43 protein-coding genes, 1 rRNA gene and 1 pseudogene are annotated in these 48374 nt (G+C 52.7%); 13 read left to right on the forward strand and 32 right to left on the reverse strand.

Going from position 1 to position 48374, the window contains the following annotated elements:
* The 3 genes and pseudogenes from OGX67_RS26950 to OGX67_RS08515 form a co-directional block, all read left to right on the forward strand.
* Positions 1–99, forward strand: a pseudogene (locus tag OGX67_RS26950) (T6SS immunity protein Tli3 family protein); the annotation flags it as partial.
* Between the two features lies 1 nt (position 100).
* The gene (locus OGX67_RS08510; RefSeq protein WP_048213898.1) at positions 101–361 is read left to right on the forward strand and encodes a PAAR domain-containing protein; all 261 of its coding nucleotides are present in this window, start codon (positions 101–103) and stop codon (positions 359–361) included.
* A complete protein-coding gene (locus OGX67_RS08515; protein ID WP_048213897.1) occupies positions 358–1764 on the forward strand; it encodes a KPHS_23130 family T6SS system protein in 1407 nt (468 codons plus the stop codon). Before OGX67_RS08510 ends, OGX67_RS08515 begins: the two co-directional genes overlap by 4 nt.
* A gap of 81 nt (positions 1765–1845) precedes the next feature.
* Here OGX67_RS08515 and OGX67_RS08520 read toward each other — a convergent pair whose 3' ends face one another.
* Genes OGX67_RS08520 through OGX67_RS08530 form a run of 3 tightly spaced genes read right to left on the reverse strand, consistent with a single transcriptional unit; the run spans position 1846 to position 5328 of the window.
* A complete protein-coding gene (locus OGX67_RS08520) occupies positions 1846–2787 on the reverse strand; it encodes an ABC transporter substrate-binding protein (RefSeq protein ID WP_257651890.1) in 942 nt (313 codons plus the stop codon).
* A gap of 29 nt (positions 2788–2816) precedes the next feature.
* Positions 2817–3812: an ABC transporter permease subunit gene (locus tag OGX67_RS08525; protein ID WP_003031803.1), complete on the reverse strand. Its 996-nt coding sequence runs from the start codon at positions 3810–3812 to the stop codon at positions 2817–2819.
* Complete coding sequence (locus OGX67_RS08530; RefSeq protein ID WP_192464582.1) at positions 3805–5328, reverse strand: sugar ABC transporter ATP-binding protein; 1524 nt, start codon at positions 5326–5328, stop codon at positions 3805–3807. Before OGX67_RS08530 ends, OGX67_RS08525 begins: the two co-directional genes overlap by 8 nt.
* A 114-nt stretch (positions 5329–5442) precedes the next feature.
* Between OGX67_RS08530 and OGX67_RS08535 the strand changes: the two genes are divergently transcribed.
* Together OGX67_RS08535 and yjdP are read left to right on the forward strand one after the other, a co-directional pair.
* A complete protein-coding gene (locus tag OGX67_RS08535) occupies positions 5443–7707 on the forward strand; it encodes a hybrid sensor histidine kinase/response regulator (RefSeq protein ID WP_257651889.1) in 2265 nt (754 codons plus the stop codon).
* Positions 7708–7776: 69 nt separating this feature from the next.
* The gene (gene yjdP / locus OGX67_RS08540) at positions 7777–8106 is read left to right on the forward strand and encodes a DDRRRQL repeat protein YjdP (protein ID WP_003844759.1); all 330 of its coding nucleotides are present in this window, start codon (positions 7777–7779) and stop codon (positions 8104–8106) included.
* Between the two features lie 201 nt (positions 8107–8307).
* On the opposite strand, the gene phnP is transcribed toward yjdP, so the two are convergent.
* From phnP to OGX67_RS08620, 16 genes are all read right to left on the reverse strand, one after another.
* A complete protein-coding gene (gene phnP / locus OGX67_RS08545) occupies positions 8308–9066 on the reverse strand; it encodes a phosphonate metabolism protein PhnP (protein ID WP_213169069.1) in 759 nt (252 codons plus the stop codon).
* A gap of 8 nt (positions 9067–9074) precedes the next feature.
* Positions 9075–9509 carry an aminoalkylphosphonate N-acetyltransferase gene (gene phnO / locus OGX67_RS08550; RefSeq protein WP_003031809.1) on the reverse strand — a complete coding sequence of 145 codons (435 nt, stop codon included), beginning with the start codon at positions 9507–9509 and terminating at the stop codon, positions 9075–9077.
* Positions 9496–10050: a ribose 1,5-bisphosphokinase gene (gene phnN, locus OGX67_RS08555; protein ID WP_032948343.1), complete on the reverse strand. Its 555-nt coding sequence runs from the start codon at positions 10048–10050 to the stop codon at positions 9496–9498. The genes phnO and phnN overlap by 14 nt, the downstream gene beginning before the upstream one ends.
* 2 nt (positions 10051–10052) lie before the next feature.
* Complete coding sequence (phnM, locus tag OGX67_RS08560) at positions 10053–11189, reverse strand: alpha-D-ribose 1-methylphosphonate 5-triphosphate diphosphatase (protein ID WP_003031811.1); 1137 nt, start codon at positions 11187–11189, stop codon at positions 10053–10055.
* A complete protein-coding gene (gene phnL, locus OGX67_RS08565; protein ID WP_003841104.1) occupies positions 11186–11866 on the reverse strand; it encodes a phosphonate C-P lyase system protein PhnL in 681 nt (226 codons plus the stop codon). Before phnL ends, phnM begins: the two co-directional genes overlap by 4 nt.
* A gap of 89 nt (positions 11867–11955) precedes the next feature.
* Positions 11956–12714: a phosphonate C-P lyase system protein PhnK gene (phnK, locus tag OGX67_RS08570; RefSeq protein ID WP_003844769.1), complete on the reverse strand. Its 759-nt coding sequence runs from the start codon at positions 12712–12714 to the stop codon at positions 11956–11958.
* On the reverse strand, positions 12711–13502 hold the full coding sequence (gene phnJ / locus OGX67_RS08575) for an alpha-D-ribose 1-methylphosphonate 5-phosphate C-P-lyase PhnJ (RefSeq protein ID WP_257651913.1): 792 nt from the start codon (positions 13500–13502) through the stop codon (positions 12711–12713). Before phnJ ends, phnK begins: the two co-directional genes overlap by 4 nt.
* 46 nt (positions 13503–13548) lie before the next feature.
* On the reverse strand, positions 13549–14616 hold the full coding sequence (locus tag OGX67_RS08580) for a carbon-phosphorus lyase complex subunit (RefSeq protein WP_257651888.1): 1068 nt from the start codon (positions 14614–14616) through the stop codon (positions 13549–13551).
* Positions 14616–15200 (reverse strand): phosphonate C-P lyase system protein PhnH, encoded by a 585-nt coding sequence (gene phnH / locus OGX67_RS08585; RefSeq protein ID WP_003031824.1) that lies wholly within the window; start codon positions 15198–15200, stop codon positions 14616–14618. Before phnH ends, OGX67_RS08580 begins: the two co-directional genes overlap by 1 nt.
* The gene (gene phnG, locus OGX67_RS08590) at positions 15197–15649 is read right to left on the reverse strand and encodes a phosphonate C-P lyase system protein PhnG (protein WP_003031825.1); all 453 of its coding nucleotides are present in this window, start codon (positions 15647–15649) and stop codon (positions 15197–15199) included. The genes phnH and phnG overlap by 4 nt, the downstream gene beginning before the upstream one ends.
* Complete coding sequence (gene phnF / locus OGX67_RS08595) at positions 15650–16375, reverse strand: phosphonate metabolism transcriptional regulator PhnF (protein ID WP_003031826.1); 726 nt, start codon at positions 16373–16375, stop codon at positions 15650–15652.
* Between the two features lie 20 nt (positions 16376–16395).
* Positions 16396–17175, reverse strand: coding sequence for a phosphonate ABC transporter, permease protein PhnE (gene phnE, locus OGX67_RS08600; RefSeq protein ID WP_003841119.1), 780 nt, complete (start codon positions 17173–17175; stop codon positions 16396–16398).
* 104 nt (positions 17176–17279) lie between these two features.
* Positions 17280–18296, reverse strand: a complete 1017-nt coding sequence (gene phnD / locus OGX67_RS08605; protein WP_003031828.1) for a phosphonate ABC transporter substrate-binding protein — start codon at positions 18294–18296, stop codon at positions 17280–17282.
* A 155-nt stretch (positions 18297–18451) separates the two neighbouring features.
* The gene (gene phnC, locus OGX67_RS08610; RefSeq protein ID WP_003841124.1) at positions 18452–19240 is read right to left on the reverse strand and encodes a phosphonate ABC transporter ATP-binding protein; all 789 of its coding nucleotides are present in this window, start codon (positions 19238–19240) and stop codon (positions 18452–18454) included.
* Positions 19241–19372: 132 nt separating this feature from the next.
* Positions 19373–19822 carry a VOC family metalloprotein YjdN gene (yjdN, locus tag OGX67_RS08615; protein ID WP_268046142.1) on the reverse strand — a complete coding sequence of 150 codons (450 nt, stop codon included), beginning with the start codon at positions 19820–19822 and terminating at the stop codon, positions 19373–19375.
* A gap of 139 nt (positions 19823–19961) precedes the next feature.
* On the reverse strand, positions 19962–20297 hold the full coding sequence (locus OGX67_RS08620) for a zinc ribbon domain-containing protein YjdM (protein ID WP_003031835.1): 336 nt from the start codon (positions 20295–20297) through the stop codon (positions 19962–19964).
* Positions 20298–20836: 539 nt separating this feature from the next.
* On the opposite strand from OGX67_RS08620, the gene crfC reads away from it, so the two are divergent.
* Positions 20837–23194: a clamp-binding protein CrfC gene (crfC, locus tag OGX67_RS08625; protein WP_047389621.1), complete on the forward strand. Its 2358-nt coding sequence runs from the start codon at positions 20837–20839 to the stop codon at positions 23192–23194.
* Positions 23191–24084, forward strand: coding sequence for a diguanylate cyclase regulator RdcB family protein (locus OGX67_RS08630; RefSeq protein ID WP_046671381.1), 894 nt, complete (start codon positions 23191–23193; stop codon positions 24082–24084). Before crfC ends, OGX67_RS08630 begins: the two co-directional genes overlap by 4 nt.
* A gap of 30 nt (positions 24085–24114) precedes the next feature.
* On the opposite strand, the gene kdgT is transcribed toward OGX67_RS08630, so the two are convergent.
* A complete protein-coding gene (gene kdgT / locus OGX67_RS08635) occupies positions 24115–25113 on the reverse strand; it encodes a 2-keto-3-deoxygluconate transporter (protein ID WP_003031841.1) in 999 nt (332 codons plus the stop codon).
* Positions 25114–25812: 699 nt separating this feature from the next.
* Between kdgT and proP the strand changes: the two genes are divergently transcribed.
* Together proP and pmrR are read left to right on the forward strand one after the other, a co-directional pair.
* Complete coding sequence (gene proP, locus OGX67_RS08640; RefSeq protein ID WP_044702152.1) at positions 25813–27315, forward strand: glycine betaine/L-proline transporter ProP; 1503 nt, start codon at positions 25813–25815, stop codon at positions 27313–27315.
* Between the two features lie 157 nt (positions 27316–27472).
* Positions 27473–27562 carry an LpxT activity modulator PmrR gene (gene pmrR / locus OGX67_RS08645; RefSeq protein WP_008321468.1) on the forward strand — a complete coding sequence of 30 codons (90 nt, stop codon included), beginning with the start codon at positions 27473–27475 and terminating at the stop codon, positions 27560–27562.
* On the opposite strand, the gene pmrB is transcribed toward pmrR, so the two are convergent.
* The 7 genes from pmrB to melR form a co-directional block, all read right to left on the reverse strand.
* Entirely contained in the window at positions 27556–28638 is a 1083-nt protein-coding gene (gene pmrB / locus OGX67_RS08650) for a two-component system sensor histidine kinase PmrB (RefSeq protein ID WP_003844779.1), read from the reverse strand. The two genes, pmrR and pmrB, sit on opposite strands and share 7 nt — an antisense overlap.
* Positions 28639–29307, reverse strand: a complete 669-nt coding sequence (gene pmrA / locus OGX67_RS08655; RefSeq protein WP_003031849.1) for a two-component system response regulator PmrA — start codon at positions 29305–29307, stop codon at positions 28639–28641. It lies immediately after the preceding gene.
* Positions 29308–29311: 4 nt separating this feature from the next.
* The gene (gene eptA, locus OGX67_RS08660; RefSeq protein WP_003031851.1) at positions 29312–30949 is read right to left on the reverse strand and encodes a phosphoethanolamine transferase EptA; all 1638 of its coding nucleotides are present in this window, start codon (positions 30947–30949) and stop codon (positions 29312–29314) included.
* A 146-nt stretch (positions 30950–31095) separates the two neighbouring features.
* Positions 31096–32433, reverse strand: coding sequence for an arginine/agmatine antiporter (gene adiC, locus OGX67_RS08665; protein WP_003031853.1), 1338 nt, complete (start codon positions 32431–32433; stop codon positions 31096–31098).
* A gap of 127 nt (positions 32434–32560) precedes the next feature.
* The gene (locus OGX67_RS08670; RefSeq protein ID WP_003031855.1) at positions 32561–33322 is read right to left on the reverse strand and encodes an AraC family transcriptional regulator; all 762 of its coding nucleotides are present in this window, start codon (positions 33320–33322) and stop codon (positions 32561–32563) included.
* Between the two features lie 311 nt (positions 33323–33633).
* Entirely contained in the window at positions 33634–35901 is a 2268-nt protein-coding gene (gene adiA / locus OGX67_RS08675; protein WP_008321469.1) for an arginine decarboxylase, read from the reverse strand.
* Positions 35902–36138: 237 nt separating this feature from the next.
* Entirely contained in the window at positions 36139–37071 is a 933-nt protein-coding gene (gene melR / locus OGX67_RS08680; RefSeq protein WP_003841146.1) for a transcriptional regulator MelR, read from the reverse strand.
* A gap of 269 nt (positions 37072–37340) precedes the next feature.
* Here melR and melA point away from each other — a divergent pair, with 269 nt between their 5' ends.
* From melA to OGX67_RS08695, 3 genes are all read left to right on the forward strand, one after another.
* Positions 37341–38696, forward strand: coding sequence for an alpha-galactosidase (melA, locus tag OGX67_RS08685; RefSeq protein ID WP_257651885.1), 1356 nt, complete (start codon positions 37341–37343; stop codon positions 38694–38696).
* Between the two features lie 92 nt (positions 38697–38788).
* Positions 38789–40219, forward strand: coding sequence for a melibiose:sodium transporter MelB (gene melB / locus OGX67_RS08690; RefSeq protein ID WP_257651884.1), 1431 nt, complete (start codon positions 38789–38791; stop codon positions 40217–40219).
* A 2-nt stretch (positions 40220–40221) separates the two neighbouring features.
* On the forward strand, positions 40222–40476 hold the full coding sequence (locus OGX67_RS08695; RefSeq protein ID WP_003031867.1) for a SemiSWEET transporter: 255 nt from the start codon (positions 40222–40224) through the stop codon (positions 40474–40476).
* Between the two features lie 20 nt (positions 40477–40496).
* On the opposite strand, the gene OGX67_RS08700 is transcribed toward OGX67_RS08695, so the two are convergent.
* From OGX67_RS08700 to OGX67_RS08720, 5 genes are all read right to left on the reverse strand, one after another.
* Positions 40497–41120, reverse strand: a complete 624-nt coding sequence (locus OGX67_RS08700) for a DUF2238 domain-containing protein (RefSeq protein ID WP_071667737.1) — start codon at positions 41118–41120, stop codon at positions 40497–40499.
* A gap of 147 nt (positions 41121–41267) precedes the next feature.
* Positions 41268–42914 carry a class I fumarate hydratase FumA gene (gene fumA, locus OGX67_RS08705; protein WP_003031871.1) on the reverse strand — a complete coding sequence of 549 codons (1647 nt, stop codon included), beginning with the start codon at positions 42912–42914 and terminating at the stop codon, positions 41268–41270.
* Positions 42915–43010: 96 nt separating this feature from the next.
* Positions 43011–44351, reverse strand: coding sequence for an anaerobic C4-dicarboxylate transporter DcuB (gene dcuB, locus OGX67_RS08710; RefSeq protein ID WP_003031873.1), 1341 nt, complete (start codon positions 44349–44351; stop codon positions 43011–43013).
* A gap of 715 nt (positions 44352–45066) precedes the next feature.
* A complete protein-coding gene (gene dcuR / locus OGX67_RS08715; RefSeq protein WP_003031875.1) occupies positions 45067–45786 on the reverse strand; it encodes a two-component system response regulator DcuR in 720 nt (239 codons plus the stop codon).
* Entirely contained in the window at positions 45783–47414 is a 1632-nt protein-coding gene (locus tag OGX67_RS08720) for a sensor histidine kinase (RefSeq protein ID WP_003031877.1), read from the reverse strand. The genes dcuR and OGX67_RS08720 overlap by 4 nt, the downstream gene beginning before the upstream one ends.
* A 597-nt stretch (positions 47415–48011) precedes the next feature.
* Between OGX67_RS08720 and OGX67_RS08725 the strand changes: the two genes are divergently transcribed.
* Positions 48012–48374: ribosomal RNA gene (locus OGX67_RS08725) — 16S ribosomal RNA — on the forward strand; the annotation flags it as partial.

The following is a 48374-nucleotide window of genomic DNA, read 5'->3' on the forward strand; positions in this document are numbered from 1 at the left end:
TATAAGGCCAACTATCAAAACCTGCCGGACAAAGAACCAGAAGTGGTGGGCTATAAGGGCTGGACCCGAATGCACTGCGATATGAATGCGGGAAAATAATATGAAAGGTGTCATCAGACTAAATGACCCGCTGGAAAACGGTGGGTATGTGAACAAAGCTTCTGGTAGCAAGTTTATGGGAATTCCTGTCGCTTTAATGGGGGATACTGTTGTTTGTATTGCGCATAAAGGGACCTTTCCCATACTTGATTTTGAACCAACCTGGACAATGGACGGTAGAGGTGTTGTTGTGGATGGGTGTAGGGCTGCATGCGGTTGTGCAATAAAAACCACACTGCCAACAGCGGGGACAAGCAAATGAATAAATGGAAGAGACCAAACAAGAATCCGTATCAGGATGTAGGAAAATTTCCGCTGATTACTATGCTGGTCATTAGCTTTGGTATATTTTTAGTTTTTACAACATACAGTATATTAAATTGGCAGCAGGGAGAAAAAGTTACTGGTGAATTGATATCGATTACATTATCAACCCCGTTGATACTAGTATTAGTGATCTGGTGCGCTGTAGGGATGGCTTACTGTTTTATAGCTTATCCATTTTGTTATGCGGATTTCCTTGAAAAATATGGTATGAATCGATGGCAAAATTGGGCCAGACAGGCGTTACCTCTTTTAGATTACTCATCAATTCTTCCAGTATCAGAGCTGGCGCTAAAGATGCAAAAACTAGAGGGTGAGGCACCTACAGGCGCCGCAACGCCGTTAAGAATTGCTATTGAAGTTGATTCTATGGATGACATCAGAGTTGATAAAGTACTAAGGCAGTTGATCGAGCCACTCAAAAACTCTCTTGTTAGACAATATTCTCCCTTTAAGACCTGGCTATATGTTAAGGGAGCAGATGACTCTATAGGTAATAGCTTCAAAACGGTGCTTGAAAGCTTGAGCGTCCCCAAAGATAAAATTGGGGAAATAAAAATCCTCCATGAATGCCCTGATTATTATTTAATCAACGACTGGATTGGTTTTAATATGTTTGAAAATAATCTAATTGTTACAGTTGAATTGCACAGCGAAAATGACTCTGATTTTTTTGAAAGTGCAAACGCATTTGTTTTCACCGATGACAGGTTCCTTGAAAGTAAAGATACACCATTATATTTATTACGCATGATGGACAGTACACCGTATTATCTCGATGAAATAGTGAATACATATCTCTCCGCTCAGCAAGTGGTAATTGATAAAATTAAAAGGTTATGGTTCAACTCGCTGGATAAACAGTCAAAATTCGTAATATCTGGTGCAATAGAAAATGCAAAAACGGGCATTCTCCCTGATAGCATATATGATCTGGAAACCGTCACCGGGAAAGGCTCTGAGGTTCAGCGCTGGGTCGTATTAGCGTTGGCTGCGGATGCTGCAAAATACGGGCAAGGACACCAATTATTCGCCAGTAAATCTGCAGATACTATTCAATCCGGGATAATCGCGGCTAAATATCCAGGGCGTAAACCTGCTCCTGACATAGCAGACTTCTCGAATTATTGGAAAATTATATCCGCATGCTCAATTATTTTATGGTGTACTGGGTATCTCTGTTTAGTGTCAGAGGAAACCTTCAACATTCATCCCTGGTATTCTATTGTTCCTTTTGTGGTTGGTATATTGGTTATTTTTATAGCGGTATTGTTTTTTTCTATATTCGTGAGTGATAAAATTGAGCAGGAAATGGGTATTTACTATGTTCCATTTTTATGAGGAAAGCGCCCTGACGGGCGCTTATTCTTCAATTTCTTTTACTGTCTTTACCGTAGGGAGAGGTATCAGGCGGCCCAGCACTTATTTCACCGTCCAACCCTTATAACTGCCGACGTTGTTTTTATCGATCATCGTCACTGGGATCAGCACGGGTTCTTTCGGGGCGGGTTTCCCCTGTAATATGTCATAACCGATTTCGACCGCTTTGGCAGCCATCACCTGCGGATCTTGTGCTGGCGTCGCCACAAATAGTGAGTTTTCGCGCTTCAGGGCTTCTTCGCCGTCCGGGCTGCCGTCTACGCCGACAATAAAGAATTCGCTACGTTGCGCCTGCTTTGCCGCCAGATCGGCACCGATCGCCGTGGGATCGTTAATGGCGAATACGCCGTCGATCTTCAGATTCGCCGCCAGCAACGCGGTCATGATCTCCAGCCCGCCTTCGCGACTGCCTTTGGCATTTTGGTTATATGACAGCACCTTGATGTCAGGGTGGCGTTTAAACTCGGTCTGGCAGCCTTCCACACGGTTCTGGACGGCAGATACCGGTGGCCCGTTGATAATGACCACGTTGCCTTTGCCTTTCAGACGGTCGGTAATATATTTACAGGCCATTTCTCCCGCCTGGGTGTTATCGGAGGTGATGGTGGCGTCTGCGCCTTCCGCCGCCACGTCAACGGCGACCACCACAATCCCGGCGTCTTTCGCGCGTTTTACCGCCGGGCCGATGCCTTTGGAGTCGGCGGCGTTAAGGATAATCATGTCGACTTTGGCGGCAATAAAGTTGTCGATTTGCGACACCTGCTGGCCCAGATCGTAGCCGCTGGAAACCAGCGTCACTTTAACGTTATCACCGGCCAGTTTGCGTGCTTCCAGCTCCGCGCCTTTGGTGATCTGCACGAAGAACGGGTTGGCCAGATCGCCCACCGTAACACCGATGGATTTCAGTTCTTTTGCCTGCACAAATGGAGCTGCAGCAAGCAGGGCGCCAGCACAGAGCGCGGTGACTAAGGGCTTCAATCTCATGCTGTATTCCTCGAAGTAAGATGTTGTTGTTATGCACTTTGATGGTGTCGGGTACGGTATTTGTCGATCAGCACCGCTATGATGATCACCGCCCCTTTGATCACCAATTGCCAGAAATAGGAGACGCCCATCAGCGTCATGCCGTTATTGAGCGTGGCGATGATCAACGCCCCCACCAGCGTGCCGGTGATGGTGCCGATCCCGCCAACAAAGCTGGTGCCGCCGAGGATCACCGCCGCGATGGCGTCCAGTTCGTAACCCATACCTAAGTTGCCGTTGGCGCTGTATAGCCGCGAGGCGCTCATCACCCCGCCAAGACCTGAGAGCAAACCGCTCATGCCGTAGACGAACAGCAGTACCAGCCACACTTTGATCCCGGTTAAGCGTGCGGCCTGCATATTGCCGCCAACCGCATAGATATGAACGCCGAGCGTTGTGCGCCTAAGAATGAACCAGCACACCACCACCACCGCCAGCGCAATGACCACCAGCCACGGAACCGGACCGAGATAGTTGTTGCCGATCCACTCAAAGCTGATGTTGGAGTTAATCACCGTCGTGCCATCCGCCAGCAGATAGGCCGCGCCGCGCAGCGCCGTATAGGTTCCAAGCGTGACGATAAACGGCGGCAGGCCGGCAAAAGCGACCAGCGCGCCGTTAAACAACCCCAGCACCATGCCGAGCAACAGTGCAGCAGGGACTGACAGCATGGCAAACTCAGGAATGAGAGAAACCACCATGGCTGCGACGGCGGTGGTGCCGAGAATCGAACCAACCGAAAGATCGATGCCGCCGGTTAAAATAATGAAGGTCATGCCAGCGGCCAGCACGATGTTGATCGACGCCTGGCGGGTAATATTCAGCAGGTTGCTTTCGGTAAAAAAGTTAGGCGCGATAAAGCCAAACACCGCCACTATCAGGATGAGAATCGGTAAGATACCGACCGTTTGCATCAGATCGCTCATCAGCATTTTTTTTGCGGAGGCGGATTTCGCTACCTGCTGGGGAGTGGTTGGATTATTCATGGGACACCGCCTGATGATGGGAGTCGTTCACGCCGGTTGCCAGCGTCATAATATTTTCCTGGGTAATACTTTGTCCGTTCAGCTCGCCGGCAATACTGCCTTCGCGCATGACGTACACGCGGTCGCTCATCCCGACCACTTCCGGTAGTTCGCTGGAGATCATCAGGATCGCCACGCCTTTGCGCGCCATATCGTTCATGATCCGGTAGATCTCACTTTTGGCGCCGACGTCCACGCCGCGCGTGGGTTCATCGAGGATCAAAATGCGTGGCCCGATCGCCACCCAGCGCGAAATCAGCAGCTTTTGCTGGTTGCCGCCGGACAAGCCGCCTGCGCGGACCTGGGCATGCGGGACGCGAATATTGAGCAATTTGATGGCGTCATCGGAAATCGCCTGCGCCTTTTTGCGATCGAGCATGCCCCAGTTCGCGTCACGTTCCAGCGTTGCCATGGTGATGTTTTCTGCCGCTGCCAGCTCTAAAAATAATCCCTGCTCTTTGCGGTTCTCTGTCAGAAAACCAATGCCGTGGTCAATTGCTTCGCGCGGGGAGTGGATCACCACCGGTTCACCGTCCACTTCAATCATGCCGCCGATGGCTTTGCGCACGCCAAAAATCAGCTGCGCCAGTTCAGAACGCCCTGCGCCGACTAACCCGGCCAGGCCTACGATCTCCCCGGAGCGCACCAGCAAGCTGCACGGCTGGACTTTATGGCCGTCGGTAAGGTGATGGACGTTGAGGCGTGCTTTACCTAAGGGAATATCGCGCTCTTTGTTGAACAGATCGCTCAACGGACGGCCCACCATCATGCGCACCAGCTCCGAGGCGTTGAGCTTGTCGCGGGTCAGGCTGCCAACATATTGCCCGTCGCGCAGGACGCTGACGCGATCGGAGAGTTCGTAAACTTCCGCCATGCGGTGGCTGATGTAGATAATCGCCATCCCCTCATCGCGCAGGCGCATGATCAGTTCAAACAGGCGGTGGGTTTCACGTGAGGAGAGGGCGGCGGTGGGTTCATCCATCACCAGAATGCGGCTGTTACGGTGCAGGGCACGGGCAATTTCAACCTGCTGCTGTTCGGCGATGGTCAACGTCATCACACGGTCGCTGGCCTTAAACTGGGCACCGAGTCGGTCGATGACTTTCTGTGACTGCATGATCATCTCTTTACGCTGGACCAGACCGCCGCGCGACAGCTCGCTGCCAAGAAAGATATTTTCTGCCACCGTCAGGTTCGGCGCGAGCTGCATCTCCTGGTAAATCAGCGTGATGCCTGCGCTCAGCGCATCTTTGGGACCGCGAATGTGAAACGGCTGACCGTCAATCAGGATTTCACCGCTGGTGGCGGTATAGGCACCCGCGAGGATCTTCATCAGGGTGCTTTTCCCCGCACCGTTCTCGCCCATCAGGGCATGAATCTCGCCCGGCCAGACCGTTAAATCGACCCCTTTCAGCGCGTAAAATTTGCCAAACGCTTTAGCAATGTTGCGCATCTCCAGAACCGGTGTCCTGCTCATGGCGGATCTCCTGTGGGGTGGCCGATATCAGCAGTCCATCACAGGAATGTAAATGCAAAATGTCAGAAGCCGTTCATATTTGTCATATTGCGATTTTTCTTCACGGAGCGTGATATGCCGCAACCGGGACGTCACTTTTTCGCCAGTGCGCGCGGACGATTACTGTTCTTTAATCTGCTGGTGGTGGCGGTCACGCTGATGGTGAGCGGCGTGGCGGTGCTGGGGTTTCAGCATGCAAGCCAGATCCAGGAGCAGGTGCAGCAGCAAACCGTTGACGACATGACCGGCAGCATGAACCTGGCACGGGATACGGCGAACGTGGCGACAGCGGCGGTGCGGTTGTCGCAGGTAGTCGGGGCGCTGGAATACAAAGGCGAAGCGGAGCGGTTGCAGGAGACGCAAAGGGCGCTGAAGCAGTCGCTGGAACAACTGGCTACCGCACCGCTGGCGCAGCAGGAGCCGGTGCTGGTCGAGCGAATTATCCAGCGCAGCCAGGAGCTACAAAGCAGCGTGGAAGGTATGTTGCAGCGCGGTCAGCGGCGGCACCTGGAACGTAACGCGCTGCTCAGTTCGCTGTATCAGAATCAAAGCTATTTACGTCATCTGCAAAAGCTCACCGGCGCGCAGGACGATGTGCTGCTGGGGCAGATGGACCGCTTAATTGTTGCCGCCATCGACACGCCCACGCCGCGTTCGGTGGTGAAACAACTGGATGCGGTGATGCCCGCTCTTCCCTTGCAGCATGCCAATCCGCTGATTAGCGGTATCCTCAACGACTTCAACCAGGAACTGCATAAGCTGGAGCCGCTCTCTTCCGCGCTGGAGCAAAGCGATTTGGCCATCAATTGGTATATGTTCCACATCAAAGCGTTGGTGGCGATCCTCAACAGCGATATCAACCAGTATGCCTCGCAGGTGGCGCTGATCTCAGAGCAACGGGTGGCGCAAAGCCATCAGGAACTGCAATCCGGCGCGTTGTTTATTTTAGTGTTTGCGCTGCTGGCGGTGGTGATCACCGGTTTTGCCGGGTGGTATATCTACCGTAATCTCGGCTCCAACCTAACGGCCATTTCGCGGGCGATGACCCGGCTGGCGCACGGTGAATCAGACGTCAGTGTCCCGGCCCTGCAGCGGCGCGATGAGCTGGGCGAGCTGGCCCGCGCCTTTAGCGTCTTTGCCCGCAATACGGCATCGCTGGAGCACACCACCCGACTGCTAAAAGAAAAAACCAGCCAGATGGAAATCGATCGCACCGAGCGTCAGGGGCTGGAAGAAGCGCTGTTGCACAGCCAAAAGCTGAAGGCGGTGGGGCAACTGACGGGTGGATTAGCCCATGATTTCAATAACCTGCTGGCAGTGATTATTGGCAGTCTGGATTTGGTGAATCCGGAGTCGCCCGATGCGCCACGGGTCAATCGGGCGCTAAAAGCCGCCGAGCGCGGGGCGCTGCTTACCCAACGGCTGCTGGCCTTTTCGCGCAAACAGTCATTGCACCCTCATGCGGTGGAGCTGAAAACGCTGCTGGAAAACCTGGGCGAACTGATGCGCCACTCTCTTCCGGCCACGTTGACGCTGGAAATTGAGGCCCAGTCTCCGGCCAGGCCCGCGTGGATTGACGTCAGCCAACTGGAAAACGCCATTATCAATCTGGTGATGAACGCCCGTGACGCCATGGACGGGCAGGCGGGTACGATAAAAATCCGTACCTGGAATCAACGGGTTACGCGCAGCGATGGGCGTAAGCAGGACATGGTGATGCTGGAGGTAGCCGACCAGGGAAGTGGGATGTCGCAGGCAGTGAAAGCGCAGGTCTTCGAGCCCTTTTTCACCACCAAACAGACCGGCAGCGGCAGTGGGCTGGGGCTGTCGATGGTTTACGGTTTTGTGCGCCAGTCCGGTGGCCGGGTGGAGATTGAAAGCGCCCCCGGGCAGGGAACGACAGTCCGGCTGCAACTGCCTCGCGCCGTTGTTCCGGTGCAGGCTCAAGTGGAAGCGGTAGCGCAACACACAACGACCAACGATGAAAAACTGGTGTTGGTGCTCGAGGATGAGGACGATGTACGCCAGACGTTGTGCGAGCAATTACACCTGCTGGGCTACCTGACGTTAGAGGCCGCCAACGGCGAACAGGCGATGCATATGCTGGCGGCTTCATCCGAGATTGATATTTTTATCAGCGACTTAATGCTGCCAGGTGGTTTAAGCGGCGTGGATGTGGTTAACCATGCCCAGGCACATTATCCGCAGTTATCCATCCTGCTGATGAGCGGTCAGGATTTACGCCCGGCGCATAACCCGGCGCTGCCGGATGTGGCACTATTGCGTAAGCCTTTTACCCGGGGAGAACTGGCGCAGGCGCTGCGGCATTCGCGTAATTGAGATTCCTCCGCTACCCGCGCAAATACGCTTTGGTTACCGTGGGGCGAGTTTCTTGATGAGGCTGGTTTTATGCAACGCTCCGCGACATTCCTTCTTTTTAGTTTGCTGATGCTGACCACCGTATCGGCGCAGGCGGATATTATCGATGACGCCATTGGTAATATTCAGCAGGCGATAAACGACGCATACAAACCGGACAACGGGCGGGATTATGATGATTCCCGTGATGAAAGCTGGCAGCGCCAGGTGAGTGACGACCGGCGCAGGCAATATGACAATCGCCGCCGCCAGTTTGAAGATCGACGTCGCCAACTGGATGACCGTCAGCGCCAGCTTGATCAAGAACGGCGTCAGTTAGAAGACGAAGAACGCAGAATGGAAGAAGATTACGATCGTTAACTGTAACTATCTAAATGTAAGAATATTTTATCCCCTGTAAGGGATTTCGCTGTCAGCTCAACATCTCGCCATTTTATGTCAATGCATGCACTTGAGCACAGTGCATGTATGCATTGCAATCTCTCTATGCTTATGGAAAAGTCGCCTGACTGTCGTCTTGTCGGCCGGATAAGATGTTTTCATCGGATCCGGCAAATTTCCTTACTCCAGCATAATCTCCATTCCGTCATATCCTGCCTCAAACCCTGCGGGAAGCTGGTTTTCCATCATCCACAGGTCGAACTGATGGCTGATATGCGTCAGGATCACCCGTGGACAGCGGATAACGTCGTTCAACGCGATAACGGTATTTAAATCACAGTGATTGCGCGGTGGCTCGGCGCGCGGAGCATGGCTACAGTCGATGATAATCACCTGAGGCTGGTTATTGTGAAGAAATTTCAGCGTTTTGTCGGGCAGTCCGGCGGTATCGGAGAGCCACGCCACGCGGCTATGTGCGGTCTCCAGCAGATAACCAAACGTCAGCTTTGAATGGTTGAGCGGTAGCGGCGTTACCTGCAATCCTTGCAGGTCAAACACTACGAATGGCGCGACGGTATGGCTAAAATCGAGGATGCCGGGATGCTTAAACAGATCGTCGCAACCCTGTTCATCCGGCGGTCCGTACACCGGGATAGTCGCCGCCACGCCCCAGCGCAGCGGAAACAGCCCCTGCACGTGATCCATATGATAGTGGGTCAACAGAAACTGCTGGAAGCTGCCCGCTGGCCAGTCGTCCATCAGATGCGGGATCCCCGCGTCCAGCAGCGTCACCGCATTGTTGAATTTGACCACCCCGCTACAAGGGCGTCGACGATATTGCGCCTGTAAGCGTGCTCGTTGGCAGGCCGCACAGTCGCAGCCAAATGTCGGCACCAGCTGTGCGCCGCCCGTTCCCGTTAGCGTAATGGTCAGACTCATGGCTCCCCCTACAGCGGTTTGGTGAAGCGAAAATGGCTCATGGTATAGCCTTCGCGCTGGTAAAAACGGTGTGCGTCAAGGCGTTGGGTGCTGGTGGAAAGCTCGGTGACTTCTGCGCCCGCTTCGCGTGCGGCGGCTTCGGCCCAGGCCAGTAGCTGGCTGCCAACCCTTAACCCTCGCGCCTGCGGCATCACCACCAGCTCCTGGATTTCGCCAATCCAGTTGGCGTGGTGCAGATGAAACTGCAGGTGTAGACCGATCAAGCCGACGACCTGTCCGTCGATCAGTGCCAGTTGGTAGTGCATATTGGCATCTTGCAGATTAGCGGCGTAACCAGCGCTAAAAGCCTGCAGGTCAAATTGACCCTGTTTCAACTCGCAGATGAGCGCGTAAACCGCATCGGTATCGTAGAGCGTGGCGCGGCGTAATTCACAGACAGACATGTTTCTTCTCCTTGCGTCCCATCAGTGCGAGCAGTGTATCGACAGACTGTAGCAAACTACCATCGTTATTCAGGACGTGGCAGTCATACGGGGCGTAGCGGGCTGCGCGTTCAAGACGGGCGGCGATTTCCGTTTCGCTCTCCCGCCCACGAGCCTGCAGGCGCTGGCGGAGAACTGCCGGAGAAACCTGTAAGCAAATGGGAAGCAAAGAAGCGCCATAACGGGCCTGCGCCTGGGGCAGATGCGCACGCGAGCCGTTGACCACCACATCAAAACCAGCGTGCAGCCAGAGGTCTATCTCCACGCCGACGCCGTAGTAGAAACCGTTGGCGTGCCAGCTCAGCGCCAGCAGATTCTGCCCGGCGCGGGTAAAAAACTCTGGTTCACTTAGCGCAATATGATTTTCATTCCCGGCGTTGGCGGCGCGGGTGATGTAGCGATGCGCCACCAGCAGTTGCGCCGGTTCCTGCTGGCGCAATTCTGCCAGCAGACTGTCCTTACCGGAGCCGGACGGCCCCATCAGCCAGATCAGTTTACCCATAGTCAGAATACCCTTTTGCCCTGACGCCAGACGTGGTCGATATGGATGTTGCCGCCTTTGCGATGCGCCAGCACCAGATCCGCGCGTTTACCTTCGGCAATAACGCCGCGATCGTCGAGATTTAAGGCCCGCGCTGGATTACGGGTCACCAGACGAATAGCCTGCGACAGCGTAAAGCGGTTAGCGTCGTCATCCGCTACGCGAAATGCCGCATCGAGCAGGCTGGCGGGGTAGTAGTCGGAGGAGAGAATATCCAGCAGCCCCAGCTCAGCCAGCCTATGTGCCGCCACGTTGCCGGAGTGAGAACCGCCGCGCACGATGTTAGGTGCGCCCATCAGCACGTTCATGCCATGCTGGCGTGAGGCATCGGCGGCTTCGAAAGTTGTGGGAAATTCGGCGATCACGCTGCCAAGTTGATGCGATTCCAGCACATGATCGCAGGTGGCATCGTCATGGCTCGCCAGCGCAATCTGGCGCTCACGGCACATCTGGGCAATCGCCGTGCGGTTGGGCTGTGACCAACGCGCAGCCAGCGCTAACTGTTCTTCTTCATAACGGGCCATCTGCTCGTCGGTGAGCGAATACTTGCCCTGATAATACTCGCGGTACTTCTCACGATTGGCGAACTGACGCTGGCCGGGGGAATGATCCATCAGCGACACCAGCGTCACCGGCTCACGACCGACCAGTTTTTCAAACAGCGGCAGGGTAGTGTGATGCGGCAGCTCGCAGCGCAGGTGCAAGCGGTGCTCGGCGCGATTGACCCCACGCTTTTGCGTCTCTTCCACCGCGTTGATCATCTTCTCCAGATTTTCCAGACGGTCACCACCGTCGCGCACATCGCCAATCGCCACTGCGTCCAGCACGGTGGTAATGCCGCTGGCGACCATTAGCGCGTCGTGGCTGCTCATTGCCGAGTGGGCAGGCCAGTCTACCTTCGGGCGCGGGGTAAAAAATTTGTCGAGATTATCGGTATGCAGCTCGATAAGCCCTGGCAGCAGCCAGCCGCCTTCGCCGTCCAGCGCCTCAGGTAGGCTGCTCGGACTTTCAGCAAAGGCGCGAATGACCCCGCCCTCGATTTCCAGCGATCCTTGCACCACGTCATCTTCCAGTACCAGCTTTACATTATTGATAATCATGCTGTTGTTCCCATCAGATGCAGACGATCCGCTACGCGGTCGCGCACGGTTTGATCGTGAAAAATACCGACAATTGCTGCGCCGCGGGCTTTTGCTTCTTCAATCAATGCGACGACGGCGGCGCTATTTTTGGCGTCCAGCGAGGCGGTGGGTTCATCGAGCAGCAGAATCGGGTAATCGACGATAAACCCGCGGGCGATGTTGACGCGCTGCTGTTCGCCACCGGAGAAGGTCGACGGTGCCAGGTGCCACAGCCGCTCCGGCACGTTCAGGCGGGTAAGTAGGTTAGCCGCTTTGGCTGCACACTCCTCACGGGAGACACCCAGATCCAGCAGCGGTTGCATCACCACATCCAGCGCGGAAATCCTCGGGATTACGCGCAGGAACTGGCTCACCCAGCCGATGGTTGAACGGCGAACTTCCAACACTTTGCGCGCCGGGGCCTGCACCAGATCGACCCACTCATCGCTGTGGCGAATGTGGATGTGTCCTTCATCCGGCAGATAGTTGGCGTACAGCGATCGCAGCAGCGTGGATTTGCCGCTACCCGAGTGACCGTGCAGCACCACGCATTCGCCATTTTTCACTTCCAGCGTGGCGTTTTGCAGCACCGGCAGACGCACGCCGTTTTGCTGATGCAGGACAAAAGTTTTACTGACGTTTTCAACGCGAATCATTTGAGCCTCATGGTTCTTATTGCCGGATGGCGCTGCGCTTATCCGGCCTACAAACAGCGCCCCGTAAGCTGCCATCCGGCATCCGATGTTTAATTTTGCAAAACGGACGACACCAACAACTGGGTGTACGGATGGTGCGGGTCGTCGAGCACGCGGTCGGTTAACCCACTTTCCACCACCTGACCCTGCTTCATCACCAGCAAACGGTCTGCCAGCAGACGCGCCACACCCAAATCGTGGGTGACAATGACCACTGCAAGATCCAGTTCCACCACCAGGCCGCGCAGCAGGTCCAGCAGTTTGGCCTGTACCGAAACGTCCAGCCCGCCGGTGGGTTCGTCCATAAACACCAGTTTGGGATGGGTGACGAGGTTGCGGGCGATCTGCAGGCGCTGCTGCATACCGCCGGAAAAGGTGGTTGGCAGGTCGTCAATACGCGAGGCAGGGATTTCCACCTCCTCCAGCCAGCGCTGCGCGGTGGCGCGGATGTCGCCGTAGTGACGCGCGCCAGTGGCCATCAGACGTTCGCCGATATTGCCGCCTGCGGAGACCTGACGGCGCAGGCCATCCAGCGGATGCTGATGCACCACGCCCCATTCGGTGCGCAGCAGACGGCGACGGTCGGCCTCGTTCATGCCGTACAGCGAACGGTTCTGATACAAAATCTCACCGCTCTGCGGCGTCAGCCGTGAAGAGATCGATTTCAGCAGCGTGGTTTTGCCAGAACCGGACTCGCCGACGATACCCAGCACTTCGCCTGGCCACAGGTCAAATGAGACATCGCTGAAGCCCTTGCCCGGCGCGTAGAGATGGGTCAGGTTGTTGACTGAAAGCAGCGGTTGCGTCATTTGCTGAGGGCCTCGCTCTGTTGGCGGCAGTAATCGGTGTCGGAGCAGACAAACATGCGTTTGCCGCTGTCATCGAGCACCACTTCATCGAGATAGCTGTGGGTTGAGCCGCAGATGGCACAAGGTTCATCCCAGCTCTGCACGGTAAACGGGTGATCGTCGAAATCGAGACTTTCCACGCGGGTGTAAGGTGGAACGGCATAGATGCGTTTTTCGCGGCCTGCGCCAAACAGTTGCAGGGCTGGCATCATGTCCATCTTCGGATTATCGAATTTCGGGATGGGCGACGGGTCCATGACGTAGCGGTCGTTGACCTTTACCGGATAGGCGTAAGTGGTGGCGATATGACCGAAGTGGGCGATATCTTCATACAGTTTCACCTGCATGATGCCGTACTCTTCCAGCGCGTGCATGGTGCGAGTTTCCGTTTCACGCGGTTCGATAAAGCGCAGCGGCTCGGGGATCGGTACCTGGAAGATGATTATTTGATCTTCCACCAGCGGCGTCTCCGGGATGCGGTGGCGGGTCTGGATCAGCGTCGCATCTTCCGTACGCTCAGTGGTATTCACTCCGGTCACACGCTTGAAGAAATTACGAATCGATACGGCGTTAGTGGTGTCGTCCGCGCCCTGGTCAATCACTTTCAGCACGTCCGACTCGCCAATCACGCTGGCGGTAAGTTGAATGCCGCCGGTTCCCCATCCGTATGGCATCGGCATTTCACGGCCGCCAAACGGTACCTGGTAACCGGGGATCGCTACCGCTTTCAGAATTGCGCGGCGGATCATGCGTTTGGTCTGCTCATCAAGATAGGCAAAGTTGTAGCCGGAGAGGTTAGTGGTCACGGGTGGCCTCCTGTTGCAGGCGTTTGAGCAGTTCCAGTTCGGCCTGGAAATCGACGTAATGGGGAAGTTTGAGGTGCGAAACAAAACCCGCCGCCTCGACGTTATCCGCATGCGCCAGCACGAACTCTTCGTCCTGCGCCGGTCCTGTGACCGTTTCATCGTATTCGGCTGCCTGTAGGGCGCGGTCCACCAGCGCCATCGCCATCGCTTTACGTTCGCTCATACCGAATACCAGCCCGTAGCCGCGGGTAAAATGGGGGGATTCATTTTCTGGCGCGACAAAACCGTTGACCATTTCACATTCCGTCATCAGCAGTTCGCCGACGTTCACCGCAAATCCCAGCTCTTCCGGTACGGTTTCCAGTGCCACATAGCCGCTACGGATTTCGGCGGCAAACGGGTGGTTGCGCCCGTAGCCGCGCTGGGTGGAGTAGGCCAGCGCCAGCAAATATCCCTCGTCACCACGCATCAGCTGTTGCAGACGTGAAGCGCGTGAGCAGGGGTACACCGGCGGCGTGCGGGTGATGTCGTCAGGTGTCGCGCCATCATCCTCTTCACGTTTAGCCAGGCCCTGGTTCGCCAGCAGGGAAAAGACGTGCGGGGAGGCATCCTGCGCGCCGTCTGCGCTGCGCAAAGGCGGGGTTTCGCCATTGGCCAGTAAGGTAAAATCCAGCAGGCGATGGGTATAGTCATAGGTTGGACCCAACAGCTGCCCGCCGGGAATATCCTTGTAGACCGCGGAGATTCTGCGCTCAAGACGCATTTCTGCGCTGTTAACCGCTTCGCTGACAGCTACCTTTGCCAGCGTAGTGCGGTAGGCGCGGAGCAAAAAGATGGCCTCGACGTTATCGCCGCTGGCCTGTTTGAGCGCCAGTGCAGCCAGTTCGCGGTCAGCGATGCCACCTTCGGTCATCACCCGATCAACGGCCAGGTTCATCTGCTGTTCGATTTGCGCCACGCTCAGTTCAGCAATGGTCTCATCGCCCCGGCGTCGGTTTTCCTGCAGGGCGTGGGCGTTGGCTATCGCCTTTTCGCCCCCTTTGACGGCGACGTACATCAGCACACCTCCACATGGGTGGTTCGCGGAATAGCCAGCAGGCGTTCGCCACAGGTGAGGATCAGATCGACCCCCAGTGGGAACGGATGCGGGCGTTCGGTGAGTTCGTGAATCAGGCATTCCGGCAGCTGTGGCGCGATCATGCGCTCTTCGGCGATGCCCGCGCCGGTCAGACGCAGCATGCGTCCGCCGCTTAAGCCAGAGACCTGCACAATCAGCGTGGCGCTGGTTTCTGGCGCGACGGCGGAACCGGCGGAGAGGGCGTTAAGCTGTTCGCTGCTGATACGTTCGTCGGCGACGGCAAAGGCCGCCAGCTGTGGCTGATCCACCAGCGGCGCGTTGGTGTGAAAACGCAGGTTCTGCCGGGCGATATCGTTATCCATCGACGGTGCCAGCCAGACCGGCGTGTCGCCATCGACCAGGGTCAGCAGCACGCTGGTGGTCGCCAGACCCAGCGGCTGCCAGCCGTGTTTCAGCTGATGCAGGGCGACGATTACGCCCGGTTCGCTCATGGCTTTCAGCAGGCGACGAAAGCTCTGCTGAGCATCCTGAACGGGTAAATTAAATGCGGTCTGTAAGGTCATGCGTTATCTCCGCGTACCAGCGTGAAGAAGTCGACCCGGCTGGCGTTGACTTCGGCACAGCGTGCGTTAATCAACGCATCGCGTTCTGCTTCCAGCGGGGCAATTAAGGTTTCCATTAGGTTCTGGAAATGCGTTTGTTCCTGCAGTAGCGCGTCAATTACCGCGCACTGCTCGGCATGTTGTTTATTGCGTCCCAGCAGGTAGCTGTAACCCAGCGTGCCGCTCTTCAGGCGTACCACTGCGCGGGTAAGCGTGGTGTCACCGGCAAAGAAGCGGTTACCGGTACCGCCCATACGGGCCTGGATCTGCATCAGTCCGCTTTCCGGTGCGCGGATAAGTTCATAGTCCGGCGTCAGTTTGAGCGCGTTGATGCGGGCGTTCAGGGCATCGGCATTGCTGTAAGCCAGCGCGCGCATCCAGCGCTGGCGGGTGGCGGTATCGAAATGCATTCAGTGCTCCATAGTGAATTCGATCATGTCGGCGCGGGTCAGGCTGACGGAGTATTCCGCCGCGTGTTCTTCGCCTTCACGGTGGTTCAGGGTGCGCACGCACAGCAGCGGCGCCATATTGGGGATTTCCAGCACCTTGCTCTCTTTGGCCTGCGCGCGGCGGGCGCTGATGCGCGTTTGCGTGCGCAGCAGCGTCAGACCTGATTGTTGGCGCAGATAGTCGTGCAGTGAGCCGCTGTTAAAGCCTTGCAGCAGCGGCCACAGCGTGAGATCGGAAAAATAGTGGTCGATCTGGCACAGTGCGATCCCGTTAACCCGACGCAGGGTGCGCAGGTGAATCACGTTATCGCCCTCGTTTATGCTGAGCGCATCGGCAATGTGGCTGGAGGCCGGACGCAGCACCGCCAGCAGTTTTTCGCTGGTGGGGTGGCTGCCCTGGTCCAGCAGGTTCTGACTAAAGCGTGCCTGGGCATTAAGCGGGTAATCGAACGGGCGCATCAGCACCAGTACGCCGACTCCCTGGCGACGCTGAACCCAACCGCGTTCAACCAACTGGTCAATGGCGCGGCGCAGGGTGTGGCGGTTTACCTCGAAGCGCGCGGCAAGCTGATGCTCGGCGGGCAGATAGTCACCGCAGCGATAATGTTGACGTAACTCCTGCTCAAGTCTCGCGGCAATTTCCTGATAACGCGTTGGATAACTGGTCGGATGTGTAGACAAGTGCATAGCAATCAATGCCTCGCTAATCAGATAAAGTGCTTACGCAAACGCTGGGAAAGGAAATCCAGCAGGCTGACGGTGACGATGATTAACACCATCAGGGCGCAGGTTTGCTGGAACTGAAAGCCGCGAATCGCTTCCCATAAGGTCACGCCAATACCACCTGCGCCCACCATGCCGACTACCGTGGCTGAGCGAACATTGGATTCAAAGCGATACAGCGAGTAGGAGATAAGCAGCGGCATGACCTGTGGCAGAACGCCGTACAGAATCTCTTCAATTTTGTTGGCTCCGGTGGCGCGAATACCTTCTACCGGACCCGGCTCAATGGCTTCTACCGCTTCGGAAAGCAGCTTGGAGAGTACCCCGGTAGTGTGGATAAACAGCGCCATCACCCCGGCGAATGGCCCTAACCCGACGGCGACCACGAACAGCATCGCGAAGACCATTTCATTGATGGCGCGGCAGGCGTCCATCAGGCGGCGCATCGGCTGGTAAATCCACCACGGCACCAGGTTATCGGCGCACATCAGGCCGAAGGGAATCGATAGCACCACGGCGAGGGCAGTTCCCCAGACGGCAATTTGCAGGGTGACGGCCATTTCACCGAGATAGTCCTGCCACTGGCTGAAGTCCGGTGGGAAGAAGTCGGCGGCGAAGGTTGCCATATTGCCGGAATCTTCGATCAGCGTGAGCGGAGCCATTTCGGCACCTTTCCACGAGACCACCAGTACGGCGAGCAGAATGGCCCAGCTCAGCAGCGAGAACCAGCTACGTTTGGGCGGGGCGACGGTGATGGTTTGCATGTTTAGCTCCGTGCATAGGTTATTGCCGGATGGCGGCGCAGGGGCCTTATCCGGCCTACAAAACATCGTAGACCCGGTAAGCGAAGCGCCACCGGGCACCAGGGTTACTGCACCGCTTTGGTGACGCTGGTCATAGCGCCCAGTGCGGCGGTCAGACGGTCAAGGTCATCGAGCTGCGCTTTCAACGCCGAGGTTTTGCTGGTTTTCTCTTCCTCGTTCAGCCCTTTGTTGTCCTTCACACCCTGCATCTCTTTAAACAGTGCCAGCTGGCGAATCGGCACCAGTTGCAGATCGCTGGAGGCGCGGAACGGTGCCCATCCAAGGCGTTCCAGTACGGTTTTCTGTTCCGGCGTTTTGCCGTAATTCATAAAGAAGTCGTACACCTTGTCCTTGGTGGTTTCGGAGAGGTTTTTACGCCAGACGATCGGATCGCCCGGGATCAGCGGTGACTTCCAGATCACCTTCAGCTCTTTCAGCTTTTCCGGCGCGGAAGTTTTCAGCTTGTCGAGGTTTTCGGTGTTGTTGGTGGCGACATCGACTTGCTTGTTGGCGACGGCCAGGGCGTTGGTTTCGTGTCCGGCGTTAACGGTGCGTTTGAAATCGCTCGCGGAGATGTTGTTTTTGGCAAAGACGTAGTAGCCGGGAACAAGGAAGCCTGACGTTGAGTTGGGATCTCCGTTGCCGAAGGTCAGATCCTTACGTTTGGCGATCAGATCGTTCAGGTTATTGATCGGACTGTCTTTGTTAACGATCAACACGCTCCAGTAACCCGGGGATCCGTCGGCGGCAACGGTTTGGGCAAACACTTGTCCGTTAGCGCGATCCACTGCTTCCATTGCCGAGAGGTTGCCGTACCAGGCGATATCCACTTTGTTAAAGCGCATGCCCTGGATGATCCCGGCGTAGTCCGGGGCGAAGAAGGCGTTCACTTTCACGCCCAGCGATTTTTCCATGTCCTTCAGGAACGGTTCCCACTGCGGCTTCAGGTTTTGCTGTGACTCGGTCGAAATAATGCCAAAGTTCAGCGCTTTTTCTTGCTCTTCGGCATGCGCCGGGCTTAACAAGGTACTGACGCTAAACATGCTGGTGAAGGCCAGCGCGGCAACTGTCTTATAGCTCATGTCGTTTCCTTAATTAGTCATTGTTCCAGGCTATTTCACTTGCCAGCCTGAATCCGGGCAGTGCTCAAAATCCTCACGTACTGCGTGTACGCTCCGGTTTTTCCGCGCTGGCCGTCTCCAGCCTGGCTGCGCCAATAACGCCTGGTTTTTTAGAACTATGCAGCCTGCGCGTTCTGTTCGACGCGGTTCATGCTGCGGTAAAGATGGTCAAAACGATCGTTATCAAAATGCTGGCTGCTGCCATCAAAGAAGACGTTGCCCTGGCGCAGCGCGACGATGCGTTCGCAGTAGCGCAGGGCGTAATCCACCTGATGCAGCGTGACGACCACGGTGATGCCGTCGGTCTGGTTGATGTCGCGTAGGGTGTCCATCACGATGCGTGCGGATTCCGGGTCCAGTGAGGCAATCGGCTCATCGGCAAGGATCACTTTGGCCTGCTGCATCAGCGCGCGGGCGATTGCGACGCGCTGCTGTTGTCCGCCCGAAAGCGTGGAAACACGCTGGTATGCAAAATGCGCCATGCCCACGCGGGTTAACGCTTGTAATGCGCGCTGTTTCTGCTCAGCGGTAAACCAGCTAAAACAGGTGCGCCAGAACGGCGTGCTGCCGAGTGCGCCAATCAGGACGTTCTCCAGCACTGTCAGGCGGTTCACCAGATTGAACTGCTGGAAGATGTAGCCGGTGTGGGCGCGGCTTTTGCGGATATCGCGCGCCAGGCGGCCTTCATGTTGAACGGTGCGGCCCAGCAGCTCGACGCGGCTACCGGGTGATTTATCACCGACGATCAAGCCGCTTAAATGACGTAAAAGGGTGGATTTGCCGGAGCCGGACGGCCCAAGCAGAGCCACCATCTCACCGGAACAGATGTTCAGATCAACCGCATTGAGCGCCTGATGTTGATTGAAGGACTTGGAGAGTTTTTCGACGCGAATAATCGTTTGCATGCTGCGGCCTCCCTAAAAAAGTGGCCCCATCGTGGCGGATTAATGTGACGTTTTCGTTAAGGGATAGTTACTCGATGATGAAGAGTTGAGCGCTATTTGATGACAGTACGGGAGGGCTGGCCTCCCGTTGGATTACTCTGTAGGGGGTTGCTGTTGTTTGACGACGTTGATCATCCACGGCACGCCATACTGGTCGCTCACTTTACCGAAACCGCGGGCCCAGAAGGTTTCCTGCCAGTCCATTTCGATTTTTCCGTTTGCTGCCAGGTTATCAAACCAGCGTTTGCCTTCATCGACGTTTTGCGTGTCGAGCACCAGCGTAAAGCCAGAGTAGTGAGCATTTCCGTCCGGGGCGCTATCGCTCATCATGATGTCGCTGCCCGCAACGCGCAGGTTGGCGTGGGCGATGGCGGTGTCGGGGAATTTCATGCCTGAAGGGCAACCATCTTCACTATCCTGCGCCGATTTGGGCATTTCACCGAAGTTGATTTTGTAGAGCAGTTCAGCGCCTAACGTTTTTTGATAGTAGGCGATAGCGTCAGCGCAGTTGCCTGCAAAGGAGATATAGGGACTTAACGGCATAATCTTTACCTCAGGTAAAAGAAACCAGTTAAGTGTAGTTATCGTCTGCATAAATAAACCAGGCGGGAAGTATGAGCTTCCCGCCTGGCAGATGAGCTGGTGTAGACCTGATGAGCGTAGTGCCATCAAGCAATTTGCATCAGTTCTTTTTCACAAACTCAGATTTCAGCTTCATTGGGCCAAAGCCATCGATTTTGCAATCGATGTTGTGGTCACCTTCAACCAGGCGAATGTTTTTCACTTTGGTACCGATCTTCAGCATGGAAGAGCTACCTTTTACCTTCAGGTCTTTCACGACGGTAACGCTGTCGCCGTCGGCCAGCAGGTTGCCGTTGGCATCTTTAACGATCAGTTCGTCGCTGTCCTGTGCCGGTTCAGCATCGTTCCATTCGTGCGCGCATTCCGGGCAGATGAACATGCCGTTATCTTCGTAAGTGTATTCGGAGTTGCATTGTGGGCAGTGTGGTAATGACATGTGGATTTCCTCAAAAGTCAGCAGGGGCAAATGCGCCCAAAAAATGGCAGATTGCCGAAAAAGGCCGCAATTATACATAAAATCCCTGCTTTTGTCGGGACTACTGCGTGATTACGCAAATGATCTGCTGTAAAGACCCTTTGCTTTTACCTCAATGAAAGTATGGGGTAATATTTTTTAAGGGAAATTGCTACGTCAGGTTATTTAAGATAAGGTGAGGCGAAATATCTGATATTCATAGGTAACATCGCCTGGGGATGTCTAAGTCATTGTGATTGAATATCTCAAGCCCCCTTAATTTTAGTAGGGGGATTAAGCTGGCATTTTTTAAAACTGAACTACGCTGTTTATCTTTCTTACTTATTACATAAGTGAGAGGTTTCAGGCCAGCGGTTGTACGCCAAACTTATTTTAATAATATCAATTGGTTGTTTTGATTTTAATTATTTCCACACGTAATTATAAAAGCCAAAAAATCTATAAATAAAACGATTGGGCTAAATAAAAGCAATGCTATTTGCGTTAAGGAAAGATTTTCCATGCACACACAGACAATATATGAATTAAGTCAGGAAGCGGAACGCTTGCTGATGCTCTCGCTTGAACATCTCAGGCAATTGCAAAAATTGCCCATGACGTCGTTGGATGATGTCGCGCTAAAACAAGGAGAGCATAGCAGTCAGGTTGTTCAGCCCCTGCATTTCAGCGCGCGTGGCATGGATGTCCAGCAAGCAACGCTCAATAATGAGTTGCGCAAGATTACGCGTCTGGAAATGGTGCTGGCGATTGTTGGCACGATGAAAGCGGGAAAATCGACGACGATTAACGCGATTGTAGGGACAGAAGTTTTACCTAATCGTAATCGCCCCATGACGGCGTTACCAACGCTAATTCGTCATACGCCGGGGCAGAAAGAGCCGGTCCTGCATTTTTCACATGTCGCGCCGATTGATGCCTTAATGAAGGTTTTACAGCAGCGTGTGCGCGAGTGCGATCGCCTGCGTCTTACGCAGACCCTGGAAATTGACAAGGATATGAATGTCCTGCTGCAGCATATTGAAAACGGCGTGGCATTTGAACGGTATTATCTTGGCGCACAGCCTATTTTCCATTGCCTTAAAAGCCTGAACGACCTGGTGCGCCTGTCAAAAGCATTGGATGTTGATTTTCCTTTTGCTGCCTATGCCGCGATTGAGCATATTCCGGTTATTGAGGTTGAGTTTGTCCATTTGGCCGGACAAGCAAGCTACCCAGGGCAATTAACGTTGCTGGATACGCCGGGGCCGAACGAGGCGGGACAACCGCACTTACAAAAAATGCTTAATGAACAGCTGGTACGGGCCTCTGCGGTGCTGGCGGTGTTGGATTACACCCAATTGAAATCGATTTCTGATGAGGAAGTGCGTCAGGCGATTATGGCGGTTGGCAAGTCAGTACCGCTGTATGCGCTGGTGAACAAGTTCGATCAGAAAGACCGCAACAGTGACGATGAAGAGCAGGTGCGGGCGTTGATTTCTGGCACGTTGATGCAAGGTGGTATTGCCCCTGAGAGAATCTATCCGGTTTCCTCAATGTGGGGCTATCTGGCAAACAGGGCGCGTCATGAGCTGACGGCCCGTGGGCGATTGCCGGATCATCAGGTGCAACGTTGGGTGCAGGATTTTGCCGAAGCGGCGCTTGGCAGACGCTGGCGAACCACCGATCTTGAAGATACGGAGCATATCCGTCATGCCGCCGACCTGTTGTGGGAAGACTCGCTGTTTGAACAGCCTATCCAGAAAGTGATTCACGCCGCTTACGCCAATGCATCGCTGTATGCGCTACGCTCAGCGTCACATAAGTTATTGAACTATGCGCAAAGCGTGCACGAATATCTGGAGTTTCGTGCTCACGGGTTAACGGTCGCCTATGACAAACTGCGGCTGAACATCACGCATATTGAAGAGGATATGCAGCAGTTAGAAGTGAGCCAGGGGAGAGTGAGCGATGAAGTCAGCCATGAAGTAGAACTGGCGCTGGAGGCTGCTGCAGCCTATCTCAGAGAGCAACAAACCGAGATTCTTTGCGGTATCAACACCTTCTTTATCAAAGAAAACGTCCTGATGATGTCACAACATAGCCTGGGAGCTGGCGTCTCCTCGGCAGAAATGGCCGGAGAAATGCTGGTGCTGCACGATGAAGGCCAGGCGAAAATTGTGTTAGATAAAATTCGCTCGTCCTGTGAGGGGGTATTGCTGGCGGCGCAGGAAAGCATCAGCCGTGACTTAGCCCTGCGTTTTGAACAGCTTGAGTCGACGCTCTCCCGGGCGCTAAATGACGCGATGCGGCCAATTGAGCAAAGGGTGAAAGAGGAGCTAAACCACGCCGGTTTTCGTGCGCGGATCCGTTTTCCAGCGTTCCATACAGCGATGTTTAATTTCAATACCCGCCAATTGTTTAACGAAGCCATTGAACAGGATATCCCGGTGGAAAATCCACCGTCTACTGGTGGTGCGGTGCGTGACACTTTCTCTCGTTGGCTAAATCAACCCAACTGGGGATGGAATGATTACGTCGAAACAAAAACGCGTTATCTCATTGATATGGGCGCTTTGCATAAGAACCTTGTGCAGTATGTCTCCCAGTTTTGCCAACAAATTCGTAAAGCTTTAGTTGCTCAGGTCGATATTTCCGTTACGGCAGGCATGGCCACGTTTTTTGCAGATTTTTCACTGTGTCTGGCGCAATTGCAGGCGAGTCTGAGTGAGAGTCTGACGCTACGCCAACAAAATGAATCCGCGGTGAATGCAATGAATGAGCAATTGCAGCAGCGCATTACGATTGCGGCATGGCTTTATGAAGATTCCCGTTTGCTGCGTGACGATATCAATACCCTTTTTGCAACCGAGCACACATGACTAACGTTTTACTGGAAGGCCCCGGGAGGACGCTGGAGTGTGTCTACCCGAAGTTTATGGTCGATCTGGTTCAGGGAGATGAAACCAAACGTTCCGGCGGTTTTCTGCAACAGCAGCAGCGGCTGCGCGCGCGTCTGACGCAGGAGGTGTTATCCCAGACACAACTGCGGGCGTGGGTGATGGCGGGAGTGTCCAGCGAGCATCTGGTGATGCGTCTTAAGCTGGTAGAGAAGTTGGCGGGCATGATCGACCCAGGTCATCTGGCGCTGGTGCGTATTGCCGAAGGGCTGAGGTTTTTACAACAAACCGAACACCCGCGTGGGCTTTCAACCCCCGGTCTTTTACAACAAATAAATTCACTGACTGACTGGTTTACCCAACGCGCTGCGTATAAAGAGAAGGCGCTGACCCAGCGTGGCCTGACGGTTCAGGCGGGCGAACACAGCGAACAAATTTTTACCCGCTGGCGGGCTGGCGCATATGACGGTTGGTCGTTACCTGGACGCTGTTTTGTTGCGCTGGAGGAGTTGCGCTGGGGAGCCTTCGGTGACGCCTGCCGGTTAGCGAATGCCGATGTGGTGTTAATGCTAAAAGACAACCTGCGAACCATGGCCGCTCAGGCGTTGGCGGACAGCGTGAATGCAGCGCCTGCTACGCGTCATTACTATCATCATTGGCTCAGCACGCCAGTTGTCGGCGGATCGGGCGAGCATAACGATATGCTGAGCTGGTTAGGCGACTGGTGCGATGCGCAGCGTCATCCGGTGAGCTGGTCGGTGACGCAGCGGTGGCAAAATGTGGCGTTAGGAATGCCGCGATTGTGTTCGGCGAAACGACTGGCTGATGCGATGGTTGAGGAGATTTTTGCATCGTCCCCACTCATCAATTGAGCAGGGACGGTCAGTGGGGCTAAGACAGAGTTAGTGGTGCAGAGAGTCTGCCGGGGTGGACACCGTCTCGTTGGCGACCAGGTTTTTATTAAAACGTTTGGCGTACAGCGCGGTGATAATCGGCACCAGAATGGCGGTGACAATTACGCTGGCGGCAACCAGCGCCGTAGCGGATGCGGCAACCGGTTCGAACGCCGGGTTAATCTGGGCGATAATCACCGGGTTTGCCACCGCAGCGCCTGCTGCTGAAGAGGCTGCCACGCCTGCCGTACCGTTCCCGCCACCAATAACACGGTCTGCAATAATCAGCGGGATACCGGTGATGACGATAACCGCGACACCCAGCAGGATACCCAGCAGACCGGTATCAACGATTACGCTCAGGTTAATGGTGTTACCCAACGCGAAGCCGAAGAACGGGATCAGCACCGGAGTGGCTTTGCTGAAGAAAGAACGCAGGTCATGATCCAGGTTGCCTAATGTAAAGCCAATCAGGAACGGTAATACCGCGCCGATGAAATGGTGTGGCTCGAAGGAGGCCAGACCCGCGGAGCCGAGGATCACCATGGTCATTAACGGGCCGGATTCCAGAGACATCAACACAAATGCGCCGGACTCTTCTTTGGTGCCGTACTGGTTCATCAGGCTGGCGTACAAACCACCGTTGGTCATGTCCATTGCGGAGACAATTGCCAAAACTGAGAGGCCTGCAAAGAACCCGGTTTGAATACCGGTATCAGGAATGAATGAAGCCGCAATCATTGCCACTACCCACGCCACGGCTATTTTGGTTATTACCAGCGTACCGGACTTGCGTAATACCGTGCCGGTTGCCCGTAAATCAATAGATGCGCCGATACAAAAAAACCACACTGCCAGAATCGGTACCGTTCCGCTGATCATTCCTTTGGTAAACGAACCGAAATACGCACCGGTATCCGGAGCTAACGTATTTAACACTGCGCCTAATAACAGAGGAATCAACATCATTCCACCGGGGATGCGTTCAATCGTGGCTTTAATTTTCATAAACGTCCTCATGTCTTGTCGCCGCTAATACTAGCGCAAGAGGGTAAAAATTAATAAATTCAAATGCTTACTGGTTTCTATTAACAAAGGAAATCGCTATCTCTTTGTTTTATAAAATCTAACGCGGCATACGTTGAGCGTGTTGCTGCTCCCAGGGATATTGCGTCTGGAATTAGTTTGCATTCATGGGAACATTGATTCAATCAAAATAAAACGATGTTTTAGTTATCTTCATCACATATTCCGAGCAAAAGTTCCCGGTCGCTCTGATTATTAAAAAAGCTGTGATCTTTTTGTGAAGGGATTAGGTGTTTTTTTTGCTAGCAGAATAATAATGACCGCTGTGATTGTTGGTTCAATAAAGCGATTTATTCTTGTATTTAATTGTCAGTAAATCGCAAGCGTTACATGTAAAAAAGATGACTAAGAATGACCTAATTTACGCATGTTGACGAAATGAAAAACTATATGTGAAGTTGATCACAAATTTAAACGCTGTTAGGGTAAAGAGGTCATTAACCGCCCAATCAGGCGTCAACAGGTTCGGTTGTACTGTGCGTTTCTCGTCAGTGTAAGTAAACCTGCTACGCTTGTTACAGGGAATGCGCCTGTGCGTTCCCCGCTCAGTGATGACCTTGACGCATGGGCGTTGGGGGACTCGAACTGGAGCGTGACAGGGCTAAGTCTATGAGGACGAGTATGCTAAAAAGGAAAAAAATAAAACCGATAACGCTGCGCGACGTTACCATCATTGATGACGGTAAATTGCGAAAAGCCATTACCGCAGCGTCGTTAGGTAATGCGATGGAATGGTTCGATTTTGGTGTTTATGGATTTGTTGCTTACGCATTAGGTAAAGTGTTCTTCCCGGGGGCTGACCCCAGCGTGCAGATGGTTGCTGCACTCGCCACCTTCTCTGTTCCCTTTCTGATTCGACCGCTTGGCGGATTGTTCTTCGGTATGCTCGGCGATAAATACGGTCGTCAGAAGATACTGGCTATCACCATTGTGATTATGTCGATAAGTACCTTCTGTATCGGTCTTATTCCCTCGTATGCCTCGATTGGTATCTGGGCGCCGATTCTGCTGCTGCTGTGTAAGATGGCACAGGGATTCTCGGTCGGCGGAGAGTACACCGGGGCGTCGATTTTTGTCGCGGAATATTCGCCGGACCGTAAGCGTGGATTTATGGGCAGTTGGCTGGACTTCGGCTCGATTGCCGGGTTTGTGCTGGGTGCGGGCGTGGTGGTTCTGATTTCAACCGTCGTCGGCGAGGAAAATTTCCTTGACTGGGGCTGGCGTATTCCGTTCTTCCTGGCGCTACCGTTAGGGTTGATTGGTCTGTACCTGCGTCATGCGCTGGAAGAGACGCCGGCGTTCCAGCAGCACGTGGATAAACTGGAGCAGGGCGATCGTCAGGGTCTACAGGAAGGTCCGAAGGTTTCGTTTAAAGAGATTGCGACTAAGCACTGGCGCAGCTTGTTGGCATGTGTTGGTTTGGTGATTGCTACCAACGTCACCTACTACATGCTGCTCACCTATATGCCGAGCTACCTGTCGCATAACCTGCATTACTCCGAAGACCACGGTGTGTTGATTATTATCGCCATCATGATTGGTATGCTGTTTGTGCAGCCGATTATGGGGTTGCTCAGCGACCGCTTCGGGCGTCGTCCGTTTGTGATCATGGGCAGTATTGCGCTGTTTGTGCTGGCGATTCCGGCATTTATCCTGATTAACAGTAATGTTATCGGTCTGATTTTCGCCGGGTTGCTGATGTTGGCGGTGATCCTCAACTGCTTTACCGGGGTGATGGCGTCCACGTTACCGGCAATGTTCCCGACGCATATTCGCTACAGTGCACTGGCCGCCGCGTTTAATATCTCGGTATTGATTGCTGGTCTGACTCCGACATTGGCCGCATGGCTGGTGGAAAGCTCGCAGAATCTGATGATGCCTGCTTATTATCTGATGGTGATTGCGGTGGTTGGTTTAATTACCGGCGTGACCATGAAAGAGACCGCCAATCAGCCGCTGAAAGGGGCCACGCCTGCCGCTTCGGATATTCAGGAAGCGAAAGAGATCCTCGGCGAACACTACGATAACATTGAACAGAAAATCGAAGATATCGATCAGGAAATTGCTGAGCTACAGGTTAAGCGCACGCGTCTGGTGCAGCAGCATCCGCGTATTGATGAGTAATCGTGTCATTGCCTGATGGCACGCAGCTTTTAGGCCTAGGGGTAGCATTGTACTTTGTAGGCCGGATAAGGCGTCAGCCGCCATCCGGCGCGTGGCCTTAAGGTTGGCTTAATATCCTTCAGGCAAACTCTCCTCCATAGTTTCGGAGGAGAGTGTCATGAAAACCCGTATTTATGAAAGTTTGACCACCGTGTGCAGTTTGCTGATCGTCAGCAGCTTTTTGTATGTATGGGTGAGCTCTTACTGAATTTTCGCCAATTCCACCCATGCGCGAGTGCCGTTGGCTCCCTGGCGATTTTGCAAATAGAAATGCCCTTGATGTAACTGGGTGATGCGACTGACAATGCTCAGCCCCAGTCCAATTCCGCCAAAGCGGCTGTCCATACGCACAAACGCTTTACTCAACTCCCCGCATTTACTTTCATCAATGCCCGGCCCTTCATCTTCAACGGCAAGGACGGCATCCTGCTCTGTGTTCAGGCTAATCGTAATATGGGTGCCTTCCGGGCTGTAACGATGTGCGTTTTCCACCAGATTTCGTAGTAGCATCCGCAACAGCGTAACATCACCAGGCACGACAACGTCCGCCGCGCTTTGTGGCAGGAGCAGCGTCTGTTTACGTTGGTCCAGCATGGTGCTGAGTTCATCGTAGGAGGGCAGAATAACATCCTCCAGCAGCTTGACATGCTGGTAGCTCCCGGCCGAAAACGACTGTCCGACGCGGGCGAGTTGCAGCAGTTGCGATACGCTGTCCATCATTTGATCCAGGCGGGCAATTAGCGGCGAAACGTCGACCTTATGGGTTTTGGATAATAATTCCAGATGCAGGCGCACGCCTGACAGCGGTGTGCGCAGTTCGTGAGCGACATCGGCGGTAAATAAGCGTTCGTTTTCAATCGTGCTGGTTAGCCGCGTTACCAGGTCGTTGAGCGCGGAGACAACCGCCTGGATCTCAATGGTTGAGCTGTGAATTTCAATCGGGGTCAGGTTATCGGCTGCCCGCGCCTCCAGCTCTTTTTGCAGATCTGCCAGCGGGCGAGTAATACGTCGCACTGCCTGGTAGCAAATCAGCAGTGCCAGGCTGACCATAAAGATGCCGGGGACGATCAGACTGGCGATGGCCTCGCGGATCTCATGCATGATGTGGCGATCGTTGTTGCGATTTTCGCGCAATGCCTGTTCGAATAACTGTATTTGCTCGGTACTTTCATGCCACAACCAGAAGGTGCTAATCAGCTGAAAGACCAGCAGAATAAGACCAATCGTCAGCATCAGGCGATGACGAAGCGGGAGCGGTTGTTTTAGATATTGCAGCAGCTTCACTTAGCTTTCCTCAGTGGCAACCAGCATATAGCCAAATCCCCTGACCGTGCGGATGCGAGATTTTCCGACTTTGTCGCGCAGGTTGTGAATGTGCACTTCCAGCGTATTGGTCGACGGTTCGTTATCCCAGCTGTAGATGTCGTTATACAAAATTTCCCGGTGTACCGGGCTGCCCGCTTTGAGCATCAGGCGCGACAGGAGTGCGTATTCTTTCGGCGTTAAGATAACCTCTTGCCCGTCCATCCACACCTGGCGACGACCGATATTCAGCGTCAGATTGCTGACAATGAGTTCACTTTCACCCTGATTGTTGTGACGACGCAGCAGTGCCCGGATGCGGGCGTGCAGTTCTTCCAGTGCGAACGGTTTGACCAGATAGTCATCAGCACCCACGTCCAGTCCGCTGACACGGTCTTTCACCGTATCGCGGGCGGTGAGGATAAGTACCGGCACGGTGTATTTTTTCTGTCTGATTCTGTTCAGAAAGTGCAGGCCGTCTTCATCCGGTAAGCCCAGGTCGAGGACCACCAGACTGTAATGTCCGCTCTCCAGACACTGCTCCGCTGCACGGGCCGTGGATACGCCGTCGCAGGCGTAGCCTTCTGTTTGCGCGGCGAGTATCAGTCCCTGTAATAACAACGTATCATCTTCAACAATCAGGATTTTCATTCGTTTAGCCTCCCCGGCAGGGTTGCAGAATATCATCCGCCGCCTGATATTTCTGTGTTTGTACGCCCGTTAATCCCAGCAAGGTCGAGAAGAGATTATCCTGTGAGAAATCTTCTGAGCTTGCCCGTTTTTGCAAACATGTCTGAGAGACCTGATAGCGTTGCTGATAATCCTCGGAGAGCCACAGCAGCATCGGCACATGTTTTTGCGTATCAGGTGCAATCGAATACGGCAGGCCGTGCAAATAGACGCCATTTTCCCCTAAGGATTCGCCGTGATCGGAAAGATAGACCAGGCTGGTGGTGAAATTATCCTGGTGCTCTTTCAGTATATTGATTGCTTTATCAACAATATAGTCAACGTAAAGAATAGTGTTGTCGTAAGTATTGACCAACTGTTGTTGTGAACAGGTCTGGATTTCGTTGGTATCGCAGGTTGGCGTAAATTTCTTAAACTGCGCAGGATAGCGGTTGTAATAGGTCGGACCGTGGCTGCCGATGGTATGCAACACAATCACGCCGTCGCCTTTCAGGTTATTAATGTACTCTTCCAGCCCGTGGAACAGGACTTCATCGTAGCATTCACCATCAATACACTGTCCCGGCAGGTTCAGCTTAGTCATATTCTGGTGTGGAACCCGGTCACAAGCCCCTTTGCAGCCGCCGTCGTTATCGTTCCACAGAACGTTAATTCCCGCCCGTTGAATAATGTCGAGCACGCCTTCCTGATGCTGCGCCAGTTCTTCGTCGTAGTGCGCGCGTGGCATATCCGAGAACATGCAGGGTACTGATACTGCCGTTGCCGTTCCGCAGGACGTGGTGCGGGGGAAATAGACCACATTATCTTTTTCCAGCAGCGGGTTGGTCTGGCGCGAATAGCCTGACAGCGAGAAGTTATCGCCACGTGAAGTCTCGCCGAGAACCACAATCGTCAGGTTCTTACGCTTTTCTTTCACCATCAACGGATTGCGGTGTGCGTCTTCGCCAATGCGTACCAGCGGCAGGTGGGCCAGCCTCTGGTGTGAATACCAGGATGACGTCGCCACAATGCTGTTGGATGGACTGAGGGATTTCACCAGTTCTTTGTTGTTGCGAAACAGTGAAGCGTAATCTTTATAGAAGAACGCAGCGACCAGCACGATCAGCAGTGCGGAGATCAGAATGTTCGCGCCACGAAACAGTATGCTGCGCATGACAGACGTGATCGGTTTGATTTTTACCCAGCAAGCAATAAGTGCGGCCAGAATGCCGCTCACCCCGAGCGTGATGAGCAGTTGTGGTGTCAGCAAAGCAAAGGTTTCGGCGGGGGTGGTGTCCATCATATTGGCGATCATTGAGCGGTCGATGATGATGCCGTAGGTCATGATGAAATATTGGGCCGATGCGCCAACCAGAATGAAAATGCACGCCACCAGGCGATTAAGCCACAGGAATGAGGCCAGTGTCAGCACAATGTTCATGACGCTGAACGCGACCACCGGCATTGATAAAAACACCAGCACGTTACGCACAGAGTCCAGAGGCAGGTCTTGCAGCACTTGTTTATAGAACGCAATGTTCAGGAAGGTCGCAAGATAAAATGAGATCAGCAGAAGCCAGCTGATTAGCCCGAGAGTGGGCCTTTTAAACAAGAGCTTTAACATTAAGGGGGTTCCATCGACTATGTGGCGCAAATCCTCTCAAAGTAAAATTAAGCCAACCTTAAGTTCTTAATGTTGATGTTTCGAAGAGCGGTGGGAGAACGTTGGCCCGATGAACTTACGCCATCGGGCCACGACGATTGTTGGTGTTAGTTATTGTTTACCGGGGCATCCAGTGGATACGGGTTTTTATGGATCCGGTTGTAGTTCAGTGCGTACAGAGCGGTGATGATCATCAACGTGACGAACGACCACATCACTTCTTTGGCTCCGGAACCGACAACCGCCCAGATGCAGTAGACAAAGGCGATAAAGGTCACCAGTAAGTACATCGGGCGTGCTTTACCAAAGTGACCATGGCCGAGCAGCAGCAGCGCGGCACAGGTATACAGATACGGCACCAGGGTGAAGATAACGGAGACCGAAGAGACCAGACCAAACTCTTTCGCTGCGTTCGGCGACATGCTGCTGAACTGGAAGATGGTCATCAGAATGCCGACGATAATTAACCCTGCCACTGGCGTACCGGCTTTGTTCACGCGGGCAAAAATCGGTGGGAACAGGCCGTCATCGGCTGCGGCTTTGGCGGTTTGCCCGGCAAGCAGCGTCCAGCCGCCCAGAGAACCAAGACACCCGGCCGCAGCACAGAAGGAGACAATTGCCCCTGCGGTGTCACCCAGCGCCATGCGTGCGGCATCACCGAACGGAGAGGCTGAAACACGTAGCGCCGCGTTAGGGATCATACCCATGATCGCGGTGGTGGAGAGCACGTAGCAAACAGCGGCAATCAGCACGCCGCCCATGGTGGCGATAGGTACGTTACGTTTGGGGTTTTTAACCACGCCAGCCGCGACGGAGGCGCTTTCTACCCCGATAAATGACCACAAGGTAACATTCAGAGTGCTTTGAATCGCGCCGAAGGTGTTCATGCCGCTGACGTTCCAGGCCGCCATATAGGTTTCACCGCGGAACCAGAACCAGCCGAAGACGGCAATCCCGACAATTGGTACCAGTGCCAGTACCGTTGCGACGGCCTGCACGCGGGTGATCATTTTCGGTCCGACAATGTTCAGTAATACGAAGATCCACAGCACTACGACACAGGTCAGCGTCAGGACCAGCGGATCTTTTAAGATGGGGAAGAAGTAGCTTAGGTAACCGACGCCAATGACCACCATGGCGATGTTACCAATCCAGCAGGCCAGCCAGTACAGCACGTTGGTCTGGTAGCCCAAAAAAGGACCGAAGCAGCGGCGGGCGTAAGCATAAGAACCACCGGGACTGGAGTCTAAGGACGACATTTTGGCGTACACCATCGACAGTGCCAGAGCACCGATAATCGTGACCAACCATCCGTAGATTGCAATCCCGCCAGTTGACGCAAGGTTTGCGGGTAGCAGGAATACACCGGAACCCATAATATTCCCCGACACCATAAGGGTGACGGGGATTAAGCCCACTTTGTGAGCATCAGCATCCGTCGACATATTTTCTAACTCCTGATAAGGATAAATGACGCCTTATCATACCTCGTCAAAAGTCTGTTTAATGATGACGGAGCTGGGGTATCGCTAATGCTGATATTATTATGGCTTATCGCTAACTGATTAAAAATCAGGCGGCGGATGGCTCCCTATGTTGACTAACATAATGCAGAGGCGTCATCCCATAGAACTCTTTGAATACGGAGATAAAGTATGAGGTACTGTTATATCCACATAGTTGAGAGACCTGGGAAATGTTTTTGCCGTCCATCAGTAATTGATTGACGGCATATCGCATGCGGCAGGTGGTAATTATTTGGCTGTAACTTGTATTTTCACTTTTGAGCTTTTTCTTTAACAAACTGGGACTCAGGCATAAGCAACTGGCAACCATGCTTAAATTCCAGTCTTTATGTATATCGCTCTCAATAATGTGATAAACGCTGTCGCTGATACAGTTGCGCAGCATATACATGAGCAAAGAGATAAACTTTTTGCTGTCGAGAAAGCGTGATAACACCGTGAACAGTAGCGAGCGCGTACGCTCTCTTTCAGCTTCGTTCACTGTGTCCATTACGCTATGTTGGGCAGCCACCCTGAAGACATCCGGCGTCAGACACGCTGAGGTCATTACTGGGCTGGCACTGCGTTGCCAGAGTGGGATCTGTGAAAGGTCTTTATTTAAAAAGCGCAGATAGTCTTTAATGATATCGCGGCTAATATGTACGACCAATGCGTTATTAAGTGATGAAAAATCGATAATATTATTATCGCATGCCACCAGTGCCATATGATTAGCTTTTAAACTGATGGCTTCTTTACCGTTAATCCTTAACCAAACATCCTTCTCCGTTAATACAACAACACAAGCTTCTTTGCTGCAAAGCTTCATACCCAACTCCAGGAATATGAAAAAACACCGTAGCTCAACATCAGATGAGCCAAATCGGCTAAATTGAAATTGTATGATGAAACCAGGACCGCAATAAAATAACGTGTCTGAAATTAATTACAATGTTTGGTGGGATTTTTCTTATGTACACATTTTTTTACGCAAGTGGAAAGATGCTATTTGCGTATAAAAAAAGCGCGGGGTGGTCCCGCGCAAAAAGGTATGACAGTGTTATTGTTTTGCAGCAATACTCAGGAATTACTCAAGAATGACATGTCTACCTTAAACATCGGACTATCTAAAAAGAGACCTTATGCTTTCACGCACATAACGTGATAAACACCGTCAATAATTTCCGTTCCTTCGGTTTCATGTTCAAATCCAGGGAAGTGGTGGTCCCAGGACTGCAACGAACGCAGGTACCCAATTTGCGGGCTGTTGGCATCGCCAAAGTTTTCACCGGACAGCAGCATCGGAATTCCCGGTGGGTAAGGGATCACGGAGTTTGCCGCAATACGTCCCGCCAGATTTTCAATCGCCACCATCTCAACGTTGTCACTGACTATCGCGTTGTAAGCGTCACGCGGAGTAATATCCGCATCCGGCAGACCGGAGTAGGCTGCATTGAGACGGCTGCCTGGGTTGTTCTCTTTCAGCCAGGCGAACATGGTGTCGCCCAGATCGTGAATACCCATGTTGGCATAAGTGTCAGGATGTTCCTCAACCAGTTCTGGCATCACCTGTGCCAGCGGGGTATTGGCATCGTAGTGGTGTTTGAAAGAGCACAGCGTGTTGATCAGTGTGCCCCATTTCCCGCGGGTAATCCCCATGGAGAACAGGAACATAATCTGGAAATCGGTGGTTCGGGTCGGCACGATGCCGTGGCGGCCAAGCCAGGCGGTAACCAGTGCGGCCGGTACGCCGTTCTCTTCCAGTTCGCCATCGTCGCCCATCCCCGGCGCCAGAATGCTGACTTTGATCGGATCCAGCATGCTCCAGTTATCCGGCAGGTCTTTAAAGCCGTGCCAGGATTCACCCGGACGCATCACCCAGCAGTTCTGATCGGTTGCCAGCAATGTGGCTGGCGCGTCGGCAAAGTCATAGGTTTTACCGGTCTGCGGATCGGTTACCACTTCTTTGTTCCACGGTTTGAAGAACCAGTCGCCTTCGGCGGTAAACTCTTTGTACAACCGTGCCATGGCCTGACGGAAATCGACTGCTTCGTCGATCACTTCCTGAGTGAGCGACAGGCCGCTGTTACCGTCCATCATGGAGACCGCCACGTCGTTTGAGGCGCAGATAGCATACAGCGGAGAGGTGGTGGCGTGCATCATGTACGCCTGGTTAAAGCGGGAGAAGTTCACGGCCCCACGCCCTTCACGAACGTGAATGTAAGATGCCTGAGAGAGCGCATTCAGCAGTTTGTGGGTCGAGTGGGTGGCAAAAACGGTAGGACCGTTATGATCGCCCGGCGCGCCACGCATGGCGTAGTGATCGGCATAAATTGGGTTGAAGCGAGCATAGCCGTACCAGGCTTCATCGAAGTGGATGCGATCGCTGGTTTGTGCGAGCAGATCCTGCGCCTCTTTGGCGTTGTAGCAAACACCGTCGTAAGTACAGTTGGTCACAACGCTGTAAGACGGTTTTTGCCCAGCTTTGCCTTTGGTCAGCGGGCTTTCGCTGATTTTTTTCTGTAAAGTTTCAGGCTGCATTTCCTGCGGGTAGATAGGCCCGATAATGCCGTACCGGTTGCGGCTTGGCACCATGTACACCGGTTTTGCCCCTGTGAGGATCAGCCCCTGTTCGATGGATTTATGGCAGTTACGATCCAGCACCACGACGTCGTTGTCGGTCATACAAGCCTGCATGATGGTGCGGTTAGAGCCGGAAGTCCCGACCACTACGGACCAGGAACGGTCGGCACCGAACACGCGGGCAGCATTTTTTTCACTTTCCCCAAATGCGCCTGTATGGTCGAGTAAAGAACCGAGATTGGTACGTTCAATCCCCATGTCGGTACGGAAGAGATTCTCACCGTAGTAGTCATGGTACAGTCGACCGGCAGGTGTTTTGGTGAAACCGACACCGCCCTGGTGACCCGGTGCAGCCCAGGAATACTCATGGACATTGCTGTATTTCATCAGGGCGTTGAACAGCGGTGGTAACAACTGCTGACGATAGCGAGTCATCGCTGCGATGGCACGGCCAGCGATAAAGTCAGCGCTGTCCTCCAGAATCCAGGCGAATTCATCGACAAGCTCCAGCAGGTCGCGATCCAGCGATGCGGTGGCTTTTTCGCGATCGCCCAGCAGGAATACGGGAACGTTTTGCTGGCGCTCGTGGAGCTTGCCGATCAATTGCCTGACGTTCAGGTGTTCATCTTGTTGTTCCATTTGATAGCTGAACATCAGGCAATCAATGGCTTCATTGGCGGCGAGGATTGCGTAGCCATCGTCGAATGAGGTGGACTTAATGACGGTAACATTTTGGCGGCTTAATGCGTCAGCCAGACGTTCGACAGCGCTACCGACCCAGGTGTCCTGATGCAGAAACTCACTTTCAACAATTAATACTTTCATCATCTTTTACCCGGTTGTGGAAAGGTTGCAATCTATGAATTGCAGACACACTGTATGAATGTGACGCAGGCAAGTATTATCCTGTCAAAACGGGCTGTAAAGCGGGTGAAAAATAGTCTGATTTATATTTAATTTGTTTTTAAACATATGGTTACGTTTGCTTGTTGGCGTTTTTTCACCACCGTTTATCGACAGGGGGAATATTTTTTTGGCTGATACTGATATGGCCGAATGATATCAACCAGCCATTGTTTGCCGATGCTGCTGGCTTAGTTTGCGGTACTGCTGCGGCGACATGCCGACAAACTTGCTGAAGGTGTCATAAAAACGGCTGCTGGAACGGAATCCGGCGGTCAACGCAACGTCGAGAATGGTTTTATCGGTATCGCTAAGCAATGCGCGGACGTGATTGATCCGCATTGCCGTGATGTACTGCTTCAGGGTGAGTTGCATCACGCGTTGGAAAATCCCCATCGCGTAGTTGGCGTTGAGCTTCACGTGTTCCGCGACGTCGTTGATGGTGAGCGCCTGATCGTAGTTATCGGCAATAAAGCTCAGCATTTGGCTGACGTAAAACTGGGCGTGCCGCGACACGCTGTTTTTGTGGGTCCGCGAGGTTTTATTGACGAGTATAGGCTGCCAGCCGGAAAGGCTAAACCGCTTGAGCATCAGACCAATTTCATCAATGGCGAGCTGGCGAATTTGTTCGTTCGGGTTGTTCAGTTCCTGTTGCCAGCGCTGAACTTCAAAGGTGCTCAACTGCTGCGACGCCAGCGATTTGATGACCATTCCATGGGTAACATGGTTGATCAACTCGCGATCCAGCGGCCAGGAGAGGAAAAGGTGCATCGGTAAATTGAAGATAGCCATACTTTGGCAACTGCCCGGACGCGTGAGTTGATGCGGTGTGCAGGCCCAGAATAGCGTGATGTGTCCCTGTTTTATCTGTACGACTTCGTTGTTGATCAGGTACTCGACGTCACCATCAAACGGCACATTGATCTCCACCTGCCCATGCCAGTGGCTGGCTGGCATAGCATGCGGTGAGCGCAACTCGATATCCATCCGTTGATATTCTGAGTACAGCGATAGCGGGCTGCGGGTTTGTTCTTCATCGCTACTGCACATGTGCGGATCGGGAGGAAGAGGCGATGTCGGTAATGTACTCATGGTTGCTCCATTTCCTGAATTATCAGAATCATGTCATTTAACACGTATCAAGGCTGAGAATCAGGACACAAATTGGACCGTTACCATTGAGCATAGCGACATTTTGCGGCCACATACTCTGCTTTTTGGGTAATTTTGTCCCATAAACTCAGATCCAATAGGGTGCAGAGTGATGATCTGAGTTTATGGGAATGCTCAGCAGAGAAGTCGGAAGTTTTCAGCTATACGCTGTGCCACCATGACTGTGTTCACTAATGTTCTGGAGAGTCATGATGTCTGCACCCAAAATTACCTTTATCGGCGCCGGTTCCACGATTTTCGTCAAAAATATTCTTGGGGACGTCTTTCACCGCGATGCGCTTAAATCTGCGCATATCGCCTTGATGGATCTCGATCCTACGCGTCTGGAAGAGTCACACGTTGTTGTGCGCAAGTTGATGGATTCTGCGGGCGCGTCTGGACGAATCACCTGCTATACCGATCAAAAAGCAGCATTACAGGATGCTGATTTTGTGGTGGTCGCTTTCCAGATCGGCGGCTATGAACCCTGTACCGTCACCGATTTTACGGTGTGTAAACGCCATGGTCTGGAGCAGACGATTGCCGACACGCTGGGGCCGGGCGGCATTATGCGCGCGCTGCGCACCATTCCGCATTTATGGCAGATTTGTGAGGATATGACCGAAGTCTGTCCGCAGGCCACCATGCTTAACTACGTTAACCCGATGGCGATGAACACCTGGGCAATGTATGCGCGCTATCCGCATATTAAGCAGGTTGGGCTGTGTCATTCGGTGCAGGGGACGGCGGAGGAGTTGGCCCGCGATCTGAACATTGACCCTGCCTCTTTGCGCTATCGCAGTGCCGGGATCAACCATATGGCATTTTATCTGGAGCTGGAGCGCAAAACGGCGGACGGCGCCTATGTGAATCTCTACCCGGAGCTGCTGGCGGCCTATGAATCCGGTCAGGCGCCGAAACCGAATATTCACGGAAATACCCGTTGCCAGAACATTGTGCGCTATGAAATGTTCAAAAAACTGGGGTATTTCGTCACCGAATCGTCGGAACACTTCGCCGAATATACGCCGTGGTTTATCAAACCGGGGCGTGAAGATCTGATTGAGCGCTATGAGGTGCCATTGGATGAATATCCGAAACGTTGTGTGGAACAGTTGGCGAACTGGAAAAAAGAGCTGGAAGAGTACAAAACGGCTGAGCGGATCGACATTAAACCGTCGCGCGAATATGCCAGCACTATCATGAACGCTATCTGGACCGGTGAACCGAGCGTCGTGTATGGCAACGTTCGCAATGACAATCTGATCGATAACCTGCCGCAAGGTTGCTGTGTTGAAGTCGCTTGTCTGGTTGATGCGAATGGTATTCAGCCAACGAAAGTCGGTACTCTCCCGTCACATTTGGCGGCGATGATGCAAACCAATATCAATGTTCAGACTCTGCTAACGGAAGCCATCCTGACGGAGAACCGCGATCGTGTTTATCACGCGGCGATGATGGATCCGCATACCGCCGCGGTACTGGGGATTGAAGAGATTTATGCGCTGGTGGACGACCTGATCGCGTCTCACGGCGACTGGCTGCCGGCCTGGCTGCACCGTTAATACACAATCACGCCGGGCAGAGCATCCGGCGTTTAACCTCTGACGTTTCCTCTTACAGAAGGCGGGCGCTGGTAACAGCGACCCGATACCCTATGAGCATCTCTCTGACAACAAAACTCAGTTACGGATTTGGAGCGTTCGGCAAGGATTTCGCCATCGGTATTGTGTACATGTACCTGATGTATTACTACACCGACGTGGTGGGATTATCGGTGGGCATCGTCGGAACCTTGTTCCTGGTGGCAAAAATATGGAACGCGTTTAACGATCCGGTGATGGGGTGGATAGTGAATGCCACCCGGTCGCGTTGGGGAAAATTTAAACCCTGGATCTTACTCGGTACGCTGGCGAACTCGTTGGTGCTGTTTTTGCTTTTTAGCGCACATCTGTTTGAGGGTACTGCGCAGGTCGTATTTGTTTGCGTGACGTATATTTTATGGGGGATGACCTACACCATTATGGATATTCCATTCTGGTCGCTGGTCCCCACGATTACGCTGGATAAACGCGAACGTGAACAACTGGTGCCGTTCCCTCGTTTTTTCGCCAGCCTTGCAGGGTTTGTCACCGCGGGCGTGACGCTACCCTTTGTAAACTATGTTGGCGGCGCGGATCGCGGGTTCGGTTTTCAGATGTTTACGCTGGTGCTGATCGCATTTTTTATTGTTTCTACCCTCGTAACCTTGCGCAATGTGCATGAAGTGTATTCCTCTGACAGCGAAGCTACCGCAGACAGCACCCGGCTGACGCTGAAATCAATCCTTGCGCTTATCTACAAAAACGATCAGCTTTCCTGCCTGCTGGGGATGGCGCTGGCTTACAACGTGGCGTCCAATATCATTACAGGTTTTGCGATTTACTACTTCACCTACGTGGTGGGTGATGCTGACCTTTTCCCATACTACCTCTCCTATGCCGGAGCAGCTAACTTGCTGACATTGATTCTCTTTCCCCGTCTGTCAAAGGCGCTTTCTCGCCGGGTACTGTGGGCTGGCGCTTCGGTTATGCCAGTTCTCAGCGCAGGCGTATTGCTGATTATGGCTCTGGGGGCATTCCACAATACTTTCCTGATTGTTACCGCAGGGATCCTTCTGAACATTGGTACGGCGCTGTTCTGGGTACTGCAGGTGATTATGGTGGCGGACACCGTAGATTACGGTGAATACAAGTTTAACGTCCGCTGCGAGAGTATTGCCTATGCCGTGCAGACAATGGTGGTCAAAGGTGGCTCGGCGTTTTCCGCTTTCTTTATTGCGGTGGTGCTGGGATTGATTGGTTATGTTCCGAATGCGACGCAATCTGCTGAGACCATCCTCGGCATGCAGTTCATCATGATCGCGCTGCCCACGCTTTTTTTCGTTGTGACACTGGTGCTCTATTTCCGTTACTACCGGTTGAATGGCGATATGCTGCGTAAGATTCAGATCCACCTGCTGGATAAGTACCGAAAAGTGCCGTCGCCCGTCAAACAGTCGAATACTCCGGAGATTCCGGTGGTAGTAGCCAGCGATGTGAAGGCCTAGCTATGGAGTGGCATTCCTGGATTGGCTATCTGGCGGCAACGCTGACGACGCTCTCTTTTTTGCCGCAGGCGATTAAGGTTATTACCACCCGCAACACGCAAGGCATCTCCGGTTTGATGTATGTGATGTTTGTGTGCGGGCTGGTGTTGTGGCTGGCTTATGGGTTATTGATTGAAGATACCGCTGTCAGCATGGCGAACTTTCTGACACTGTTGTTCGCCTTGCCGATTCTGGTTATCAAGTATCGCAGTAGGTAGCGCAGATTGCCGGAGAAGCGTTAGCGCTCTCCGGCCGTTTTCAACTGCCGATTGTGCCAGCCCGCCAACGCGAGGATCGTTGTTAACGCACCGAGCAGGGCGCAGAACATGTCCGACTGGGTATCCCACGGGTCACCCTGCGTGCCAAGGAAGTCTTCCGCACCTTGTCCCATTGCCAGCGCTGCCCACCACTCGATCAGTTCATACATTGCGCTAATCGCCAGTGCTACGCAGCAGACCAAAAATGCCAGCATCTTACGACCACGGACAAAATTGCCACGCACTAAAATCTCTCTTGCCGTCAGGGCTGGTACCAGCCCCTGGAAGAAGTGACCCAACTTGTCATAGGGGTTACGACTGAGATCCAGCCATTCCTGAACCTGAAAACCGACGGGAACTTTGGCGTAGGTATACATCCCGCCTACCATCAGAATGATGGCGTGCAAGAAAATCAACGTATAAAGCAGCGGCGTCAATGGGTACTGCTTCATGGTAGCCAGCAACAGCGGGACGACAATAATGACCGGCGTGACTTCCATCAGCCAGGTGATTTTCTCCGAGGCAGAGATACCGGTGTAGATAAGGATCAGCGCCAGGAACACTGCGCCAGTGTGCAAGATTGTGGGGTTCAGAGTGCGGAGCATTGCGAATTCACACGTAATGGAAAAGGTCACTATTCCCTGTGAACGGCAAAAATTCAATACCAGTAAATGAGGGGATAAAGTTGGCCCGGGGGGATCGCTGGACTGACGCCAAAAATTTAGTGCCAGTCCAGTGCCGGGCCGAATGGGTTACTTCGCGCAGTTAGCGCATTGTTTGCTGACGATTTGCTGGAAGAAATCGTTGCCTTTGTCATCGACCAGGATGAAAGCAGGGAAATCTTCTACTTCGATTTTCCAGATAGCTTCCATTCCCAGCTCCGGGTATTCCACGCATTCCAGATGCTTAATGCTCTGCTGCGCCAGTACTGCTGCCGGACCACCGATGCTGCCTAAGTAGAAGCCGCCGTGTTTGTGGCAGGCGTCAGTCACCTGCTGGCTACGGTTACCTTTCGCCAACATGATCATGCTGCCGCCGTGAGACTGCAACAGGTCAACGTAGGAGTCCATACGACCCGCGGTGGTTGGGCCTAATGAACCCGACGGATAGCCTGCAGGCGTTTTGGCCGGACCCGCGTAGTAGATCGGATGATCTTTCACGTACTGCGGTAAACCTTCGCCGGACTCAATACGTTCTTTTAACTTCGCGTGGGCAATGTCACGACCGACAATGATAGTACCGCTCAGTGACAGACGAGTAGAAACCGGGTACTGAGAGAGCTGAGCGAGGATCTCTTTCATCGGGCGGTTAAGGTCAACTTTAACCACTTCACCTTCACCCGCCTGGCGCAGAGATTCCGGAATGTACTGACCTGGGTTATGTTCCAGTTTTTCAATCCAGATCCCTTCGCGGTTAATCTTGGCTTTAATATTACGGTCTGCGGAGCAAGAAACGCCCATACCAACCGGGCAGGATGCGCCGTGGCGAGGCAGGCGGATCACGCGGATATCATGTGCGAAGTATTTCCCGCCAAATTGAGCGCCAAGGCCGAGTTTCTGTGCCTCGATCAGCAGTTCCTGTTCCAGTTGCAGATCGCGGAACGCCTGGCCGTGAGCATTACCTTCAGTCGGCAGCGCGTCATAGTAGTGTGTGCTGGCCAATTTCACCGTTTTAAGGGTACTTTCCGCTGACGTCCCGCCAATGACGAATGCGATGTGATACGGCGGGCAAGCTGCAGTACCCAGCGTGCGCATTTTCTCAACCAGGAAGTTTTTCAGTTTGCCGGGAGTCAGCAGCGCTTTGGTTTCCTGATACAGATAGGTTTTGTTGGCTGAGCCGCCGCCTTTGGCCACGCACAGGAATTTGTATTCGTCACCGTCCACGCTGTACAGATCGATTTGTGCGGGCAGGTTGGTGCCGGTATTCACTTCTTTGTACATATCCAGCGCCGCGTTTTGCGAGTAGCGCAGGTTATCTTCAATATAGGTATTAAATACGCCTTTGGAGAGGGCCGCTTCATCGCCGCCGCCGGTCCAAACGCGCTGACCTTTTTTACCCATGATAATTGCCGTACCGGTGTCCTGGCAGGTTGGCAACACGCCTTTGGCGGCGATTTCGGAGTTTCTCAGGAACTGCAGCGCTACGTACTTATCGTTCTCGCTGGCTTCGGGATCATGGAGAATTGAGGCGACTTGCTGTTGGTGTTCTGGGCGGAGCATGAAGGAGGCATCGTGGAAGGCTTGTTGGGCCAGTAGCGTAAGTGCTTCAGGAGCTACTTTCAGGATTGTTTCGCCTTCAAACTCGCCGACACTGACGTGATCGGATGTCAGCAGGTAGTACTCAGTTTTGTCTTCCCCCAGTGGGAAAGCCGCCTGGTAAGTGAATTCAACTTTTGACATTTGCTTCCAGCCTTTTCATTTTTCTCAGGAATTTTAAAATTCTCTGTGTCTTAATGGTGGCGTGCCGTACCAACGCGGACGGCACGCGAACTGTGATTACAGGAAACCGTACATTGCGGCGAAGATCCAACCAAAGACACAGGATACGCTTACGCCGATCAAACCAGGCAGAATGAAGCTGTGGTTGATAACGAAGCGGCCGATGTGGGTGGTGCCAGAGCGGTCAAACTGAATAGCCGCCAGGTCGCTCGGGTAGGTCGGCAGAATGTAGTAACCGTAACATGCCGGAGCGGAAGCCACGATGTACGCTGGATCAACCCCGATTGCCAGTGCGACCGGAACAATCGCTGCCAGCGCTGCTGCCTGGGAGTTTACAAATTTGGATACCAGCAGCAGAACAATTGCATAGGCCCACGGATACTCTTTCACCATATTGCCCAGCACACCTTCGATTTCTGTCATGTGTGCGCCGAACATTGTTTCGGCCATCCAGGCAATACCGTACACCGCCACAATCGCGATCATACCGGAACGGAAGACTTCGTTTTTAGATATTGAAGCGGGATTGGTCTTCGTCAGGATAATAATCAGCGCACCGGTCAGCAGCATGAACATCTGGATAACCAGCACCATTGACAGTGGTTTGCCGCTAAAGGTAGGGCGCAGCTCAGAGAACGCGCCGAGTACGGCAACAACGGCGATAGCGGCAAGGAAGATCCACATGGCCAGCCAGTTGCTTTTCGGCAGCTTTTTGTCTAACAGCGTGGCGGTATCGCCATACACATAGTTGTGGTTTTCAGGTACAGAAATGAACTTCTGGAACTCTTCATCTTTATCCAGATCTTTACCACGGAACCAGCTGAAGATACCGATCGCCAGGATACCCAACAAGGTAGACGGGATGGTGATGCTGAGCAGGTCGAGGAATTCGAGATGCTTGCCTTCAAACGTTACGTTACCCAGCATTGCTACCAGTGACACAACGGCTACAGAAACCGGGCTGGCGATAATCCCCATCTGCGCACCGATAGAACTCGCCGCCATCGGACGTTCCGGGCGAATATTGTTCTTAATGGCAACGTCATAAATGATTGGCAGGATGGTGTATACCACGTGCCCTGTACCGCAGAGAATCGTCAGGGTGCAGGTAACGAAAGGTGCGACGATGGAAACATATTTTGGGTTACGGCGCAGCAGCTTTTCAGCGATTTGCAGCATAACGTCAAGACCGCCGGAGGCTTGTAAGGTTGCCGATGCGGCCACCACGGCAATAATAACCAGCATGACATCTACAGGTGGTTTACCCGGCTGGAGATGGAAAACGAAAACCAGAATGACCAGGCCGATACCGCCTAATAAACCCAGCGCGATACCGCCCTTTCTGGCACCATAAAACAAACATATTAATATTATGAGAAGTTGTATACTAAATAACATTTTATTTACCCTCGCGAAAAACCCAGTCAATTTTTTGAAAAATGGATCTGTGCCACATTCTTTTTTGCCAGAATAAGCATCAAAAAATGGTCAGTATTCGATATGTCCGTATTTGCGATTAATGTTCAAATGTCTTGCTAGAATTTTTTTTAAAGTTATGGCGATATTTGGTTTTTTCTGTGGCTTTGATCAGAGGAGAGAATCCTCAGGCGATGGGAAGCAGAGCTGAACATGGAGAGCCGCGGTTGACGCTGTAATTTATCTATTTTGCGTTTTCCGCTATTACATGAACCACCGACAGAATGAGTGAGTGGGTTATTTATGTGATCACGGTCACGCCATTTCATGATGTGATGAAGTCGGCGTGCGGATACTTTTATTTGCTCACAAAAATGTACGGTGTCCATGGTACGTAGCATGGTCTCCATTGCTACCAGTCTAGATTTTGTATGTCTGGTTAATTTCAGACTAATCCTTTATGGGTAAAAATACACACTCTGCGAGTTAGATAATACTTAATTAACTTTTGTTAGCGATTTTGAAATTAAAAACAGTGTGATATTTGTCAATATTAAAATAATACATTTAACATGCCGGATACAAATATATTTGATCTAACGCAAATTTATAATTTTGCAGTGTCAGTTGGTGAAATAGGGATTTTTCATTATTTTAATAATTGTTACTTTCAAATAACAAATAATCCCAAGTGTATTTATTGGCAATATTGTTTAAGCAATGAGTAGTGTTCAGCCTGCACGCGATAACGATAAACAGGTCTGCCGGTCACGCCATAATGGATGCTGGTAAATAAGATGTGACAATTGACGAGCCAGATAAGGTATTTACGGCAAGAGACGCGCGAGATATTGACCTCGTTAGCCAGCTCATCCGTGGAGAACTCCTGATCCTGGTGCTCATCAATCCACTGGCACAACGTGCGCAACGTTTGTGGCGTTAATCCTTTGGGTAAGCGCCGCGTTTCTTGTTCATTGGAGGAGCTGCCGTGAATCAACTGGTCAAGCTCAGACTGTTCATAGTACTGATGCTTTTCCATCTCAGTTTTTTTCTGTAGCCAGCCGGTGAGCGCCTCTTCAAACCGGGACGCCTGGAAAGGTTTGATCAAGTAGTCAACGACGCCGTAGTGAAGTGAATCTTTAATGGTGGTGGCATCGGCTGCAGAAGAGATGACGATGACATCGCACTTGCAACCTTCACTGTGCAGAACCGGTAGCAGGTCCAGACCGTTTTCTTTTTGCATATAAATATCTAGCAAAATCAGATCTATATGATGACCGCTATGAAAGATTATCTCTTTTGCTTTCTCCAGCGTGGAGGCTGTGCCGCAGCAGTGAAAACCGGAGAGTTGCGCGACATAACGGCGGTTTAATTCCGCTACCATTGCATCGTCATCGACAATTAAGACATTGATCATCTGCTGGCCCTCTCACCATTCCACGGTAACTGTACAAAAAATTGGGTGAAGATCCCAGGTTCAGACTCGACGGATATATTACCGCCAACGTTTTCAACCTGTTGTTTAACAAGCGCTAAACCTACGCCCCGTTCGGTTCCTTTTGACGAAACGCCCTTCTCAAAGATGTGCTCAATGTTTTCGGGGGCGATCCCCGGACCATCGTCATTCACTTCGCAATGCAACCAGCCGTGTCGATAATGCAAGGATACGCTGATCTCACCACCAGGTTCTTGACCTAGCGCCTCCAGGGCGTTTTCAATCAGATTCCCCAGAACGGTAATCAGCACCGCCACCTGATCTTCGTTGTTATTTTCCGGTAGCTGGCTTTCATTGCTGATGACCAGGCTATGGCCTAAATCAGATGTGCGATTAATCTTACTGAGTAAAAATCCTGCGATCACCGGAGATTTTATTTTTCCTAACAGTGAGCCAATTTCTTCCTGATAATTGTTCGCGGTCTTTAGGATGTAATTTTCAAGCTGCTTATAACTTTTCAGATGCAATAATCCCAGAATCACGTGCAATTTATTCATGAATTCGTGGGATCGTTCACGAAGTGCATCGGCATAGTTGACCATACCGTCCAGGCGTTGCATTAACTTTCGGACTTCAGTCTTATCTCTGAAGGTTGAAATGGCGCCGATGATTTTACCGTTGCTGAGTACCGGGACTGTGTTAATTAAGAGTAGCCGATCCTTCACCATGATCTCTTCATCGCGGCGCGGCGTTCCGTCATGTAGTACCTGTGAAAAATCGACCACCTGTGACCACGCATGGCTGAGCGTGGAGAGCTGGGCATCATCTTGTGATTTGTGATAATCCAGCAGCTCCTGCGCCGCCTGGTTAATCAGCGTCACTTCACCGCACTCGTCAACGGCAATGACACCTTCCTTTATAGAGTGCAGCATTGCCTGGCGTTGTTCGAACAGATTGGAGATTTCATAAGGTTCCAGACCAAACAGAATGCGTTTGAGGACCTTAACGAATATCCATGTGCCGAGCAGCCCAACCAGCACGCCAAATAAGATTGACCAGATGATGCTGCCGCGGCTGTTATTGATCTGTTCAGCAACTCTGCTTAGCTCAAGACCGATCGCTACCACGCCAATTTGCTGGTGATGTTCGTCATATATAGGGGTGAATACCCGCAGGGCTTTAGCCAGAAACCCGCGATTAATGGCGACATTCTCTTTACCTTGCAGGGCCAGCAAAATGTCATCGCCTTTAAATGGCTGGCCGATTCGCTGTGCTTCGGGATGGGAGTAACGAATGCTTTGCATATCGGTGACGACGATGAACAAAAAATCGTTGCTCTTATTCACCGCCTGGGCAATCGCCTGAATACCGCTTTCCTCGGGCTTTTTCATTAGTCCCTGGCGGATCTCCGGAGAGTTGGCCAACGTTCGCGCGACGGCAAGCGCTTTACTCGCTAACGCATCGCGCGTCATATTGCTAATTTGCGAGAAATAAATCAGATGAACGACAAGCAGCACGGAGAAGAGAACTGCACTAACCATGAGGATCACGGTGGTGCCAAGCTTCATCGGGCGTTTGCGTATAGCAGTACGTTGCAGTGAGTGTCTCATCACGGTCCTGGAATCACGGTTTGTGCGGGTATTATCGCCTGATGGGGGGCGTAATTCAAAGGTGGTAGGGATTATGGAGCTTAAGTTGTCAGCCCTTCTTCTTTATATAGCGTAGAGTGAATTTCTTTCTATATAGAAGTTTTCATACCGGTTCTCTCCTTTTTCAGGGACGCTGACAGATAATTTGCTTACGATTGTGGATAACTCTGTGCGTAAATGGGTATAAGGCAGGGTTTTGCTGTGGAATGCAGCAGTCAGTCATTTTTCTGTCATTTAAGGGTTGCGGGTCACAGGAAACTCCCTATAATGCGCCTCCATCGACACGGCGGATGTGAATCACTTCACACAAACAGCCGGTTCGGTTGAAGAGAAAAACCTGAAAATGAGGGTTGACTCTGAAAGAGGAAAGCGTAATATACGCCACCTCGCGACAGAGCGCTAAAGCGCGTCGCAACTGCTCTTTAACAATTTATCAGACAATCTGTGTGGGCACTCGAAGATACGGATTCTTAACGTCGCAAGACGAAAAATGAATACCAAGTCTCTGAGTGAACATACGTAATTCATTACGAAGTTTAATTCACGAGCATCAAACTTAAATTGAAGAGTTTGATCATGGCTCAGATTGAACGCTGGCGGCAGGCCTAACACATGCAAGTCGAACGGTAGCACAGAGGAGCTTGCTCCTTGGGTGACGAGTGGCGGACGGGTGAGTAATGTCTGGGAAACTGCCCGATGGAGGGGGATAACTACTGGAAACGGTAGCTAATACCGCATAACGTCGCAAGACCAAAGAGGGGGACCTTCGGGCCTCTTGCCATCGGATGTGCCCAGATGGGATTAGCTAGTAGGTGGGGTAACGGCTCACCTAGGCGACGATCCCTAGCTGGTCTGAGAGGATGACCAGCCACACTGGAACTGAGACACGGTCCAGACTCCTACGGGAGGCAGCAGTGGGGA

The sequence above is a fragment of the Citrobacter sp. Cf118 genome (assembly GCF_030334095.1).
GTDB classification, from domain to species: Bacteria; Pseudomonadota; Gammaproteobacteria; order Enterobacterales; family Enterobacteriaceae; genus Citrobacter; species Citrobacter freundii.

Excerpts from the sequence above, each read along its gene's own strand:
- OGX67_RS08510 (WP_048213898.1), top strand. The coding sequence starts at position 101 with ATGAAAGGTGTCATCAGACTAAATGACCCGCTGGAAAACGGTGGGTAT.
- OGX67_RS08515 (WP_048213897.1), top strand. The coding sequence starts at position 358 with ATGAATAAATGGAAGAGACCAAACAAGAATCCGTATCAGGATGTAGGA.
- OGX67_RS08520 (WP_257651890.1), bottom strand. The coding sequence starts at position 2,787 with ATGAGATTGAAGCCCTTAGTCACCGCGCTCTGTGCTGGCGCCCTGCTT.
- OGX67_RS08525 (WP_003031803.1), bottom strand. The coding sequence starts at position 3,812 with ATGAATAATCCAACCACTCCCCAGCAGGTAGCGAAATCCGCCTCCGCA.
- OGX67_RS08530 (WP_192464582.1), bottom strand. The coding sequence starts at position 5,328 with ATGAGCAGGACACCGGTTCTGGAGATGCGCAACATTGCTAAAGCGTTT.
- OGX67_RS08535 (WP_257651889.1), top strand. The coding sequence starts at position 5,443 with ATGCCGCAACCGGGACGTCACTTTTTCGCCAGTGCGCGCGGACGATTA.
- yjdP (WP_003844759.1), top strand. The coding sequence starts at position 7,777 with ATGCAACGCTCCGCGACATTCCTTCTTTTTAGTTTGCTGATGCTGACC.
- phnP (WP_213169069.1), bottom strand. The coding sequence starts at position 9,066 with ATGAGTCTGACCATTACGCTAACGGGAACGGGCGGCGCACAGCTGGTG.
- phnO (WP_003031809.1), bottom strand. The coding sequence starts at position 9,509 with ATGTCTGTCTGTGAATTACGCCGCGCCACGCTCTACGATACCGATGCG.
- phnN (WP_032948343.1), bottom strand. The coding sequence starts at position 10,050 with ATGGGTAAACTGATCTGGCTGATGGGGCCGTCCGGCTCCGGTAAGGAC.
- phnM (WP_003031811.1), bottom strand. The coding sequence starts at position 11,189 with ATGATTATCAATAATGTAAAGCTGGTACTGGAAGATGACGTGGTGCAA.
- phnL (WP_003841104.1), bottom strand. The coding sequence starts at position 11,866 with ATGATTCGCGTTGAAAACGTCAGTAAAACTTTTGTCCTGCATCAGCAA.
- phnK (WP_003844769.1), bottom strand. The coding sequence starts at position 12,714 with ATGACGCAACCGCTGCTTTCAGTCAACAACCTGACCCATCTCTACGCG.
- phnJ (WP_257651913.1), bottom strand. The coding sequence starts at position 13,502 with ATGATCCGCCGCGCAATTCTGAAAGCGGTAGCGATCCCCGGTTACCAG.
- OGX67_RS08580 (WP_257651888.1), bottom strand. The coding sequence starts at position 14,616 with ATGTACGTCGCCGTCAAAGGGGGCGAAAAGGCGATAGCCAACGCCCAC.
- phnH (WP_003031824.1), bottom strand. The coding sequence starts at position 15,200 with ATGACCTTACAGACCGCATTTAATTTACCCGTTCAGGATGCTCAGCAG.
- phnG (WP_003031825.1), bottom strand. The coding sequence starts at position 15,649 with ATGCATTTCGATACCGCCACCCGCCAGCGCTGGATGCGCGCGCTGGCT.
- phnF (WP_003031826.1), bottom strand. The coding sequence starts at position 16,375 with ATGCACTTGTCTACACATCCGACCAGTTATCCAACGCGTTATCAGGAA.
- phnE (WP_003841119.1), bottom strand. The coding sequence starts at position 17,175 with ATGCAAACCATCACCGTCGCCCCGCCCAAACGTAGCTGGTTCTCGCTG.
- phnD (WP_003031828.1), bottom strand. The coding sequence starts at position 18,296 with ATGAGCTATAAGACAGTTGCCGCGCTGGCCTTCACCAGCATGTTTAGC.
- phnC (WP_003841124.1), bottom strand. The coding sequence starts at position 19,240 with ATGCAAACGATTATTCGCGTCGAAAAACTCTCCAAGTCCTTCAATCAA.
- yjdN (WP_268046142.1), bottom strand. The coding sequence starts at position 19,822 with ATGCCGTTAAGTCCCTATATCTCCTTTGCAGGCAACTGCGCTGACGCT.
- OGX67_RS08620 (WP_003031835.1), bottom strand. The coding sequence starts at position 20,297 with ATGTCATTACCACACTGCCCACAATGCAACTCCGAATACACTTACGAA.
- crfC (WP_047389621.1), top strand. The coding sequence starts at position 20,837 with ATGCACACACAGACAATATATGAATTAAGTCAGGAAGCGGAACGCTTG.
- OGX67_RS08630 (WP_046671381.1), top strand. The coding sequence starts at position 23,191 with ATGACTAACGTTTTACTGGAAGGCCCCGGGAGGACGCTGGAGTGTGTC.
- kdgT (WP_003031841.1), bottom strand. The coding sequence starts at position 25,113 with ATGAAAATTAAAGCCACGATTGAACGCATCCCCGGTGGAATGATGTTG.
- proP (WP_044702152.1), top strand. The coding sequence starts at position 25,813 with ATGCTAAAAAGGAAAAAAATAAAACCGATAACGCTGCGCGACGTTACC.
- pmrR (WP_008321468.1), top strand. The coding sequence starts at position 27,473 with ATGAAAACCCGTATTTATGAAAGTTTGACCACCGTGTGCAGTTTGCTG.
- pmrA (WP_003031849.1), bottom strand. The coding sequence starts at position 29,307 with ATGAAAATCCTGATTGTTGAAGATGATACGTTGTTATTACAGGGACTG.
- eptA (WP_003031851.1), bottom strand. The coding sequence starts at position 30,949 with ATGTTAAAGCTCTTGTTTAAAAGGCCCACTCTCGGGCTAATCAGCTGG.
- adiC (WP_003031853.1), bottom strand. The coding sequence starts at position 32,433 with ATGTCGACGGATGCTGATGCTCACAAAGTGGGCTTAATCCCCGTCACC.
- OGX67_RS08670 (WP_003031855.1), bottom strand. The coding sequence starts at position 33,322 with ATGAAGCTTTGCAGCAAAGAAGCTTGTGTTGTTGTATTAACGGAGAAG.
- adiA (WP_008321469.1), bottom strand. The coding sequence starts at position 35,901 with ATGAAAGTATTAATTGTTGAAAGTGAGTTTCTGCATCAGGACACCTGG.
- melR (WP_003841146.1), bottom strand. The coding sequence starts at position 37,071 with ATGAGTACATTACCGACATCGCCTCTTCCTCCCGATCCGCACATGTGC.
- melA (WP_257651885.1), top strand. The coding sequence starts at position 37,341 with ATGATGTCTGCACCCAAAATTACCTTTATCGGCGCCGGTTCCACGATT.
- melB (WP_257651884.1), top strand. The coding sequence starts at position 38,789 with ATGAGCATCTCTCTGACAACAAAACTCAGTTACGGATTTGGAGCGTTC.
- OGX67_RS08695 (WP_003031867.1), top strand. The coding sequence starts at position 40,222 with ATGGAGTGGCATTCCTGGATTGGCTATCTGGCGGCAACGCTGACGACG.
- OGX67_RS08700 (WP_071667737.1), bottom strand. The coding sequence starts at position 41,120 with ATGCTCCGCACTCTGAACCCCACAATCTTGCACACTGGCGCAGTGTTC.
- fumA (WP_003031871.1), bottom strand. The coding sequence starts at position 42,914 with ATGTCAAAAGTTGAATTCACTTACCAGGCGGCTTTCCCACTGGGGGAA.
- dcuB (WP_003031873.1), bottom strand. The coding sequence starts at position 44,351 with ATGTTATTTAGTATACAACTTCTCATAATATTAATATGTTTGTTTTAT.
- dcuR (WP_003031875.1), bottom strand. The coding sequence starts at position 45,786 with ATGATCAATGTCTTAATTGTCGATGACGATGCAATGGTAGCGGAATTA.
- OGX67_RS08720 (WP_003031877.1), bottom strand. The coding sequence starts at position 47,414 with ATGAGACACTCACTGCAACGTACTGCTATACGCAAACGCCCGATGAAG.